Here is a 57,671-nt window from a genome sequence, read left to right on the forward strand (position 1 = left end):
AACCTCCCGCGGTTCCTTCAGTCATATCTACAAGCTCGATCTTGTATCCTTTACGTTCACAAAATTTGGTATACATGCGGAACAGATCTCCCGCGAAAATACTGGCTTCATCACCACCGGTTCCTGCACGAATTTCCATAATCGCGTTTTTACCGTCTTCCGGATCCGCAGGTACGAGAAGGAATTTTATTTCTTCTTCCAGCTTTTCATTTTCTTTTTGAAGTGAATCAAATTCAGTTTTCGCTAATTCGCGGAACTCTTCATCCTTTTCATTGGCAACAAGTTTTTTCGCGTTCTCAAGGTTGCTTTGTACATTTTTATATACATGATAACGCTCTACGATTTTTTGTAATTCTTTATACTCGCGATTCAGTTGAGCAAAACGTTTCATGTCGCTCATCACACTGGGTGAACTCAGCTGCATTTCAACATCTTCAAACCGTTGTTTAATCGCTTCTAATTTATCTAAGAGCATAATCTTGTTTATTGTTTATTTTTTTAGTAATAATTGGCAGGTAAAATCATTCCTGTTTTATTCGTAATGAAATTCTCCTGCTTCCGATTTGATGGTAAGTTTTTTCCCTTCATGAGATTCACACCGACCAATGATTTGCGCATCTACATTGAATGATTTTGAGATTTGAATAATCTCTGCTGCAAGTCCTGCATCACAATACACTTCCATCCGATGACCCATGTTGAATACCTGGTACATCTCTTTCCAGTCTGTTTTACTTTCCTCCTGAATCATTTTGAATAGGGGAGGTGCAGGAAAAAGATTGTCCTTGATTATATGAAGATTATTTACAAAATGCAGAACCTTCGTTTGTCCTCCGCCACTATTGTGCACCAGACCATGAATTGAATCCCGATGCAGGTCAAGTATTTTTTTTAGAATTGGTGCATAAGTGCGTGTTGGACTAAGTACCAGTTTTCCTGCAGTCACGGATTTCGAATTACTTTCCGGGATTTGGATTTCATCCGTTAGTGATTTACTTCCTGAATACACAACGGAACTATCCAACTGAGTGTCGTATGTTTCGGGATATTTCTGTGCAACTTTTTTGTTGAATACGTCGTGTCTTGCAGAAGTAAGACCGTTGCTGCCCATGCCACCATTGTATTGATCTTCATAGGAAGCTTGTCCATAGGAAGCAAGTCCAACAATGACATCTCCCGGTTGTATCCGATCATTCGAGATCACATCTTTTCTTTTCATCCTGCATGTGACAGTAGAGTCAACAATGACGGTTCTGACCAAATCTCCCACATCAGCTGTTTCGCCTCCTGTGGAATAGATACTGATGCCGTATTCCCGCATCGTCGAAAGGAATTCTTCCGTTCCTTCAATCAATGCTGTAATGACTTCACCGGGAATCAGTTTTTTATTTCTGCCAATCGTAGAGGAAAGAAGGATATTATCGGTTGCACCTACACACAAGAGATCGTCCGTATTCATCACAATGGCATCCTGTGCTATTCCTTTCCATACACTCATGTCACCGGTTTCTTTCCAATAAGCATAAGCCAATGAAGATTTAGTACCGGCTCCATCCGCATGCATCACGATACAGTAATCTTCATCGCCCGACAAGGTATCCGGAACAATTTTGCAAAACGCTTTCGGAAAAAGTCCTTTGTCGAGTTTCTGGATGGCTTTGTGTACATCTTCCTTACTCGCGGATACTCCACGACTGCTGTATTTTGATTCCTTATTCATGGTGAGGAATAATTGAGACTTTGAGGATTTTTCTTCAATACAATTTATTCAGGCAGGTATAAAAACAAAGGCGTCTCGCCACACGGGGTGCGAGACGCCTTCGTTCTTAAGCAAAGCTACTTCGCGATGCGAATCTTCTTACCGGTGCGGAATTCGTCCTCACCAACTCCTTTGTTCAGTTTCTTCAGATCAGCGGGTTTCATTTCGAGTTTCTTCGCGATATCCGCCCACTTCTTATCATCCTTGGTGAGTGTATAGAATTTTTTATTGTAATCTGTATAATCTCCTTTCAGATCGACACGGAGTTCCATTCCTTCGTCGATAGGTTCACCTTTCAGGCTGTTCAATTCTTTCAGTTCTTTCACAGTCATGCCGTACTTCTTAGCAATAGCAGTGAACGTGTCAGCCTTTTTGCAAACATAAATTTCACCGGGACCTGATTTCTCAGCCACAGCGGAAGGAACAGAATCAGTTTTTGCAGCCGGAGTCGCAGGAGCTTCTTTCACTTCAACTTTCGTAGCGACAGTAGCATCTTCAACCGGTTTCACATTCAGGCTACTGGAATCAACGAGGGTTTTAGCCGGAGCTTCATTGATGTTATCAATCGCTGATTGTCCCTTCACATAGTTCGTGCGAAGTACTTTGAATTCCGTACGACGATTCAACTGATGTGCTTCTTCTTTGACTTTGGTTGATTTCAATTTACTGATGAACTCATCCGTCATTACATCCCCGGATTTAAAGTTGCCGATTTCTCTATCGAGAACACGTGGTTCACGTGCGCCATAACCTTTGGCATACAAACGATCAGCTTCGATTCCATGCTGGATAAGGTATTTTACAACGGATTCCGCACGACGTTGGGAAAGTGTATCATTTGTCATTGGAATAGGACGGGAGTCAGTGTGTGATCCCAACTCAATTACAATAGTAGGATTGTCTTTCATGGTTTCAACCAGTCCGTCGAGAGCTTTCTTTGACTCAGGACGAAGATCCCATTTCGCGAGATCATAATAAATGTCCGGAAGTTCAATAGAGCGTAACATAGAGCGCAAAGCAAAATCAAAATCTCCGATGAAATCCTTGCTTTGCTCTAGTCCGATGGTTGAAACTTCAAGATATTTGTTCAGATAGTTTTTATTGGTTGCGGAAAGCTTGTAGGTAGTTTCCGGTTTCAAATCAAATTTGTAAGTGCCGGTCGCGTCAGTTTTGAATGGAATTGATGTGCCATCACTACCGAACAACTCGATATTCGCGCCTTCAATATTGGCTTTTGTATCGGCATCAAATACACGACCAGAAACAGTAAAGATCAGTGGTGGTAAATACCATGTGTAAATATCATCTCCGCCTTTTCCACCCTCACGGTTTGAGCTGAGGAATCCTTTATCTCCTGTAAGTTCATCAACAATAAATGCAAAATCATCTGCAGATGTATTTACAGGGTAACGAAGATTGACAGGAGTTTCCCAACCGCTTCCTGAAATTTTGGTCTGGAAAATGTCCAAGCCACCCATTCCCGGATGACCTTTAGAAGCGAAGTATAAAGTTCCATCACTGGTAATGGACGGGAACATTTCATCAAGTTCTGTATTTACTTTGTTCCCGAGATTTGACGGTTCTCCCCAGGATTTTTTCTTTTTGTCATACACAGTCATCCAGATGTCTTTTCCACCTTGTCCGCCCGGCATGTCCGAAACGAAATAAAGTGTTTGTTCATCGGGTGATAAGCTGGGTTGTCCAACGGTGAAACTGTCACCGGAAAGAGGAATCAATTTTGGTTCATCCCAGGTTTGACCTTTACGTTTTGTAAAATATATTTCACAACCGCCCATTTTACCACGCTCAACATCGCAACGAGTAAAGAACATGTCAACACCTTTCGAGTTGATTGATGCGCTACCATCATTTCCACCGGAATTGATAGGTTCGAGAAGTGGTTTTGGTGAACTCCATTTTCCTTTTTTGTCTACAGAAGCTTCGAAAAGATCCTGGAATTTTTCTCCTGTACCACCGTCTTCATTTTTTCCCATTGATTCCTGGCGTGCTGAAGTATAAATGATATGGCGGTGATCTTTATTCGAGTAGTTTGTTCCGAAATCTGAATACTTGGTATTGATGGCAGGAACATTTTCAACTTTGTAACGAGTGGGTTTATCCTTCCACTTTTGTGCCTGCTGGCAGGAACTGATTCCTAAATCGCCACGAGGATCAGCAGGATTTGCTTTTTTGAAATTGGTATACTGTACGATTGCTTCATCATACTTGCCGTTGAATTTCAAAGCGTCCGCATAATGCACAATTGCTTCCGGATCCTTAAAGTTTGCTTTTAATGCCTTGGCATACCATACTTCCTGATTTTTGAAATCGTTTGTGAGTCGGTAGGATTCGGCAACCTTATAAATGATCTCAGCTCTTTTTACCTTGTTTTTTTCCTTAGTGAATGCTTTTTTATACAAAGCCGCTGCATCATAATAGTCACCCTTGTTGAATGCTTGTTCCGCCTGGAAACTCGGGCCACGTTGTGCAAATGAAATCTGGAATGCGCTTAGCAGCAGGAACAGTAAAAAGAATCTTTTGGATAGTCTCATCGAACGATTGGATTAATGGATGGAAGGAGAAGCGAAAATCCCCTTCTCTGGCAAAGAAAACAAGTTTTTTTGGGATAACAAAGGTAGAAATTGATGCTATATTTCAACTATTTAACAACAAGAATCTGGTGTCTGGGGTTATTGACAAAGTTTTGAGCATTCACCTCAGTCTGAAACCTTGTTTTTAGCTCAAGTCTCAGCTAACTGCCTGTTTATGAGATGTTCTTGTTTTGAGTATAAAATATTGAAGGTGAACTCATCAAATGCTATAGTTAGACTTCCCATTACTCCAGGATTATAGGAAGGAATTTTAAGAGAAAAGGATCAGCTAAAATGTGATTGATGTCTGCCTGAATCTTATAAATTGTAAAAATGAAAGAGGTGGCCAATTGACCACCTCTTTCATTTTTATTTTCAGTAAATCTCTAAATCTAAGCCTTAGCGAATCTGAACGAGTTCTCTGTATTTTGCCAATGGCCAGAGTTCATCGTCAACCATAATTTCGAGTTTGTCCACGTGGTAACGGATTGTTTCAAAGTAATTTTTTACATCGTCACAGTACGCTACAGCTTTCGCACGGGCATTCTCTATTTTGTTCGCTTTCTTCCTCGCTTCAATCATTTTGTCGACATTCGATTTGATCATACCGATGTGCTCGGAAATTTCCTTGATCATTTCGATTTGTGTCGACATAGCATCCGGTTTCATGCCGATGTTTTTCAGTCCTTCGACATTTTTTGCAAGGATAGTCTGATAGCGTATAGCAGCAGGAATGATGTGATTGATCGCGAGATCACCCATGACGCGACTTTCAATCTGGATTTTCTTGATGTAAGTCTCAAGCATAATCTCATGACGCGCTTCCACTTCACGGTGATTAAAGATTCCCATTTCTTCAAACAGCTTCATTGAGCTTTTGCTGATATAGGCATCAAGAGCCGGTGGTGTAGTCGTTATGTTTGACAATCCACGACGTTTCGCTTCCTTCACCCACTCATCGCTGTAGCCATTTCCTTCGAAACGGATGGTTTTTGAGTCCACGATATACTGACGCAAAACCTTGAGAATTGCTTCGTCTTTTTTGGTGCCTTTGTCAATCAGTGTATCTACTTCAGCTTTGAACTTGCGCAATTGGTTGGCCATAATGGTATTCAGTACCATCATCGCGCTGGAACTGTTTGCGGAAGATCCAACAGCACGGAATTCGAATTTATTACCTGTGAATGCAAAGGGAGATGTACGGTTACGATCTGTATTATCCAGAAGGATTTCCGGAATCTTGCCGATATCAAGTTTCAGAGCTGTCTTTTCATCAGCAGTCATTTTTTTCTCATTCACCTTTTGTTCGATTTCATCCAACACATTGCTGAGCTGAGTACCGAGGAAAATGGACATGATTGCAGGAGGTGCTTCGTTCGCTCCCAAACGGTGATCGTTGCTCGCAGAGGCGATACTTGCACGCATCAGATCAGCGTGTTCGTAAACCGCCTTGATCGTGTTTACGAAGAAGGTAAGGAACATCAGGTTGCTCTTCGGAGTACTTCCCGGACTGAGCAAATTCTTTCCGGTGTTGGTACTCATACTCCAGTTGTTGTGCTTTCCACTACCGTTGATGCCGGCATATGGTTTTTCATGCAACAACACTTTGAAGTTGTGACGACGAGCAACTTTTTCCATCAGATCCATCAACAATGCATTGTGATCCACAGCAAGGTTGATTTCTTCGAAAACAGGAGCACACTCAAACTGGCTTGGAGCCACTTCATTGTGTCGAGTTTTCAGAGGAATACCAAGTTTGTATGCTTCGGTTTCCATGTCTTGCATAAATGCGTAAACACGTTCAGGTATAGAACCAAAATAGTGGTCCTCCAATTGCTGACCTTTCGCCGGAGAGTGGCCGAACAATGTACGACCGGTAGTCAACAGGTCCGGGCGTGAATTCAGCAGGGCTGTATCTACAAGGAAATATTCCTGTTCAACACCAAGTGTTGCGATTACTTTGGTTACATCTTTATCGAAGTACTGACAAACATCCACCGCTGCTTTATCAAGTGCATGCAATGCTTTCAGCAAAGGTGCTTTGTTGTCGAGTGTTTCACCTGTATAAGAAACGAAGATGGTCGGAATGCAAAGTGTTTTACCGCTTGCGCTTTCCATGATGAATGCCGGTGAGCTTGGATCCCATGCAGTATAACCTCTCGCTTCGAATGTATTGCGAATACCACCGCTCGGGAAGCTGGAAGCATCCGGTTCTTGCTGTGCAAGTGCATTCCCTGAGAAATGTTCAATCGCTTTGCCATCACTTAATTCAAAGAAGCTGTCGTGCTTCTCCGCGGTAAGTCCTGTGAGCGGCTGGAACCAGTGAGTATAAGAAGTACAGCCTTTGCTGCTGGCCCAGTCTTTCATGCCAAGGGCAATCAGATCAGCCATTTTACGATCAACCGGTTCTCCATGTTCGATAGCTGCCATCACTGCTTTGTATGCATCACGTGGCAGGTACTTTTGCATGGCTTCACGGTTAAAAACGTTTACACCATAAAAATCGCTGACTTTCCCGGCGGGAGGTACAACTTTCACTGGCAATCGGCCCAGGGTTGTTTCAAGGGCTCTGAAACGGATGTTGCTCATGGTTAAATCTCGAATAAATAGGTTTAAGAGTCTGTTTCTGTGAAACCTGAATGAAATCCAAAAGGTTCCACTTTTTTTAATTTTATTTTGCAAACATATCTAAAAAATAGGGGGTATGTCAAGAAAAAAGATATATTTTTTAACAACATGTGTTTAAAAACAAGGGGTGTGTTCAAAAAAAGTATATATTTTTCAAAAATATTCACATTTCTTACACTTTATTTTATTTTACAAGGCTCCTTTTTCTCCGGAACGCCTCATTTCTTGCGTTTTTTGCTAAAAAGACTGTTTTGAAAACCTAAAATCCTTACAATTTTGGTTTATAGCCATTTTTCTAACCCTTCAATCTTATTTCCAGAGTCCGAAATTCAATTTTGATCGAACAATACTCCGGTTCCCGGTTAAAGCTCATTTTCCGGATGGAACTTGATTCTTCTTTATCTTTGAGTCATAATTCTTCCAAATGAAAAAGCGCTATTCAATTCTGTTGGTTTCAGTTTTAATGTTTGCATGTACTTCCAAATCCGTAAAGGAAAATATTAATAAAGCAGGTGATGTAACCGGACAAGCGATTGGAGAATTTACAGAAGGAGTTTCTTCCGGTGTGGAGAAAGCATTTGATACAAAGGTTGAAATATCAGAGAGTCTGAAAGCAAAAGGTATTGACTGTGGAAAGACAACAGTAACCAGTGATACAAATGCGACTGATAATGTTCTTATTCTTTATGTGATTTTTAACCAGGATTTCTCCGGAGAAATTACCGCAAAAGCATTCGATAAACAGAATAATGAGATGGGAAGAATGAAGCTTTCTGCGGAAGGAAAAAAGGATGAATCGAGATATCTGGAGTTCCATTTTGATCCGCACACAAATATTGATCACGATAGTAAGTTGACTATTGAGTAATTTCATTGTGATTGATAAAGTACTTTTCATTTAATGCGTGATTGAAGATGATAATGTGCAATCACTTCATCTGTGATAAGAGCAAAAAAAAAGTGCCGGTATTCTCCGGCACTTTTTAAATATTTGAATCAAATTTTATCCTCTTCCCATATCCTTCAGGAAACGGATGTGCGATACAATCGCTCCGGTTACTGTTGCTTGTTCGTGATAAGGCAGATTGTATTTTTCACAAACTTCCTTTACAATTTTACTCAAAGCAGGATAGTGTACGTGGGCGATTTTTGGAAATAAGTGGTGTTCTACCTGGAAGTTTAGTCCGCCAACAGCCCAAGTCACAAATTTATTGCGTGTTGCAAAATTAGCGGTGGTTTTCACCTGGTGAGTAGCCCAATCCGTTGGGATAATGTACATTTCACTGCTGGTATTGTCAGGATAAAGAAATTCGGTTTCTTCAACTGTGTGCGCAAGCTGGAAAACTACGCTTGTAGTAAGTCCGGTAGTGAATGAGTAAATAAAGTAACCTAACAAATAGGCCGGCAATGAATAGAACTGAAGTGGTAAAACAACAAACAGGAATACATAAGAAAGCTTGGTTGCCCAAAAACCGATGTGCTGTGATACGGTTAATTTAATATCACCTCTGTCAGCAATTCTCCTCTGGAAGTATTTTTTGAAATCCAGAAAAAACACCCAGGACATGTACATCAAACCATACGCCAATGGGAAATACAAATGCTGGTATTTGTGAGCGCCTAATTTTGGTTGACGTTTCGTCATCCGGAAAAAAGGTTCGTTCAGAATATCGTCATCGTGATCATCCACATTCGTGAATGAGTGATGAATCACATTGTGTTTGATGTTCCAGAGGAAAGAGCTGGCCCCAAGCATGTTCAGACTCAGCGCTGCAAGTTTGTTGACCAGCGGGCTTTTGGACAAACTTCCGTGTGCTCCATCGTGCATAATGTTGAATCCAATCGCCGCGGTTACCAGCCCCAGCAGAATGCAAACCAGCAGTGGCCAGATCCCAGGCAAGAGATGGAATGCAAGAACCGGGTAACAACCCAGAAACAAAGTCATCAATACAATCGCTTTGATAAGACTGCGGTGATCACCATGAGTACTGATTCGTTTATCTTTAAAATAAGTATTGACGCGGTTTTTCAGATCACTGTAAAATGCTGAACTATTACCGCTGAATTTGATGGTTGGCATGTTTTTTTTTATTGTTTTCAATCCGGATACTCTTTAGAAAAGGCTGTCATGAATTGTGTCAGACTGATCTGAAGATGCTTTCGCATATTCCCCGAATAAACGGAATTGCAAGTATAGTTATTCGTCCTGAACAACAAAAGTGCCCCGCTTTTAAGTAATTGACCTGGAGTTGTTCAATAGTAGAGATAAACTTTGATTAGAAGGCAATTATGCCTTTATCTCACCACGAAGATTTATATTTCTTTTTTTTGCCGTCTGTCCGATTGGCAGGTTTTTCTCCCCAGCCTTTTTTATCTTTCTTTTCCATCTGTTCGCGATTCTCTTGTTTAAAATCGCGCTTAAAATCCTTTTTATAATCTTTTTTAAATTCTTTTTTGTCTTTTTCGCCCGAACGGTCAACGCGAACTTTTCTGCCATTGTAGAATTCACCGTCAAATGCATTCAGTGTTTTTTCGAGAGATTCCTCATCTTCGAATTCAATAAATGAATAAACGGGTTTCATGTCAATCTTGCCGACTTTCGATTTATCCAATTTGGTACCATCTAGCAAATAGCCCAGCATGCTTCCTTTGTCTAAACCATCCGCTGTTCCAAGATTGATAAACATGCGTGGTCCTGCATTGCGGTATCTCTCCTGGGTGGATTTTCCCGGGTGAGCAAGATCTACATTGATATCCGGAGCGTTTCTGTAATCTTCGAGGAAACGACTAAATTCAAGAGTGACAATACGTTTGATGATATCTTCTTTGGTGAGATCTTCAAGTTCCTTGAAAACAGGAGCGATGAATTTATCGATTGCTTTCTCGTTCACCTGTACATCGTGAATTTTTTTCACAAAGTGGAGCAACTGTTGCTCTCCGATGTCTCCGGCATCCGGAACTTTTGATAGATGGAATTTTCTATTGATTTTTTTCTCAATCTGACGAATTTTATCCTTCTCACGAATATTTACTAACGCGATAGAAATACCGGATTTACCGGCACGAGCGGTTCGTCCGCTACGATGGGTGTAATTTTCAACTTCATCAGGCAGATGATAATGAATTACGTGTGTAATGTCACGAACGTCAATTCCCCGGGCAGCTACGTCAGTAGCAACAAGCACCTGGAGGTTGCGGTTACGGTAACGCGCCATTACTTTGTCGCGTTGCTGCTGGCTCAAATCACCATGGATCGAGTCGGCATTGTATCCGTCTTTCACCAGATTTTCCGCGATGCGTTGTGTATCTAATTTTGTACGGCAGAAAACAACACCAAAAATTTCTGGTGTAGAATCCAGAATTCTTTTCAATGCATTGTAACGATCACGCTCGTGAACAACATAGTAATGGTGTTCAATATTATCGGCACCTGAATTTTGTTTTCCGACGGTCAGTTCCTTCGGATTCTTCATATAATTCGAAGAGATCCGTTTCACTTCTGCAGGCATCGTTGCTGAAAACAGCCAGACATTTTTATCAGCAGGTGTATTCGAAAGGATATCATCGATATCTTCCTGGAAACCCATATTCAGCATTTCGTCAGCTTCATCCAGTACAACATAGCGTACAGTTTGCAGCGTGATAGCTTTTCGGGTAATAAGGTCAATCAAACGTCCGGGAGTCGCGACAACAATTTGGGCTCCTCTTTTAATCTGGCGGATCTGTGTAGAGATCGAGGCTCCACCATAGACCGCGACGATATTCGCGCCGTTTGTAAATTTGGAATAACGAACAAGGTCGTCAGTAATCTGAACACATAGCTCACGGGTCGGAGCCAGTATCAGGGCTTGGGTATCTCTGGAAGAGAAATCAACTTTTTCAATAAGCGGCAAGCCGAAGGCTGCCGTTTTACCGGTGCCGGTTTGTGCTAGTCCAATAAAGTCAGAATGATCAGCTAAAAGGAGGGGAATGGCTTGTTCTTGAATCGGAGTGGGCTGCTGAAAACCGAGTGCTTCGATAGCCTTTAGCACTTTTTCGCCCAGCCCCAATTCGGGGAATGATAACATGATAAGTATTTAGAAATTAAGCCGCAAAGGTACACCAAATCCGCACGGTATCCTTGTGATTTTGTCAATTAAATCGAAAAAGGTCTAAAAAACCATAAAAACAGAACTGAGATTTTATTTATAACCTCATTCCTAAAATCATTACATGCTGAATATCGATAAATCGTCTAAACCAGATACATTACTTCCTTCACAGCCTTGATAACTCTGGCAGGATTTGGCAGGTATGCTTCAATCAGGGTAGGTGCATACGGTAATGGAACATCTCCGCCCATTACCCTTACAACAGGTGCGTCAAGATAATCAAAAGCCCGTTTTTGAACCATAAACGCTATTTCACTGGCAATTGATGCCAATGGCCAGGATTCTTCTACAACAACCAGTCTGTTTGTCTTTTTTACGGATTCGATAACAGTATTGTAATCGATTGGACGTACGCTTCTTAAATCAATGACTTCCGCATTGATGCTCTCTTTGGCCAGTTCCTCAGCTGCTTTCAATGCTATTTTCATCATTTTGCCAAATGACACTATGGTCACATCGGTACCCACTTTTTTCACATCTGCCACACCAATTGGAATGAGATATTCTCCATCCGGAATCATGCCCTTGTCGCCATACATCTGTTCGCTTTCCATGAAAATGACTGGATCGTTATCACGGATGGATGACTTGAGCAATCCCTTTGCATCTGCAGGATTTGAAGGGACCACCACTTTTAAACCCGGGCAGTTCGCATACCAGTTTTCAAAGGCTTGTGAGTGCTGAGAGCTCAGCATTCCGGCAGAAGCTGTAGGGCCACGGAAAACAATTGGAACAGTATACTGACCGCCGCTCATACTCATCATTTTTGCAGCGGAGTTAATAACCTGATCAATGGCAACAAGCGAGAAATTGAAGGTCATAAATTCGATGATCGGTCTCAGGCCATTCATTGCCGCACCAACACCAATTCCTGCAAAACCAAGTTCGGCAATTGGAGTATCGATCACACGTTTGGGTCCGAATTCATCCAGCATGCCCTGGCTTACTTTATAGGCTCCATTGTACTGAGCGACTTCTTCTCCCATTAAAAAAACACGTTCGTCACGACGCATTTCTTCGGTCATGGCTTCACGTAATGCTTCACGAAATTGAACTTCTCTCATATTTGGTCGTTTCTTCTGCGATCAATTTATCGGACCAGCGGAAATACCCGCTGACTGAGCTTTTATTAAAATTAACCGGGTTGCAAATGTAGGAAAATCCCTTTCATTCCTCTTCTTCCGGATCCCCTTTGATCTGCTTTAGAGCAGTATCTAACTCGCTGAATGTGTGATGATTCTTTTGAGAGCGGGCCACAAGCATCCCTTTTTCATACACCGAAACAGCTTCTTCAGTGAGTTGGAGACTTTCATAAACTTTTCCGAGCTGGTAATAAGCAGCCAGATAATCAGGGTCTTTTCTGTTGAGTTCAACCAGAATGGATTTAGCTTGCTGATAATCCTTTAACCGAATGTATTCCAGGGATAAAGCATAGGATGTAAAAGAATCATCAGGATCCTCCTGCAGGTATCTTTTCAATAATTCAATTCTATCCATGAGAGGTTATAAACAAGCTAATTTAGGGAGCATAATTTCTTTATCTTCGCGCCAAAATCAACAATTTTGGTCCTGGCGAAGATACAAAGACGGAGTTTGCGGAGCATCACATTTTCCGATGCGTTTTTATCAGATGTCTTCAATCCGTTTCTTTTAATCCACATGTTTCCGACCGGGAAATTTTTAAATCACTCAAAGAATATTGCTATTAATCCGGATAAATTATGAAGATCTTAGTTTGTATCGCTAACGTTCCCGACACAACAGCGAAGATTAATTTTACACCTGACAACAAAGAATTTGTTTCGGCTGGTGTCACATTTATTCTTAATCCATACGATGAAATTGCGCTTTCAAAAGCAGTCGACCTGACTGCAGGCGGAGGTTCTGTAACCGTTATTAATATAGGCGATGCAAGCACTGAACCAACCATTCGCAAAGCACTGGCGATCGGTGCAACCGATGCAGTGCGTATCAATGCCAAACCGCGTGATGGTTATTTTGTCGCAAGACAAATTGCTGATTATGTAAAAAAGAATCCTTTCGACCTGATCCTCTGTGGAAGAGAATCAAGTGATACCAATGGATCCTCTGTTCCTGCAATGATCGCGGAACTTCTGGACATTCCTTGTGTACTTTTTGCAAAAAGTCTGACAATCGATGGAAGCACTGCTACACTCGAACAGGAAATCGAAGGCGGGAAAGAAATTTTATCTGCTCCACTTCCTCTTGTTGCAGGAGCTTCAGAAGGAATGGCGGAATGGAAAATTCCGAATATGCGAGGCATCATGTCTGCACGGACAAAACCTCTCGTAGTGGTTGAGCCTATTGAAGTACCGCAGTATACCGCTGTTCAAAGTTATGATAAACCGGTTCCAAGGAGCTCAGTAAAAATGATTGCAGCTGAAGATGCGGCAAAACTTTTTGAAATGCTTCGCGAAGAGAAAAAAGTAATTTAATCAGACCTTTCAATTTACACTACCAAAAGAATCACAATATGTCAGTTCTTGTTTATTTAGAAAATATTGAGGGAAAATTCAAGAAATCTACTTTTGAAGTAATTTCATTTGCATCAGCTATCGCGCAAAAACAAAATCTTCCGCTCGTTGCACTTTCTATTGGTGAAGTGTCGGATGAAGAACTCGGGAAGGCCGGTAAATACGGCGTTTCAAAAATTCTGAAAGCGGGTGGAGACAATCTGAAATCCATGAATGTTCAGTCTTATGCAACCGTGATTGCCCAGGCAGCTAAAGCCGAAAACGCGAAAGTGGTTGTTATGTCTGCAAGTTTTTCCGGTAAGGGAATCGCTCCTCGTGTAGCGATAAAACTTGATGCCGGTCTGGCTGATAATGTAATTGACCTTCCAGTTATGGATGGAAAATTCCTGGTAAAAAAAGGTGCCTATTCAGGTAAGGCTTTTGCTTTCGTTGAAATTACTTCTGATGTGAAAGTCATCAGCATGATTCCGAATTCATATAAGGTTATAGAGACTCCTGCTTCTCCCTCCATTTCGGTTTTTGAAACTCAATTGGGTGCAAAAGATCTCGCGGTTACTGTGAAAGAAACCAAAAGATCAACAGATAAAGTATCCCTTCCGGATGCGGAATTGGTTGTATCGGCAGGCCGGGGAATGAAAGGTCCTGAGAACTGGGGAATGATAGAAGAACTTGCCAATGTCCTGGGTGCTGCAACCGCTTGTAGTAAACCTGTTTCTGATGCAGGCTGGAGACCTCATTCCGAACACGTAGGTCAGACAGGAATCGCGATCAGCCCGAACTTGTACATTGCTATTGGAATATCTGGTGCAATTCAGCACCTTGCAGGAGTTAGCAGCTCAAAAGTAATTGTTGTGGTCAATAAAGATCCGGAAGCTCCGTTTTTCAAAGCGGCAGATTATGGTATTGTTGGCGATGCTTTTGAAATAGTGCCTCAGTTGATTGCCGCAGCTAAGGCATTTAAGTCCAGCCAAAACGGTTAAATTAATAGTAAGCGAAACAATATTTTTTTATTTTCGATAAAGAAACGGATTAGGACGGAAGCCAGGTTCCCGGAATTGAATATGAAAAAGATTAAACTTGAAATTATTGGCCTCTCTTACAGCCAGACTCAATCCGGTGCTTATGCACTCGTACTTGGTGAAGAAAAAGGGAAACGCAGACTGCCGATTATCATTGGTGCTTTTGAAGCTCAGGCAATTGCCATTGAGCTTGAAAATATGACACCAACCCGTCCCTTAACGCATGATCTTTTCAAAAGCCTGGCTCAGTCTTTTGATATCGAAGTGGAGGAAGTAATCATTTTCAATCTCCTCGAAGGAGTTTTCTATGCAAAACTTGTTTGCAATAATGGCGACAAGAAAATGGAAATTGATGCACGCACAAGTGATGCAATCGCCATAGCCGTGAGGTTTGGTTGTCCGATTTATACCTACGAATTCATTCTGTCTACTGCCGGTATTGTACTTGAAGAAAATGCTCCTATTGAAGGAATCGAAGAGCATGTTGAAAAACAAGTGCCGACTTCAGCTACAAAATTATCGGAAAATGAATTGTCAACAGCGAGCACTGATGAGCTTAAAGAGATGCTGAAAAAAGCCCTCGACGAAGAAGCCTATGAACGTGCTTCCCGTATCCGCGACGAACTGAACAAGAGAAAGAGTAATTGATTTTTTTGGCGAGACTTGATTAAATAGGATACCAGGCACTTAGTACCAGGTATCAGTTACCAAGTGTTTGATTTTGTTTTTCGTATTCTCACGCCCAAACTTCAAACCTCAGACTTCGAACCCGAAACCAAATTAGTGTTTAACCGCCACCATCGCCGGTTTGTGGTCGTATTTGAACATGAATGGGAACAGGATTCCTAACACAAGTGCATAAGCGGAAAATGCGAACCAGATATTTGGCCAGTTACTGATGCCGTCTACTGTGTAATGATCCACAACCAAACCACTGCAGTATCCTCCAATCATTGCACCAAGTCCATTGGTCATGAACATGAATAATCCCTGTGCACTTGCACGGATATTCGATGCGACTTCCTGTTCGACAAATAGTGATCCTGAAATATTGAAAAAGTCAAAAGCCATTCCGTAGATGATCATGGACAAAACGAGCAATGGCAATCCGGTTCCGGGATCTCCTATGGCGAATAAACCAAACCGGAAAACCCATGCAAAAATACTGATGAGCATTACCTTCTTGATGCCAAACTTGTGAAGGAAGAATGGGATAGTCAGGATAAAGAGAGTTTCCGAAATCTGTGAAATGGAAAGCAAAAGTATCGGATGCCTTACTCCAAAGGAATCAGGATGTGTTGTTTTAAAACTTTCCAGGAAAGAGCCTCCGAATGCATTGGTGATTTGGAGAGCCGCGCCAAGAAACATAGCAAAGAGGAAAAAAATAAACATCTTTCTTTGCTTCAGCAAAACAAATGCATCAAGTCCAAGTGAAACGAAGATTGATTTTTCTTTTACTGATTTTACCGGTTTACATTGAGGAATGGTAAATGAGTACAATCCTAAAACCAGTGCTGAAACACTGCTAAAAATCAATTGCATATTGTTGGATTTCCAGCCGAAGAGATCTACTGTCCACATCGCTACAATGAATCCTATTGTTCCCCATACACGAATAGGAGGGAAGTCTTTTACGATATTGTAATTACTTTCTTCCAGTACAATGTAAGACACTGTATTATTCAACGCGATGGTTGGCATGTAAAACATGGAATTGAGCAACATCGCCCAGAAAAATAAATTCGGATCGCTGATGGTGGAAGCCCAAAATAACATACCGGCACCAACAAGATGACAAAGTCCTAAAACACGTTCCGCATTCAGCCATTTATCAGCAATAATTCCCATGATAGCAGGCATAAACAAGGATGCTATACCCAGGGTGGAAAATACAGCTCCGATTTGTTCTCCGCTGAAATGTAGTGTCCCCCACAGGTATCCGCCAATTGAAATCAGCCAAGACCCCCAGACAAAAAATTGCAGAAAATTCAACACTATCAAACGGAACCTGATGCTCATATAGTTTTATTTGAAGGATTCAGAACGAAAGATAAGTGAAAAGTCCTTGAATTTACAAACTTGTTTTTTTCAACAAGATAAGGGGGTTGTCAACACTGCGGAAATCGTAGACTTTTTCGGTTAACTTTACAGCATCAACAGATTTTAGATGAAACAATACCACGAACTGCTTCGCCATGTGATGGAACATGGTGTCGATAAAAGTGACCGGACCGGTACAGGAACCAGGAGCGTCTTCGGATACCAGATGCGTTTTGATTTGCAGAAAGGTTTTCCTTTACTCACAACAAAAAAGCTCCATACGAAATCGATATTTCATGAACTCCTTTGGTTTTTAAAAGGAGAAACCAATACCCGTTACCTGAAAGAAAATGGTGTCTCCATCTGGGACGAATGGGCTGACGAAAATGGAAATCTCGGTCCGGTCTATGGTTCACAGTGGAGAAGCTGGCCAACACCCGATGGCGGACATATTGATCAGATCACTCAAGTGATTGATCAAATAAAAAAGAATCCTGATTCAAGGAGATTGATTGTCAGCGCATGGAACGTTGCCGAAATCAACAAAATGAAATTACCACCCTGTCACGCATTTTTTCAATTTTATGTCAGTGACGGAAAGTTATCGTGTCAGTTGTACCAAAGAAGCGCGGATATCTTTCTGGGTGTTCCATTTAATATTGCTTCCTATGCCGCGCTGACAATGATGGTTGCTCAGGTTTGTGACCTTCAGCCCGGTGATTTCGTACACACCTTTGGGGATGCTCATATTTATTCCAATCATTTCGAGCAGGTAGCTTTACAATTATCCCGCGACTTCAGACCATTGCCGGTGCTCAAACTTAATCCGGCCGTAAAAAATATTTTTGATTTCAAATTCGAAGACCTTGTGATCGAAAATTACGATCCTCATCCACATATCAAGGCGGCAGTAGCGGTTTAATTTTACTCTTCGAATCAGCAATAAGATCTATTTTATCCATGACGATTTCCATCATAGTTGCCCTGTCAGAAAATAATGTTGTTGGCATCAATAACCAGCTCCCATGGAAACTCAGCGCGGATCTGAAACGGGTTCGCGGTTTAACCATGGGTCATCACATCATCATGGGTAGAAAAACGTATGAGAGTATTGGAAGACCTCTTCCGGGCAGAGTGAATGTAGTCATCACCCGAAATACTGATTTTAAGGCTGATGGTTGCATCATCGTAAGCTCTCTCATTGAAGCATTGAAGATTTCGAAATCGGATCCCGAAGTGTTTATTTTTGGCGGAGGAGAAATTTTCCGTGAAGCCTTACCTCAGGTTTCAAAAATATACATGACAAAAGTACATCACAGCCTTGAAGGGGATACTCATTTCCCAATCTTGAATTCTCAGGAATGGAAAGAACTTGAACGTACAGAATTCAAAGCAGACGAAAAAAATGAATACGACTATTCTTTCCTCACACTCGAACGAAAAAGTAATTGAAATCGATCCTTAAAATATTACACATAAAAAAACCTTCCATAGTGGAAGGTTTTTTTATGCATGGTATTTTTACATGGTACCTAATACCTAATACCATTTATTTCTTACAGCATTCTTTCTCTTTCCCTTCGCAATTCATTCCATTGGCTTTGCATTTCTCCATGCATTCTTTGGAACAGCCCATAGAACAATCGTGATTTGCTTCTTGCATTTTGCAGCAGGAACTGCCCATTGATGGACACGCTTTTCCGTTTCCACATTCAATGCCTTTTTCTTTACAGGCTTTCATGCAGGCTTCTGAACATGCTCCATCTCCTTTGCAATCCATGCCTTTCATTTTGCACTGTTCCATACAGGCATGATCACAGCCTTTTGCGCAATCGTGTCCACCGCCCATCTGGCAATGACCCATTCCCATTCCGGAACATTTCATGCCGGCTTCGTGACGAATGGTACACATACCATTTTCCATCTTGATGCAATCCGCGCTGTCACATTTGCCTTCAGCCATCCATTGAGCGCAGGTAGCGGAATCAACAAGGCAATTGCCTGCAGAATCCATCGTACAGCCCATGCCTGCACCCATCATGCATTCCATATTCTCACCGCCTTTGCAACAGTCTTTTCCCATCATGCCACCCTCTGCATCTCCGGGATGCAATGCAATCAACGGAGCAATGGTAAGACCTACAAGAGAAGATAATTTAATAAGGATATTCATGGATGGACCTGAAGTGTCTTTGAACGGATCACCAACAGTATCTCCAACAACAGCGGCTTTGTGAGGTTCTGATTTTTTGTAATATGTTTCACCATTGATTTCAACACCTTTTTCAAAAGATTTTTTAGCGTTGTCCCAAGCACCACCGGCATTGTTCTGGAAAATTGCCCAAAGCACACCACTCACTGTGACACCTGCCATGTAAGCACCAAGTGCTTCAGCGCCCATCACCAAACCGATGATGATTGGAGTGACAATCGTAATGATACCCGGAAGAATCATTTCACGCAATGCAGCTTTCGTAGAAATCTCAACACAACGGCTGTAGTCCGGTTTTCCTGTTCCTTCCATGATTCCAGGAATTTCGCGGAACTGGCGACGAACTTCATTCACCATATCCATGGCCGCTTTACCAACGGAATTCATTGCAAGCGCGGAGAACACAACCGGAACCATTCCACCGATAAACAAAGCTGCCAGAACTTTCGCGTCGAAAATGTTGATTCCCTGAATTCCGGTAAGAGTGACATATGCTGCAAATAATGCAAGCGCAGTAAGTGCCGCGGATGCAATTGCAAATCCTTTACCAATGGCTGCTGTTGTATTTCCAACTGAATCGAGGATATCTGTTTTCTCACGTACTTCTGCAGGTAGTTCACTCATCTCTGCGATACCACCAGCGTTGTCAGCGATCGGTCCGAAAGCATCAATCGCAAGTTGCATAGCTGTTGTCGCCATCATCGCAGAAGCCGCGATACCTACACCATAGAAACCTGCAAGTGTATAAGCACCCCAGATAGCACCGGCGAATAAAATTACCGGTAATGCAGTTGACATCATTCCTGTGCCAAGACCTGCAATGATATTGGTGGCGGCACCGGTTGCTGATTTTTGAACGATAGACATAACCGGTCTTTTACCAAGTCCGGTGAAATATTCTGTGATATAAGAAATGGCTGCTCCAACAAACATCCCGATACATACTGCCCAGAATACATTCATTGAAGAAGTAGTAAGATCGCTGAATTGTCCTGCATGGAAAATACTCATTGTAATTGTTGCAGGAAGCATCATCTGAATGAGGAAATAAGATGCTACAAGAGCAAGCAAAATTGAAAACCAGTTACCACGGTTCAACGCTTTTTGAACGGAATCAGTATTCGCCTTATCAGTGTCTTTTACATTTACAAGGAATGAACCGAATATTGAAGCGATCACTCCAAAACCTGCAATTGCAAGAGGCAGCAAAATCGGACCGATGCCACCAAATGCATCATCAATTCCACCCATATCACGAATGATATAATTACCCAATACCATGGATGCGAGTACAGTCGCGACATATGAACCGAATAAATCGGCGCCCATCCCGGCAACATCACCAACGTTATCGCCAACGTTATCGGCGATAGTGGCAGGATTACGTGGATCATCTTCAGGAATACCTGCTTCAACTTTACCAACAAGATCAGCACCCACGTCAGCAGCTTTTGTGTAGATACCACCGCCCACACGCGCAAACAACGCGATGGATTCAGCTCCTACAGAAAATCCTGCCAGTACTTCCAATACTCTTGTCATATGCTGGTAGCCATCCATATGTCCTCCCATGAAAAACTGGAAAAGGAAAATGAACAAAAGGCTCAGACCTAATACTGCGAGACCAGCAACACCAAGTCCCATCACCAGACCTCCATTGAAAGAAACCTTTAGTGCTTTTGCGAGTGAAGTACGCGCAGCTTGTGTTGTGCGCACATTCGCTTTCGTTGCGATACGCATCCCGCTGAATCCTGCAATCGCGCTGAAAAAGCAACCCAATACAAAGGATACAACGATTAGTATATGTGAATCAGGTACAATCTGAGAAAGGATGCCCAGGCCGGTTCCTGCCAACACCATGTAAATGGCCAGGATTCTGTATTCTGATTTTAAAAAGGCCATTGCGCCTTCAGCGATTGCTGATGCAATGCCTTGCATTTTTGAATCACCGGCATCTTGTTTTACAACCCATGCTGATTTCACAAACATGAACAGCAACCCGATGAGGCCCAATACCGGTATTACATAAATGAAATTTTCCATATCAATCTGATTTTTCGAGGGCTGCAAAGGTAAACGAAACCCTTAAAAATGCAAATTCTGAAGAGATTTTGAAGAAAATGCCCTTTCAGGCATTTATAAGCTTGGTTTCAACGTAAAATGAATCAAAATTCAAACAGCCACTCTTTATCTTAAGTGAAAGAGTGGCTGTTCAAAATGCATTTGGCGAAATATTCCCTGGAAATCAGGGATCCGCTCTAATATTATTTGATAAAGGATACCCTTTTCCGGATGGCTTTATCGGGGGATAATAAAGAAATGAAATAGATCCCTTTATTGAGATTCAATTCATTGAAATTGAGCTGGTAATGATGGCTTCCCATGTTCAGGACGTTATTCTCAGGCTGTAGAATAACCCTGCCAAGCGCATCCATTACTTCAATTTTTACCGAAGATTTTTCGGACAGATTAAAATCAATATTCACCACATCTTTAGTCGGGTTTGGGTAAATTTTAAAGCCAAATAAATCTTCCGTCTCAGTTTTAGAAATTCCTGTCAGTGTAAGGGTAAAGCTTTGCACTTGTTGATGGAATCCACAACGATTGTACGCAGTGAGAATAACATCGTAAGTTCCAGTTGAAGCATAGATATGTACAGGATTCTCCAGAGTACTTGAATCTCCATCACCAAAATCCCAAACCAATGAATCGAAATCAGTTGAAGTATTCGTAAAGGTCACGGTGTTTGCATTCGAAGAATAAGTGAAATTTACAGTAGGGAAGGGGAGATTCAACTGTTGCGTGAGAGTCCATGGAACTGCTGCCCAGTTATTGCTGTCGTTCATTTCAAGAATCCAGTTGTTCGGATCTGTAAATGAGACAACGTAATAATCACCATTGCAAACACTGTCGAGTGTGATCCATTGTCCGTAGAGAGCAGCTGAATAAATATCAAGATAACCAACATAAATTCCCTGGTCAGTTGTGCATCCGGTAACAGTCCCTAAACCATAATTCGGGAAACTGTCACGTCCAAGAATATTCCCCGTAGTGTCCACGCAATATCCGTTTCCGTTTGTGCATGTTCCAAGGTTGACAAGGCAATAGCTTTGTTTGTTACCTGTTCCAACCACCGGCCATTCATATGGCTGTTTTCCAATCATGGGTTGTCTTAGTGTGTATTCGGCCCATCCATCCAAATGAATGTGTCCATGCTGCGGATGATAGGTCATAGTTCCCGCAGGTCTGTTGAATGATGTGAGGGTCCCGTTTGTTTTATGATAAATGGTTTGTTCGACCAGCTGTTTGGGTGGTTGTCCATTCGGACAAACCGGAGTATTGCATGGAACAAGAGTTGTGTCACAATAACAGGTGTTGATTCCATGAATCTCCAAAGGCCCCCAACCAATATTCGGAGTTGCATTGTTTACATACAAAGTATCTGTTGCTTCATAAGAGCCATCCAGTATGGCTTGAGCAGAGGCGGTCATATCGGGAATCAAATCACAATCTTGTGTTCCGTCCGGACATTGGCAACGTGTAGCATCTTGTACACTGCAAGGCATTATTGAGTGGGTGGTCGGACTGTTTCCAAAAGTCAGCGAAAAGGTATTCACATCACCTGAATCGGCACCGGCAAGATCAGTTACAACCAGGTACCACGTACCATTCGGATCTCTGCCGTTGTTGTACAATGCAAGATCACCGTCAGGATCAAATTCACCTGTGTAGGGAGGAAGGTTTCCGAGATCGCTCAATAATGCATTTGCACTATGGCCACGAAAACATGTGTTGGTAAAATTGTCACCACCATCTCCATTGCGATTAGATAGCATTACAACGAAACTATCCGGGCTCATCAGTTCAATTTGCAAATCCCTGTCATAAGTATGAGTGATATCGATGCAAATTCTCTCCAGACCGAAAGTAACTGAATCAATGCTGTTGGGAAGGCCACTAACTATACAAGGGAAATATTGTGAAACCGCTACACCTGAATAATCATGGATCACACCACCTGTACCGGTAAACGTTTGAGCCTTCGATATAGTAAAGAGAAAGGCAAGCAAGATTGCCAGGTAAATTTTTCGCATGTGTTCGGGATTTGAATGCGAAATATAATAATTCATTTCAAGGAAATATGATTTAGTATAAAATACGATTTCATAATTGAGTAATTCATTGAATAAAAATCTTTTCTTGAGTGACATTGAAAATGTTTCACTCCATACCATTCAATCTTCAATCTACAATCCACAATCCACAATCTACAATCCTCAATCCTCAATCTACAATCCACAATCCACAATCCACAATCTACATTCTTCATTCAATCTCCAAACTCTTTCACATTTGGTTTTATTTTCAATTGCCTTTGGACTTACGAGGTTTTATCACTTTAAAAACGTATCTTTGCGCCCGCTTTCGGAACCTCCTCGAAATGCACTAACTATATGGAAATCAGAAATATTGCGATTATTGCTCACGTTGACCATGGTAAAACAACATTGGTTGACAAGATGCTTCATCAAGCCAAATTGTTCAGGGACAATCAGCACACAGGCGACTTGATCCTTGACAACAACGACCTTGAACGTGAACGTGGAATCACTATTGTGGCCAAAAACGTTTCGATTCGTTACAAAGGGATAAAAATTAACATCATTGATACTCCTGGTCACGCCGATTTCGGAGGAGAAGTGGAACGCGTGCTCACCATGGCAGATGGCGTATTGTTGCTCGTTGATGCATTCGAAGGCCCAATGCCTCAGACGCGTTTTGTAACTCAAAAAGCGTTGAGTCTTGGTTTAAAACCAATTGTTGTAATTAATAAAGTCGACAAAGAAAATTGCCGTCCGGATGAAGTACACGAGCAGATCTTTGATTTGTTCTTCAATCTGAGCGCGACAGAAGATCAGCTTAATTTTCCAACATTGTATGGATCATCCAAACAAGGTTGGATGAGTACCGATTGGAATCATCCGACAGATAATATCACAGCTTTGCTGGATGCGATTGTTGAGCACATTCCACCTGCGAATGTAAAAGTTGGTACTCCGCAAATGCTAATCACCTCTCTTGATTATTCATCCTTTGTTGGTCGTATTGCGATTGGTCGTGTTACGCGCGGTTCCATGCGTGAAAGCATGCCGGTATCATTGGTAAAAAGAGATGGTACTATTGTTAAATCACGCGTCAAAGAACTGCACAGTTTCGAAGGACTTGGACGGAGTAAACAGGAAACAGTAAATGCAGGAGATATCTGCGCGATTGTCGGGCTTGAAAATTTTGACATTGGCGATACTATAGCGGATTTTGAAAATCCCGAAGCACTTCCGACGATTGCAGTTGATGAACCAACAATGAGTATGTTGTTTACCATTAACAACTCACCATTTTTTGGCAAAGAAGGAAAGTTTGTCACCTCTCGTCACCTTCGCGACAGATTGTATAAGGAAATTGAAAAAAATCTTGCCCTTCGTGTAGAAGATACAGGATCACCGGATGCATACAATGTCTATGGACGAGGAATTCTCCATTTGTCTATTCTCATTGAAACCATGAGAAGAGAAGGTTATGAATTACAGGTTGGACAACCTCAGGTGATCATCAAGCACATTGATGGTGTGAAATGTGAACCGATCGAAATGCTCACAGTAAATGTTCCTGAACAATTTTCAGGTTCTGTGATTGATCAGGTCACTCAACGAAAAGGTGAGTTGCTGATCATGGAACCAAAAGGAGATGTTCTTCATTTAGAGTTCGGAATTCCGGCTCGTGGAATTATCGGTCTGAGAAACAATCTTTTAACTGCTACTCAGGGAGAAGCTGTCATTGCTCACCGTTTCAAATCCTATGAACCATGGAAAGGAGAAATTCCCGCCCGTATTAACGGAGTGCTTCTTTCGATGGATAAAGGCAAATCAACAGCTTATTCCATTGATAAATTGCAAGACCGTGGTCGTTTCTTTGTAGAACCCGGTGAAGAAGTGTACGCCGGACAAGTGATTGGTGAGAGTATTCGCCCTGGCGACCTTGTCATCAATGTCACGCGGGCAAAGCAATTGACCAATATGCGTGCTTCAGGAAGTGATGAAAATGTCAGGATCACCCCTAAAATCAATTTTTCCCTTGAAGAAGCAATGGAATACATCGAGAAAGACGAGTATCTGGAGGTTACACCAAAGGCTCTGCGTATGCGAAAGATATTGTTGGACGAAAATGAACGAAAAAGAGCTGCAAAAAATTAATTAACAACCCTTTTGCATCAAAAAAATTATCATAATATTGCGCCTTAAAATTCACCTAAACAACTTTTATCCTCACACGCAAATGAATAAGTTTAGAACATTGTCCTACATCCTGCTCGCCATCGCGGTAGCGGGTTGTAATGGTCTCGGTAAAATGGCTAAGAACTTCAACACAGTTAAATACGAAGTTACGCCGAATCCACTTGAATTGCATGGTGACAGCGTTGCCATTGCGATCAAAGGAACCTATCCTGCAAAATATTTTGCAAAGAAAGTGGACGCTACTGTGACTCCATCCATCAAATCAGCAACAGCTGAACACCCTTACAAGTCAGTAACAAATGTTGGTGAAAAATCAACAACTGCCGGTAACAAGGTGAATTACAAAACTGGTGGAAGTTTTACCTATAGTGATAAAATTGCCTATACACCTGACATGAAGTCTGCAGATGTAATGGTAAAAGCCAGCGGTTCAAAAGGCAAGACAACAAAAGATCTTGGCTCAATGAAAATTGCTGACGGTACTATCGTTACTCCATTGCTTGTAAAAGCAGATGAGAAAGTGATTTCAGGAAAAGATCAGTTCCAGCGAATCACTCCTGCAACTTTTGAAGGTACAATGTACTACCTCATTAACACTTCAAACGTGAATGCTGGCTTCAAAGTGAAGCAGTGCAACATCAGCAACAAAGTTGAATTCGCTAAACTTGACAGCGCCGTTAAAGCAATGAGTGTTGCTCCTTACAGCCTGAAAGGTATCAGCATCATGGGTTATGCATCTCCGGATGGTACTGAAAAGATCAATGCTGATCTTTCTGTAAACCGTAGCAAAGCTTCTGCAAAATACCTGAGCGGAATTTTCAACAAAATGAAAATGAAGATCAGTGCTGACAGTTCATTCTTTACAAAGAACAATACCAATGAAGACTGGGCAGGTTTCCAACAGTTGATGTCTGCTTCTGATATGGCTCAGAAAGATATGATTTTGCGTATCGTTTCTTCAAATTCTGATGCTGAAGCACGTGAAATGGAAATCAAGAAAATGGGTAAAGCATATACTGAAATCGCTGAAGGCGTATTGCCAAAATTGCGTCGTTCCGCAATCACATTGAATGGCGAAAAGACCGGCCGTTCTGATGAGCAGATAACTGCACTTGCAAAATCCAGCACACCGGATTCCCTTAGCGTGGAGGAGATTCTGTATGCGGCTACATTAACACAGGACAATGCTGAAAAACTGAGCATCTACAAAACAGCTGAGCGTTTGTACCCACAAGAATGGAGAGCTGCTAACAATGCAGGTACTATGCTCTTCATGACTGGTGACATTGATGGCGCGATGACTGAATTCAACAAAGCTGACCAATTGTCTGCAGGAAATACTACAGTTAAAAACAACCTTGGTGCTTGCTACAGCCGTAAAGGTGATCGCGCAAATGCTACCATGATGTACGCTGCCGCTGCCGGTGCAGGTCCTGAAGTAAACCAAAATCAGGGTATCCTTGATATCAAAAATGGTAACTATGGAATGGCTGTTAGCAATTATTCAAACACAAGCAGTTTCAATGCAGCGCTTGCGAAACTTCTTTCCGGTGATAAAGACGGAGCGATGTCTACAATCGATGCTTCACCTGATAAAGAAACAGCTTCCGGTTACTACCTCAAAGCAGTTATTTCTGCACGTAAAGGCGATGCAGCCGGTGTTGCAAGCAACCTGAAGAGCTCATGTGAAAAAGACGCTTCCATGAAAGCTATGGCTGCTGAAGATCGTGAATTCATTAAATGGTTCAACGACGCTTCTTTCAAATCAGCTATTCAATAATTGAAATAGAATTTTGATTGCGGTCATGTGTCTATGACCACTATCCAAATCGCCTCTGTCAAAACTGAATTACTCATCAGAGTAAACAGTTTAAAACAGAGGCGATTTTTTTTGTAGATTTGATTTATTAAACAAATCTGAGTAAATTTCAAATACCAATCATTTCTTAGTTGAATAGATAGTGCAATGCCTTTCGATCCAGGAATACTTTTTTCAAGGTGTTTTTTATCTTGGAATTGATCATATCAAATCATCACTCAGCCATGTCACACTTCCAGGAATCTAGTTATAAAGTACATCAGGATGGTCGCAAGTTTGTGGGTAAGGCTATTGAAGCCGTCATGAATAAGAACTCTGTTGATTACTGGCGACACGAGCGAATGTACAGCACCTTATTGCCATTGTTAAACAGTTACCCGAATGCATCTTGGCTGACTGTTGGCGATGGTAATTTCGGGAAGGATGCAAATTACATTCTGAGTAAGGGTGGAAATGCTTTAGCTACCGATCTGAACAATCCGTCTTTTGAATCTGCCCAGGAACAAGGGTTTATTAAGGAATTCAAGCTGGAGAATGCTGAAAAGCTGAGTTTTAATGATGGTAGTTTTGAATTTGCATTGTGTAAAGAAGCTTATCATCATTTTCCCAGACCTTATATCGCGATTTATGAGATGCTCAGAGTTACTTCTAAGGCAATTGTGCTCATAGAGCCGAATGATCAGGATACTTTATCGCTTCCCGACATGACCCTTGGAAACGGCATCTTTTGGTTCCTGAGAGCATTCGTAAAGACAATAAAAAATCTCTTTCGCAAACCGGTAAAACCCGCGCTTGATTATACCTTGTTTTATGAACCCGCGGGAAATTTTATATTCACTCTCAATTACCATGAGATGAAAAAAGTAGCGGTCGCATTAAACTTTCCTGCTATCGCCTACAAAGGATTTAATGATACTTATATCGAAGGAACAGGAGATGAAATGCTTGCGGATAAAGGCCCGATATACCGACATGTAGCCAAAGGAATCAGTAAGCGTGACAGACAAGTTAGTTTAGGATCCAATTTTCCAACCATGATCACCTTTATTATTTTTAAAACAGATCCCTCCAATACATGTGTGGAGTCCTTGAAGTCGAGCGGGTTTGTTTTTGAAAAATTGCCACGTAATCCTGTCATTGGCTGATTCTGTTCTCCATCGTTATCATAAAAAGAAAGCCGGAAATTAATTCCCGGCTTTCTTTTTATATTCTAAACCAAATAAAGTTCAGTTCAGATTTTTTAATTCTCTGTTTATGATGATGGTCAGACCAACTATGGATGCTTCTTCTCCGCTATTCCCTTTTTTATTTCTGTTCAGTAAAGCATCTGTTCTTTGTTGAGCAATGCCAAGAATATTTTTTTTAAAACTCATGTACATGGATGTGTTATTGCTTCTGGACTCCGTAACAAGTTCATCTACATCAATTCCAAGTTTCTCTGCGATCGCTTCAATTTTTTTAAAATAGCTTGACAATTTCGCCAGCTCCGGGTGTTTTTCAATGGTGAGTCTCATGTAACAAAGAATAAAAGCGTTGATGGGCTATTTATTACGCAGACAAGGAAATGAAAATTTTAACAACAGTCAATATTAATTTTGCCAAAACTCACGGATCATTTAATAAACGAAGTATATATTTCTAAAATGCAATTAACTAATTCATAATTGAGAATACATCAAATTTCTACTTAACATAATGTTGTCTTGATAATAATAAACTAACCTTCATGAATTTGGGGGAGAGCTAATTTCTTTTTCTGAATTTGTAAAAAAATCAAGGTTGATTAAATACATATTGCAGAAGATTAGCTCCCATTCTCAGAGCTTTCTGGTGCAACTCGGGTGAGTCTTTATGTACATCATAATCTTCCCAACCATCACCGAGGTCACATTCGTATGAATAAAAACATACAAGGCGGCCTTCGTAGATCAGTCCGAAACCCTGAGCAGGTTTTCCATCGTGTTCGTGAATTTTTGGCAAGCCTTCAGGGAATTCATACTTCTGGTGATAGATCGGATGCGAAAATGGAAGCTCAACAAAATCCAATTCAGGAAAAACTTTTTTCATTTGTGGCCTGACATAAGGATCAATTCCAAAATTGTCATCGATGTGAAGAAACCCTCCGCCAATAAGATATTTTCTCAAATTGTCGGCTTCAGCATTTGAAAGTACCCAATTGCCGTGACCGGTCATGTGTACTAATGGGTAATCAAATAATTCAGGACTTCCCGCTTCGACAATTGCCTGCTCAGTTTGGATGTTCGTTCCCAAATTCTGATTACAAAATTGAATGAGATTGGGAAGAGACGTTTCGAGGTTTGCATACCAGTCACCACCTCCATTGTATTTAAGCAGACCAATTTTAAAAGAAGGATCGCTTGCATTTGATGAAATGCCGGAGAGAATAAACAGAAGAAGGAGTAATCTTTTCATGAACTTGAACAGATACTATAATTATTTTGTAACGGCATTCATTGTTGCCAGTACAGCAGATGCCATGAGTCCGGCAGTTTCAGTTCGCAAACGTGAATTACCCAAAGATACAGGAATAAATCCTGATTTTTTTGCAAGTTCGATTTCCTCTTCATGGAAGTCACCTTCAGGCCCGATGAGTATCAATGCATCTTTCCCTGGTATATAAACATCCGCAAGGGATTGATCTGCGTCCATAGTACAGATGAATCGTGATCCATTGGCTTGATTTTCCATGAACTTTTTAAAATCGGTCATTGGATGCAGAATTGGAAGTTTGCCGTTCCACGATTGTTTTAACGCTGAAATCAGAATTTTATTCATTCTGTCCGGCTTCAATTCTTTTCTTTCCGAACGTCGGCAATTCAAAGGTGTTATTTCATCAATTCCAATTTCAGTTGTCTTTTCAAGAAACCACTCGAAACGTTCATTGTTTTTTGGAGGCGCTATGGCAATGTGCAGATGATAAGTTCGATCCGCTTGTTTGCCATAAATTCCTGTCACTTTTACCTGGCAATGCCTTGGGTCTGTGTTTTCAATTTCGGCCGTGTAGAATTTTCCCGATCCGTCAGTGAGGGCAATTTTGTCGCCTGAGCCATAACGTAGCACTTTAATGAGATGTTTGGATTCATCTTCAGGAAGAGTGAATGATGCAACTGGATCAATGTTGCTGGTAAAAAATAATTCCATTGTAGGCACCGGTTTCTTTTTCGAAATTACGTTAAGGGTATCAAATAAAAAAACCTTCTCTGTCAGAGAAGGTTTTTAATTCTTGTGAATTTTGCTCAGGCATTCACCACAAGTTTTGGTGCAGCATTGAGGATTTCCTCATTTGCATACTCCGCATACTGTGCAAAATTTTTCACGAAAGAAGCGGCAAGTGTTTGAGCTTTCGCATCGAATTCATTCTTGTCGTTCCAGGTATTACGTGGATTGAGAATTTCGTTTGGAACACCCGGGCAGGTTTTTGGCATAGCCAAACCGAAAACCGGCATTGTTTCAAACTGAACATTGTCTAACTCACCGTTCAGCGCCGCACTAATCATGGCGCGTGTGAATGATAATTTCATTCGTGAACCTACACCATATGATCCGCCTGACCAGCCGGTATTCACAAGCCATACGTTTACTTTGTGTTTTTTCAATTTTTCACCAAGAAGTTCAGCATATTTTGTCGGATGGAGTGGGAGGAAAGCTTTTCCAAAACATGCCGAGAATGTAGTTGTCGGTTCTGTAATTCCGACTTCTGTTCCGGCAACTTTAGCGGTGTACCCTGAGATAAAGTGATACATCGCTTGTCCTGCATCCAGTTTTGAAATCGGAGGCAACACACCAAAAGCATCGCAAGTAAGGAAGAAAATATTCTTTGGAATGCCGGCAATGGAGGGTTCCACAGCGTTTTCAATGTGATCAATTGGATAAGCAACACGGGTGTTCTCTGTCTTGCTTATATTTTCATAATCCACTTTTGTTGTGCCTTCGTAGAATTCAATATTTTCAACGAGTGCGCCAAAACGAATCGCATTGAAAATCTGAGGTTCTTTTTCTTTTGTAAGGTTTACACATTTCGCGTAACATCCTCCTTCAAAATTGAAAACGGTATTTTCCGCCCATCCATGTTCATCATCACCAATCAACCCGCGATTCGGATCTGCAGACAAAGTAGTTTTTCCTGTACCGGACAAACCAAAGAAAATTGCTGTATCGCCGGTTGGTCCGATATTGGCGGAGCAATGCATGGAGAGTACATTTTTTTCATGAGGTAAAACAAAATTGAGAACAGAAAAGATTCCCTTTTTGATTTCTCCTGTATAACCGGTACCTCCGATGAGAATTATTTTTTTTGCGAAATTGACAATAGCGAAATTACTCTGGCGGGTTCCATCGAGTTTCGGATCCGCATGAAAACCGGGTGCACATAAGATTGTCCATTCCGCTTTTGTTGTTTTCAAAATTTCTTCATTCGTAGGACGAAGGAAGAGATTATTCGCAAACAAATTTTGCCATGGTGACTCGGTGACAACACGAATGTTCAGTCTGTATTTTGGGTCAGCACAAGCATAAGCATCACGCACGTAAAGTGTTTTACTCTGGAAATAAGCAGTGACTTTTTCGTAGAGTCTGTCAAATTTTTCAGGATCGAATTTTATATTGATATCGCCCCACCAAACTGCTTTTTCTGTTTTTTCATCGCATACGATAAATTTATCTTTTGGTGAACGCCCGGTAAATTTTCCGGTGTCAACAGCAAGTGCTCCGGTATCGGTGAGCATACCTTCACCGCGGATAATTGTTTCTTCAACCAATTCTGCAGGACTTAAATTCCAGTAAGCATCAGAAAAATGCTTCAAGCCCAGATCAGCGATGGTTGCATCCTTCGCTTTTAATCCGAATTCATTCATGATCAAGTGATTTGTAGGTTGGGATTTTATTGGACAAAGTAAGGGAAAATTTATGAATTTGCCGAATTTCAGCGTCTGCGTTTGTGCTGGCAAGGGCGGTTTTCATAAATATTTACCCATTTTGCCGTTTTGAGTAATTCCTTTGTTCGGGCCACAAATTCAGCCTGTTGGGAAACATTCAATTCGTTCAATCGAAGACAAAAATCCGTTTCGCCTTCACGGCCCCAATTGGTTCTTTCATAATCAATAGTTTTCCCTATTTCCCCGGCATATTTTCCGATACTCTCCTCAAATTTCAAAAGATTGGGCCCGTCTGTACCCATTCCTATAGAAAAGAACACCACTGTTAATCTATAATTATCGGCATTTGAGCTATCGGTTGGAGCCGGCTCTGTTGCTTTTGTAACAGGAGGAGTAGAGGTTTCTGTATCCGCCTTTGCAGCAGTTGTTTCGGGAGCTTTTGTTGTTTCTTTGTGATTCTTACAAGAAGCAATCACAATAAGTGATGCAATCAAAAGAGATTGAGCCTTTTTCATCATGGAGAATTGTTTTCTTTACTTACTAATTTGAAATGTACAACAATATAGTATGGACTTAATCATATTCAGCTTGATTTTTTTAACATCCTGTTCCGGACTAATGAAATTTCTAAAAATCATGATTTACATCATGTGATTTTATTCATTATTTTTTTAAGGCCGCAAGGAGCAACAATACCCATCCACTGACAAAACAAAGTCCTCCGAGTGGTGTAATCGGGCCAAGGAATGATTTCCAACTGTCGATGCCAAGTATCTCCCGGGTTGCAAGTAGATAGATGGAGCCTGAAAATAAAATTACACCTGCAATAAAAAAGTAACCGGAATAATTCATTGCAGAAGAATTCATTTTTTCTGAAAGCAGAGCTACCAACAAAAGAGCCAATGCATGATAAAACTGATAGCGTACACCCGTTTCGAAGATTTGTAATGATTCCGGGCTTAATTTTGCTTTCAGAGCATGGGCGCCAAAAGCTCCGAGAAGTACAGCAAGTCCGCCAAGTAGCGCGCCAGAAATTAAAAATATTTTTTGCATAATGGGATATAAAAAAAGAGCTCTCCGAAGAGAGCTCCTGATGTAAATGTTTATTTACTGATGAATTTATTCAAGTCGTCAACAGAACTTTCGAATTCAAAAGCATCGTTGACTTTGTAATAATTCCCGATATCGTAAGTGTGACTGTACGCATATTTTGCATAATCCAGTCTTGTGTTTTCGAAATCAAAGAGTCCGAGTACTTCACGAACCTGTGCTGAAGTCAGGCAATTATTCTGTAAGACTTGTTTGGCAATGGTAAGTTTGGTATTTTCAAAATCCTTTGACTTGATTGTTTGCTTCATGCCTTCAAAATCACCGGGTGCCATCGGAACCGGACAACCATAAGGACCACTGTAGCCGGTAACATAAACAACTTGGGCAGGAGGAGGGTTAGAAACTACAACTGTATTTGCAGGAGTAATGTTGGAGGAGCTGTTGGTGGTAGTTACTGAATGAGTTGTAGTAGTTGTAGTGGTCGTGGAAGAAGTTCCGCTTTCCATTCCATCCATACCCATTCCGGATGCATTGATACTGATATTTCCACCCTGATCACCCATATTGATTCCCATGTTCAGACTTACATTATCAGAACCGGTGCCGGTTGTGGTTGTAGTTTGTGATTGCTGTACAGTTGTGGTTGTAACAGCGGCAGGAGGTGGAGTTGTTGAATACACTACAACCGTTTGGGTAGGGGCACTTGGTGGAGCCTGTGCAAGAGGAACAGCGCTGACATAACGGGTTACATATTCACCTTTTTTGTTTTGTTTAATATTCCATGTAACCTCGTTTCCCATTTCATTGAAATACATGTTCCAGTCGAGATAACCTAATTTAGTATCAGCGAACATAATGCGGCATTTGTAGTTTGGAGCATTTAATCCGGTGAGTTTTACGTTGGTTTCAGGTGTAGCATTTTGCAAAACGCCATTTAAAATTACCTGGAATTTTTCTCCGTTTTCTGCAAATAAAATTGCATTGTTGGATTGTGCAAAGGCAGTCATTGAAAACAATAGGACCAGGCCCAACAGGTAGATTGTTCTTTTCATAAGGGTAGTGTTGATATAAATGATTGTAGATTTTTGTGTTGTTTTTTGACCGAAACCAACATCGTGCCAAATATGCGTCAAAGATAATAATTTGATTCCTCGGGCATCCTGCCGGTGAGGAAAGAATACAATAACCGGTTGTTAATTAATTAATCTGTTCAAAATTCAAGGAATGCAGGGAAAGACGCATTAATTCAGGCCGGAAATGTACCTTCGCCACAAAAATTAGCATACATGCGAAATGTGCTTTTGATCGGTGCCGGCCGGTCTTCTTCTTATCTGATTCAGTACCTGTTGGAACATGCCGCGACCGAAGGCTGGACCCTTACCGTCGCGGATGTGACGGAACAGAATGCGAAAATGAAAATTGGCAATCATCCTTCCGGAAAAGCGATTCGTTTTGATATTCAGGATGAAAAGTTGCTTCAGTCAGAAGTTGGCAAATCGGAATTGGTAATATCCATGTTACCGGCTCATATGCATCTTCCTGTAGCGGTGGAATGTGTGAAACAGAAAAAAAATCTTGTAACGGCATCCTATGTTTCCAAAGAAATGCAGGAGCTTGATGCGGACGCTAAATCGAACGGAGTAATATTGTTGAATGAATGCGGACTCGATCCGGGCATTGACCACATGAGCGCGATGCAAATCATCCATGATCTTCAGTCTAAAGGAGCTGTCCTCGATTCTTTTAAATCTTTCACGGGCGGATTGGTCGCACCTGAATCAAATGATAACCCATGGGGCTATAAATTTTCCTGGAATCCCCGAAATGTTATTCTCGCCGGACAGGGTACTGCGCGTTATATTGAAAAAGGAAAATATAAGTACATCCCATACAACAGGCTTTTTGCCATGTCGGAGTCTTTTCATGTTGAAGGTCACGGTTCCTTCGATGGTTATGCGAACAGAGATTCACTTGCATACCGAAAAATTTACGGACTGAATAATATTCCTACTTTATTGCGCGGAACATTACGTCAGGAAGGTTTCTGCAAACGATGGAATGTTTTTGTTCAGCTGGGTCTTACCGATGATACTTATCAGATAGAAGACTCGGAACACCTTACGTATGCTGACTGGGTAGATGCTTACATTCCATCCAGGTTCACAGGGAAAACTGTGCGTGAACGTTTAGCTGCATTCCTTCAATGTTCTCCACTTGATCCGGTAGTAGAAGATATTGTATGGACAGGTATCCTCGAGCAACGTGTCATCAACCTGAAGAACGCAAGCCCTGCACAAATTTTACAGCAGCTGCTGGAAGAAAAATGGGTGCTGAGAGAATCTGACAAAGATCTGATCGTGATGCAACATTTGTTTGAATACAAATTAAACGGAAAAAATTATCTGCACACATCCTCGCTTGTCGTAAAAGGTGAAAATTCAGTTTATACCGCAATGGCACGTACAGTTGGAATTCCTGTGGCAATTGCGGCACGGTTTATATTGAATGGAACAATAAAAATGTCGGGAGTTCAGGTTCCTGTACACAAGGAAATATATGGTCCATTGCTGGAAGAATTAGCACGTACCGGTATTCATTTTACTGAGAAGACGAAGGAGTTGACTTGAGATTCAGGTAATACTCCTTTGTGAGTTTGATATAATTTTCTGTAAAGGAATTATCTTCTTCCTGTATAATAAGTTCTTCCTCCGTCAGCAATCCGAAGTGATAGCCGAATTCCATCATCAAACGTTTTTCTGCTTTTGATGCTTTTGTCTTAACTCTGATCAGGTGGTGACAAAACAATCCTTCGGAGTGAGCCTGGTCCATAAATTCCATACCTTCTTTAAAAGGGAGAATAACACAAAACCTTCCGGCAGGTGAAAGTATTTTTTTTACACCCTTAATCAATTCTCCAAAGGATAAACTGTCGTTGTGTCTGGCGTTGATTCGGGATTCATGGGAAGGTTTCGAAGCGTGTTGGAAATAGGGAGGGTTCGAAACAATGAGATCGTATTGCCCGGGGTTTTCGCTCACAAAATCCTGAAAAGACTTGTGAAAGATGTGTAAACGGTCGAACCAGGGAGAGATTCTGAAGTTTTCTTTTGCCTGCAGAAATGCGCCTTCGTCAATATCTATAGCATCTATTTGAGCAAGGGATTTTTGCGCGAGCATCAGCGCAATCAGGCCTGTTCCGGTACCAATATCAAGAATGCGTAATGCAGTGTAGGGCTGAACCCAGGAGCCCAGTAACACAGCGTCGGTGCCAACTTTCATGGCACATTTTTCCTGATGCACGGTAAATTGTCGAAACCGAAAAGTTGTATCGCTCATACATTTCTTACCTCCAAGATAGGTAAAAATAATGAACCGTAAATTACAATGGTATTAACGACAATTTACAGAATTCGCAGGGTCAGATGTCAAGATAAACCTGAATGAGGCCTTCCGGTAAATTCAAAAGAATTTGTTTCTTTTCTTCATCTACTTCTAAGAGCACCTGTTCGTTCAGGGGAAATAAAATCTCTTTGCCGTTTACTGTACAATGTGCCACCCATTGCATTGGTAATTCCTCCACTTCTTCGATAATTCCAAGTGCTCCGAATGCATTATCCACCGCGTTAAAACCTACAAGATCGGGCCAGTCGAGTGTCAGATCTTCCCGGATCTTTAGTTTCTCCGCATACACGGTTTGCTGAACCAGTTTTTTTGCATGTACTTCATTATCGACCTGCTCGAATTTCACAATCAGATCATCTCCTTTGCCGGAAAATTCAACAATAGCGAAAGGAACCGGGAGACCGTCAAGATCTATAAAAAGATAGCTGGCATTCTTCAGGGCAGATGCGTCAATATGTTCAAGGGCCAGGATTACCTGTCCTTTGTATCCGTGAACCTTACTGATAAACCCGACTTTGGTTAGTTTGGGCGCTTTCATGCTCTTCATTGACCTGAAATAAAAAATCCGTCCGGTAGATTTCCGGACGGATTTATAAGATTGAGTAGCTTATGCTTCAGCGGATGGTTCTCCTGCTTCAGCTTCACTTTCACCTTCAGCGGCAGCTTCAACCGGTGGAGGAGTATTCTTAACGCGAATTGATTCGAGTTTTGCTTCTTTCTTTTTAGCTTCATCAGCAAGACGAGCTTCACGTTCTTTCACCGTTTCATTTTTCAAACGGGAACGTTTCTCTTCGATCTTGTTGTTTTTGGATTCAAGCCATGCGGTATATTTCGCATCAGCGGCATCCTGTGTGATTGCACCTTTTGCAATACCTCTGTCGAGGTGACTGCGGAGCAATACACCTTTATAAGAAAGGATCGCACGACATGTGTCAGTAGGCTGAGCACCGTTTTTAAGCCACGTCAGGGCTTTGTCGTTGTCGATTTGAATGGTCGCGGGATTCGTGTTTGGATTGTAGTTACCGATAACTTCGATGAACTTACCATCTCTGGGAGCACGACTATCCGCTACCACGATGTGGTAATAAGCCTGGTGCTTTTTACCATGACGTGATAATCTGATTTTTACTGGCATCTTTAGAACTATTTGATGGTTTTTGGGTATCCTTACCGCCGACCAAGGCGGTTGAGCGTTCTCCTTACACTCTTTTAAAAGGAGCGCAAAGATGCATCATTTTCCCGAGAAAAACAAAATGATTTACAAGCTTTTAGCAAGTTTTGGCAGCCCTTATTTGCCTATAAATCAGCATTGTGTGTTTTTTATTAATTTTCGTGGTTGAATGAACTGGAAAATATCCGGAATCATTTTTAAGGGTGACGCGGACCAAGATTCTTCAAAATGGCAGTTTAATATTCTCGTTTAATTTCTATTCATGGTGTTGTCCAATATTTATTGCAAAAAAGCTCTTCAACAGAATCAAAATAAGCCAACCGATACTCCTCTCAAAATAATGACCATCAGATGAGGTGTTTTAACACAGTGGACATCATGATTTGAAAAAAACCTGAAGAAGGGCAAGACCTTGATTTCACTTTTGGTTTCTTTAAGAATTCGTTGAAAAGAACCCGGCAGGAACAAACTCTCTTGATTTAAAAAAAGTATTTTTGAGGAATCTAATTCTTGGCATCAGGGAATCTGTTCCCGTTGCCGTTCAAACTGAGTCAATGAAGTCGAATTACCTGGAACAGTTAAATGAAGCGCAAAGAGCCGCGGTGGTGCAAACCGACGGACCTGTAATGATTATTGCCGGTGCAGGGTCTGGGAAAACAAGGGTATTGACTTACAGGATTGCCCACCTGTTGGAAAAGGGAGTGGATGCATTCCATATTTTATCATTGACATTTACCAACAAGGCGGCACGTGAAATGCGTGAACGTATTGAACGAATAGCGGGAAATGAAGCGAAGAATTTATGGATGGGAACATTTCACGCGGTCTTTGCAAAAATCCTCCGTATTGAAGCTGAGAAGTTAGGTTTTCCATCAAACTTTACAATTTACGACACAGACGATTCGAAAAGCCTGCTGAAAGATATTGTGAAAGAGCAGGGGCTGGATGATAAGATTTACAAACCGGATGTTGTGCTTCACAGAATTTCCGCGGCAAAAAATAATTTGTACTCGTGGAAAGAATATCAGGACAATGCGAGTTTTGTGAGTGATGATCATAGCAGTGGTCGTCCTAAGATTGGGCACCTCTACGAATTGTATGTGAAACGCTGTTTCAAAGCGTCCGGAATGGATTTCGACGATTTGCTTTTCAACATGCATATCCTCTTATCCAGATATCCCGACATTCTCCACAAATACCAGCACAAGTTCAGATATATTCTTGTCGATGAGTTTCAGGATACAAATTTCGCGCAATACTCTGTATTGAAGAAGTTATCCGCCGCGTTCGAAAATATTTGCGTTGTAGGTGATGATGCACAATCGATTTATGCATTCCGTGGTGCGAATATTCAGAACATTCTTTCTTTCGAAAGGGATTTTCCGGATCTGAATGTTTTCAAACTGGAACAAAATTATCGTTCAACAAAAAATATTGTACACGCTGCCAATAGTGTGATTGATAAAAACAAAGGGCAGCTGAAAAAGAATGTCTGGACGGAGAATGATCTGGGTGAAAAAATTTCACTCATGCGGGCTTTGAGTGATAATGAAGAAGGTGTAATGGTTGCCAATTCCATCTTTGAAACGAAGGTGAACAGGCAATGGAGAAATAAGGACTTTGCAATTCTTTACCGAACCAACGCGCAATCGAGGGCAATGGAAGAAGCTCTCCGGAAGATGAACATTCATTACCGTATTTACGGTGGATTGTCTTTTTACAAAAGGAAAGAAATTAAAGATCTTCTCGCATATTTTCGTCTGGTTATTAATCCGCACGATGAAGAAGCTTTGAAACGGATCATCAATGTTCCTGCGAGGGGAATCGGTAAAACGACTATTGAAAAAATGACTGTGGTGAGTTCTGAGAAGGACAAAAGTCTGTGGCAATTGATAGAAGATCCTTTTCAAAATCCGTGTGCTTTCAACAGCGGTACATTGGGAAGGATTCAGGATTTTGTGACCATGATCAAAAGTTTCGCGGTTCGTCTGAAAACTGAAAATGCATTTGATCTGGCATCGGGAATTTCCACTTCAACGGGTTTGCTTCGTGAATTGTATTCCGACAAAACACCGGAAGGACTGAGCAGGTATGAAAACGTTCAGGAGTTATTGAATGGTATTAAGGAATTTGTTGAAACAGGAAGAAGCATCACTCCTCGAGGTGATGAAGAGTTGAATCAGGATCCGGAAGCTATTCGTACACTGGATCAGTTTATGCAAGATATCTCTTTGCTAACTGATGCGGATGATGAAGATCCGGAGAATGATGATAAAGTGAGTCTGATGACAATTCATGCAGCAAAAGGTCTGGAGTTCCCTGCTGTGTTTATTGTAGGACTGGAGGAAAACTTATTTCCATCTCAGATGTCCATGGATTCAAGGGAGGATTTGGAAGAAGAACGCCGGCTTTTTTATGTTGCGATCACCCGTGCTGAAAAGAAGTTGACTATCTCATTTGCGAATTCACGATACAAATGGGGAAATCTCATCAATTGTGAACCCAGTCGTTTTATCGAAGAGATCGATCCGGATTTTGTTGAAGAAGTCGGAGGTCAAAATCACAAGCATCATGGCAATTTGTTCTTCGATCAGCACATGGAAGAAAGGTGGGATCCGCGACCTGTAAAAAAGGATACTCCCCTGGTGAAAAAGCCGGTACAGCATCTCAAGAAAATTGACTCTTCCGAAGTAGAAAATTTTGTTTCCGATGATGCCAATCTGATCCAGGCAGGTATGCAGGTTGAACATCAGCGTTTTGGCCCCGGAAAGGTATTATTGGTCGAAGGAAAGGCATCTGACCTGAAGGCGACGATATTTTTTCAGGGATTTGGCCAAAAACAGCTGCTTTTGAAGTATGCAAAACTGAAGATCATTGGAAGTTGAGTTTGTTTTGAATATATTTGTTCGCGAGACGAAAATTCCTCCACCGGGTTATTTATCAAATTAGTTCATTACACCGGGAAGGATTCGCTTAATTTCCCTTTATTTTTTATACATGTCAAAAACACAAAAGAAAAGTTCATTCGTGGACTGGAGTGCTGGTATGGATTACAACAGCCAGCGTGAATTACTTCCAATTTCAGAGTATGGAAGAAGTATTCGCAACATGGTTACCTACGCCGTTACCATTGAAGACCGCGACGCGAGAAACAAAGCTGCTCAGGCAATAGTTACAGCCATGGCTTGTCTGAACCCACAGGTTCGGGAGCTGGTTGATTATAAACACAAACTGTGGGATCATTTGTTTATTCTCTCTGATTTCAAACTGGACGTTGATTCTCCATTTCCGATTCCTTCGAAAGAAGTGGTAAAAGCAAAACCTCGTCAGCTTCATTATCCTACCAGTGATATTCGTTACAAGTATTATGGTAAGGTCATGGAAGCCATGATCCGCAAAATTGCAGAAATGGAAGAAGGTCCGAGAAAAGAACAGATTACTCAGAACCTGGCCAATTTCATGAAGATGTCATACCTGACATGGAATAAGGATACTGTAGATGATTCCACAATCCTGAAACATCTCGAAGAGTTATCCGCAGGAAATCTCCGCTTGCATGAATCGGCCAAGCTGAATCATACCGCAGAAATACTCGCGATGAACAAGGAGAAGATGCAAAGAGAAAACGCTTTGAAGAACAAGAATAAACGAATGATCAAAGGAAAAGGAAAGAGAAAATAATCCGGGTCTTTTAATCCGGAATTTTCCCCTCAGTAATTTATTATTCATTTCTGAAATTCAACAATGAGCTCTAACAAATCTTTCAGTTATTCCGATGAACCGGAACCACATAAACAACGCACGAAACAAATTCTTGCGAGTCACCCGGATGTAAGACAATTGATCGGAAAAAATCCGTACACAATTCTGGCGATTCTTTTCTGTGTCGGTTCAATGATTTTTTTGGCATGGTATCTCCGCGACTCACCCTGGTGGGCAATGTTGCTGGTCGCATACCTGGTGGGTGCATTCTTCAACCACGCATTGTTTGTACTCATTCACGAGTGTTCGCACAACCTTCTGTTTAGGAAAAAATTCTGGAATTACGTCGCGTCGATTGTCGCGAATCTTCCACATGGTTTACCAAGCGCAGTATCCTTTACCCGCTATCACCTGATGCATCATTCCTACCAGGGGCATCACGATTGGGATGCGGATCTTCCGGATTTCTGGGAGGCGCGTTTGTTTGGAAATAATTTTTTCAGCAAAGCCTTATGGTTGTTTCTCTTCCCGTTTTTCCAGTTGATCAGGACTTTCCGTTTGAAAACAATAAAACCAATTGATGGCTGGATTGTAACAAACTGGGTTGTTCAATTTGCATTCGATGCGGCGATATGGATATTGTGGGGACCTCAGGCATTTTTGTTTCTGTTGCTTAGTTTTTTCTTCTCCGTAGGGTTGCATCCATTAGGAGCGCGCTGGATCCAGGAGCATTATCTTACCCTGGATGAGAAGCAGGAAACTTACAGTTATTATGGTCCTCTCAATATCGTTGCCTTCAATGTTGGTTTTCACAATGAACATCACGATTTTCCCAGCGTACCGTGGAACAAATTGCCTGAAATAAAAAGCAAAGCGCCGGAATATTATAATCCGCTGAAGCACCATCGCTCCTGGACAGCTTTATTCTTTCGATTTTTATTTGACAATAAAATCACACTGCATTCCCGAATGGTTCGTAAAGAGAAGGCGAGGGCACCAGTGACGGAACAGAACAATTGATTAAAGAGAACTACCAACTTAAATGAACGCCGGAATAGCCGGCGTTTTTCATTTGGTAATGTTCAAAACTTTTAAACGCAGGTCATTCTCTTTCACTTCGCCTCTCTTATTTCGTAGTGTAATTCAAGGGTAAATTTACCCATGGAACAATTCATCGAAAATCTATCTTAATCCGGTAAAACACAGTGTGATGGGAAATAGTTTTGAAGTAGTAGGCGGTTTGGAATTGCATGGGGAGATCACTCCTCAGGGAGCGAAGAATGAGGCTTTACAAATTATCTGCGCCACACTGCTGACGCCGGAAAAAGTTCTGATCCGCAACATTCCCGATATCCGTGATGTAAATAAACTCATCGAATTGTTGCAGCACATGGGTGTTCATGTTGAACAAACAGGTGTACTCAAAGGTGAATTTACATTTGAAGCGAAGAATATTAATCTGGACTATCTGGATACTTCCGAATTCAAAAAGCAGGCTGCTGCTTTAAGAGGATCCATCATGATTGTTGGCCCATTACTGGCAAGGTTTGGCAAAGCACGTATTCCAAAGCCGGGTGGTGACAAGATTGGCAGAAGACGTTTGGATACTCACTTCATCGGTTTCCAAAAACTGGGCGCGGAATTCGAATACAACGACAAGGACAGTTTTTACAATGTCCACGCGAAGAAGTTGAAGGGATGCTACATGTTGCTTGATGAAGCTTCAGTAACCGGAACAGCCAATATTGTGATGGCGGCTGTGCTTGCAGAGGGAAAGACTACGATTTACAATGCCGCTTGTGAGCCTTACCTCCAACAGTTGTGTAAAATGCTGAACAGGATGGGAGCAAAGATTCATGGCATCGGCTCAAATCTCCTGGAAATAGAAGGAGTTGCAAGTCTGAAGGGAACAGAACACAAACTGCTGCCGGATATGATTGAGATTGGCTCATTCATCGGTCTGGCAGCTATGACCAAATCTGAAATCACTATCAAGGATGTAAGCTTTGAAAATCTGGGAGTAATACCCGGAGTTTTTGAAAGGATGGGAATCAGGATGGAACTTCGGGGTGATGATTTGTTTATTCCAAGACAGGAGCATTACGAAATAGAAACATTCATCGATGGATCCATACTTACAGTAGCGGACGCGATATGGCCGGGATTTACTCCGGACTTATTGAGTGTCATTCTCGTTACGGCTACACAAGCAAATGGAACAGTACTCATTCATCAGAAGATGTTTGAAAGCCGTTTGTTCTTTGTCGATAAACTGATTGATATGGGAGCTCAGATCATTCTTTGTGATCCGCACAGGGCAACAGTGATTGGATTGAACCGGAAGTTCCCATTGCGTGCAATCCAAATGACATCGCCGGATATACGGGCAGGGGTAGCCTTATTGATCGCCGCAATGTCTGCTAAAGGAAAAAGCGTAATTCACAATATCGAACAGATCGACCGGGGTTATCAACGGATCGACGAACGACTGAATGCCCTGGGTGCCAGTATTACAAGGGTTTAGGCTTCAGTTTTTCTGGTTTAATAACTATATTTGCAGACTGATTGGCAGGATTCTTGACCAATTGTAGCCTTCAAAACCTATAAAATGAAAAAAATAGCAATTTTAGCATTTATCGTTCTTGTAAAATCTTGGTTTTCAGGAGTTTCTGCTCAGCAATTACCTGTTGGAACCGAGATTGGGAACATAGCTCCGGATATTAAGTTGAACACACCGGACGGAAAACCACTTCCACTTTCTTCCCTCCGCGGTAAAATTGTATTGATTGATTTCTGGGCTTCCTGGTGCGGTCCATGCAGAATGGAAAACCCTAATGTTGTAAAAGCATACCAAAAATATAAAGCCGCAAAATATCAAAAAGCCAAGGGTTTTACTGTTTATAGTGTTTCCCTTGACAAAGCAAAGGATCCCTGGATGAACGCCATCAAACAGGATGGTTTGGAATGGCCGAACCACGTAAGTGATCTGAAATGGTGGTATTCTGATGCAGCTAAAATGTATGGTGTTCAGGCTATACCAACCAATTGGCTGATTGATGAAAAAGGAGTAATCATTGCCAAAGACCTGAGGGGGGCAACTCTCGAGCAACAGCTTGAAAAACTGATTGTTAAGTAATCCAATAATTTCTTCAAAAAAAGACAGAAGGACCTGTGTTCTTCTGTCTTTTCATTTATACGCTGACAAATTGGCTTTTATACACGCATGGCAAAATCCTTGAGAAAGCAGAAAGCCTTTAGTTTTAGAAAAATATTTAACCGGGAAAAGGAAATGAAGTCAAAGCAGGATATGAACGAGACAATAGACCAGAATTCAGAAGGAAAAACCAGCAATTTTGATGAGAATGCAACCAGCAAAGTAACAGAGGAAGGTGCATTGCCTGCAGCAGAAGAAGCGGAAGCAGATCCGGTTGCAAAACTGGAAGCAGAATTATCGGAAACCAAGGATCGTCTTCTGCGGATGTTCTCGGAATTTGATAATTACAAAAAACGGGTAGCGCGCGATCGTATAGAGCAGAATAAAATGGCCGGTGCGGAAATTTTTCTTTCCATTCTTCCGGTGATTGATGACATGGAGCGTGCAATGAAATCTTTTCCACAAACACAGGAAGTGGAATCTATCCGTGAAGGAATTCAACTTATCTACAATAAAATCAAATCAACCACTGAGGCTAAGGGATTAAAAGCAATGGAATCTGTGGGAAAAGTATTTGATGCTGATCTGCACGATGCGATTACCAATGTTGCGGCTCCTTCGGCAGATTTAAAAGGAAAAGTGATTGAAGAAGTTGAAAAAGGATATTATCTCAATGATAAAGTTATCCGTCATGCGAAAGTTATCGTGGGGAATTAATTTCTCTGTCCGATGATGCTCATTTTTTTTTAGAATAGACCTGTTACAGCTGAATAAAGAATTATGTCCAAAAGAGATTATTACGAAGTACTGGGAGTACAAAAAAGTGCGTCTGAAGCTGAAATCAAAAAGGCTTACAGGCAAATGGCTTTGAAGTATCACCCTGATAAAAATCCCGGTAATAAGGAAGCGGAGGATAAATTCAAAGAAGCAGCGGAAGCCTATGAAGTTCTGAGCAACGCAGAGAAAAAGCAACGCTACGATCAGTACGGACATCAGGGTGTTGGAGGAAATGGTGGATTTGGTGGCGGTGGTGGAATGAATATGGAAGATATTTTCTCTCATTTCGGGGATATCTTCGGATCTGAAGGAAGTCCTTTTGAAAGTTTTTTTGGAGGAGGCAGAAGTGGAGGAGGCAGAAGAGTTAACCGGGGAACAAATCTTCGCATCAAAGTGAAGTTAACCCTTGAGGAAATCGCTCACGGTGTTGAGAAGAAAATAAAAGTTAACAAACAAGTTGCCTGCTCAACCTGTAAAGGTTCAGGAGCGCAGGATGGTGGTTCTTTTAACCGTTGTACAACTTGCGCAGGAACAGGACAGGTACACAGGGTTACAAATACCTTCATCGGACAGATGAGGACTACAACGACTTGTCCTACCTGTCATGGCGAAGGCCAGACAATTACTGATAAATGTAAATCCTGTTCTGGATCCGGGGTTCAGAGAGGAGAGGAAGTAATTTCCATCAATATCCCGGCTGGTGTGGGTGAAGGTATGCAGCTCACTGTGAGTGGCAAAGGTAATGCTGCTGAACGCGGAGGAATCCCCGGTGATTTACTTATTGTAATTGAAGAGGCACATCATCCGCATTTTCACCGCGATGGAAACCACCTCCTGCACGATTTGTATCTGAACTTTGCCGATGCCGCTCTTGGAATATCCGTTGAGATTCCTACACTTGAGGGTAAAGCAAAGGTCAAGATCGACGCCGGTACTCAGGCAGGGAAAGTTCTCCGTTTGAAAGGCAAAGGGCTCCCGTCTGTGAATAGTTATGGAAGAGGAGATTTGCTTGTTAACATCAATGTATGGACACCTCAGCATTTGTCATCTGAGGAAAAGAAACTTTTGGATCAGCTTCGGAACTCTCCGAATTTTAAACCCAATCCCGGAAAAGGAGATAAAAGTTTCTATGATAAAATGAAGGAGTTTTTTCATTCCTGATTCTAAAATTTAATTTTGATCCCCGGCTTTTTTGAGCCGGGGATTCTTATTTTTGATGAATTATATTCACTATGAACATCATTGAAATTGAAAATGTAACCAAGCGATATGCCGGTCATGTTGCTTTGCGGGATGTGACACTTCATATTCCGGACCAAAGTGTGTATGGACTGTTGGGTCCTAATGGAGCGGGAAAAACTTCGCTGATCAGAATCGTTACACAAATAACAGCTCCGGATTCCGGCCGAATACTTTTCAAAGGACAGCCGCTAACAGAAAAGCATATTGGGCACATGGGATACTTGCCTGAAGAACGCGGATTGTATAAGAAAATGGAAGTCGGAGAACAGGCACTCTATCTGGCTCAGCTGAAAGGACTGTCAAGGGCTGAAGCGATGAAGAAATTGAAATACTGGTTCGAAAAATTTGAGATTCAAACCTGGTGGAAAAAGAAAGTGGAGGAATTATCCAAAGGGATGGCACAGAAAGTTCAATTCATAACAACAATTCTTCACGATCCTGATTTTTTAATTCTGGATGAACCGTTTACCGGTTTCGACCCGATCAATGCTGAATTGATAAAGAATGAATTGCTTGAACTTAAAAACAAAGGAGTAACGATTGTGCTTTCCACTCACCGTATGGAAAGTGTGGAAGAGTTGTGCAGTCACATTGCTTTGATCAATAACGCGGAAGTCATTCTGGAGGGAGCAGTGAAAGACGTTAGAAAACAGCATAAGTCCAACTCTTTTGAAATTCAATATGTCGGAAATAAAATAGCTTTTACAAATGCATTGTGGACAGGATTTGAATTGCTCGATCTGAAGGAAGATTCGGATCATCAGTTGGCGAAGATCAGAATGTTGGGGAAACATACTACCAATGAACTTCTGCAATTGCTGATTCCTAATGTTGAGATCCTTGGGTTCAGGGAAATAATTCCGAGCATGAATGATATTTTTATTCAGAAAGTAAATGAAGCTACGGAATTGTCCTCCAGGGGAGCTGTTGTAAACGTTTAATATTAATTGGTTCAGATTAAAGTTATTTTCATTACTTATTTCCATGAATAAAATTCTGCTTGTCATTCGCCGGGAGTATCTTACCCGCATCCGGAAGAAATCATTCCTGCTGATGACCATCCTGGGTCCAGTACTCATGGGAGGTATCTTCGTTGTCGCGTTTATGCTGGATCGGGTCGACACCGAAGTCAAGACGATCGCGGTCATTGATGATTCGCATCTTTTCGATGGTAAATTCAAAGACAATGAGCGTCTGCATTTCATGTACACACAGGATCCTGTCGACTCTGTGAGAAAAAGAAGTAAGACCAATGGGATTTTTGGTGTGCTGTACATTCCTGCCACACCAAACGTGGCATTGCTTGAAAAAGCGGTTACTTTTTATTCTGAATCACAACCCGGACTGGATGTGATTTCAAAGATAAAATTCACTATCGAAAAAGAAATCAATACCTATAAATACATTGAAGCGGGAATTGATGAAGAGAAATTAAAATCCATTCGTACGGATGTGGATATCCGAACGCGTGATATGAAAAATCAGGAGACGAGTACTCCTCTCACCTCCGGCCTTGGTTTTGCCGGTGGCTTGCTGATCTATCTCTTTATATTCATTTATGGCGCAATGGTGATGCGAGGGGTGATGGAAGAAAAAACAAGCCGTATTGTTGAAGTGATTATTTCTTCTGTGAAACCCTTTCAGTTAATGATGGGAAAAATTGTGGGTGTAGCTTTGGTTGGTCTTACTCAGTTTTTGCTTTGGGTTGTCTTGAGTTTTGTGGTCTACGGTGGAGTGACTTCCGTGATGATGAATGGAAAAACTGAGAAGGAAAAAATCGAGACCATGATGAAAGTACAACCCGGAATGTCAGGCAATCCTGCATTGCAACAGCAGCTGATGCAACCTGAAGGAGAAACCGGAGCTAAAATATCGGAGATGATGTCATCGATTAATTTTCCACTGCTGATCGCAATGTTTATTTTCTATTTTCTCGCCGGTTACCTGCTCTACAGTGCCTTGTTCGCGGCAATTGGCGCGGCTGTTGATTCGGAAACAGATACCCAGCAATTTATGTTACCGGTGACGATACCTTTGATTATAGCGTATGTAGCGGCAATAAATGTGATCAATAACCCTCAGGGGAATGTCGCCTTCTGGTTTTCTATAATTCCATTTACTTCTCCGATTGTAATGATGGTCAGAATACCTTTTGGGGTTCCTGCTTACCAGATCATTTTGTCTATGGTATTGCTGATCATCGGATTTATCTTTACTACCTGGATAGCAGGCAAGATTTATCGTACCGGAATTCTCATGTACGGTAAAAAGGTCTCGTATAAAGAAATGTGGAAATGGTTACGTTACCACAATTGAGATTTTTTCCGGGATTGATCCTAATGGATTGTTGAAATTAACCCGGACACCCTGCTCTATGAAGCACGCTATTCTTGATCTTGGTACAAATACTTTTCTTCTGCTTATTGTGGAAGCGGAATCGGATTTGACATTTAAAATTCTTCATCAGTCAAAAAGAGTTGTGAAACTTGGTGAGGGCGGCATAGGGAAAAACCATATACAGAAACCGGCATTTAAAAGAGGAGTTCGGGCACTTCTCTCACTTCAAAATACGATCAGGAAATTTGAAGTCAGAGAAGTTCATGCATTTGCTACATCAGCGATTCGGAGCGCGGATAACGGGATAGATTTTGTGAAAGACGTGTATGCAGCTACAGGAATCGAAATACAGGTTATCAAAGGTGCTGAGGAAGCGGAACTGATTTATTATGGAGTTCGTCAGTGTGTAATTCTGGATGAAAAGCCTGTCCTCATTATGGATATTGGCGGAGGAAGTATAGAATTTATCCTTTGTAATGAAAGTGGTTTGATTTGGAAACACAGTTATAATATCGGAGTAGCACGATTGCTGGAACACTTTTCACCTTCTGATCCGATCACCGGAAGTCAAATTCATGAAATAGAGACTTACCTGGATGATCAATTATCAGGCTTATCGGAAATGATGAGTAAGTACCCTGTTAGAAGAGTCATCGGTTCTGCCGGGTCATTTGAATCTTACACAGATATTGTCGGATACAAGAATTTTGGGAAAGCGCTCAGCAATAGTTCGTTAAGTTATGAATTTGATTTGAAGCAGTATTTTGATCTGCACAATTATTTGATTCAATCTACAAGAAGTCAGCGACTGAGCTTAAAAGGATTGTTGCGGATGCGTGTAGACATGATTGTTCTGGCCAGTATCGTTACCAATTTTGTGATGAAGAAATATTCGATTTCGAGAATGGAATATTCGGCTTATTCATTGAAGGAAGGCGCATTGTTGAACAGGTTACAAATAAAGAGCTGAGTTTTAATTCATCATTTTCCTTTTCATTCCGACCGCCTTAATTTGAGTGTATATTAATCCGAATCGCTGCGAAAACTGCTTCAGGGAAATCACGTTGTTTTTGTATTTTAGCAGAACGAAAACAGAGATATCCTTCCCTCCATGCCCAGAATTCTGATTATTGATGATGAAAAAGCGATCCGCAACACTTTGCGGGAAATTTTGCAGTATGAAAAATTTGAAGTGGATGAAGCAGGTGATGGCGCCGAAGGCTTGAAAAAGGTAGAAAGCAGTTCGTTCGATCTTGTACTTTGCGATATTAAAATGCCCAAGATGGATGGACTGGAGGTGCTTGCTAAATTGCAGGAACTCAACCCGGACTTGCCTGTTGTTATGATCAGCGGTCATGGTACGATTGAAACAGCTGTGGATGCTATCAAAAGTGGAGCATTTGATTATATCGCCAAACCGCCTGATCTAAACCGCTTGCTTGTTACGGTCCGAAACGCGCTTGACAGATCTTCACTGATCAGTGAAACCAAGACTTTAAAACGAAAAGTTTTCAAAACCCGGGAGATGATTGGGAAGTCAGAGCAAATTTCACAGATCAAATCCATGATCGACAAAGTAGCTCCTACAGATGCTCGAGTGTTGATAACAGGAAGTAACGGTACGGGTAAGGAACTTGTTGCTCGCTGGATTCATGAAAAAAGTCAGCGTGCTACCGGACCACTCATTGAAGTGAATTGCGCCGCAATCCCGTCTGAATTGATCGAGAGCGAATTGTTTGGTCACGAAAAAGGCGCGTTTACTTCCGCGATAAAGCAAAGGATCGGAAAATTTGAACAGGCGAATAATGGAACACTTTTTCTGGATGAAATCGGTGATATGAGTCTTTCCGCGCAGGCGAAAGTTTTGCGTGCTTTGCAGGAAAATAAAATCACCAGGGTTGGAGGGGAGAAGGAAATCCAGGTGAGTCCGCGTGTATTAGCCGCAACCAATAAAGACCTGAAAGCTGAAATTGAAAAAGGAAATTTCCGTGAAGATTTGTATCATCGTTTAAGCGTGATTGTAATTCATGTACCTTCCCTCAAAGAAAGAAAGGATGATATTCCGATCCTTGCCGAACATTTTGTGAAGGAAATATGTGAAGATTACGGGATGCCACTGAAAAGTTTTTCAGCGGATGCTTTGAACGCTCTTCAATCGAAAGCCTGGACAGGAAATATCCGGGAACTGAGGAATGTTATCGAACGACTGGTGATTTTATCAGATAAAAAAATTACTGAAAAGGAAGTGAATACATTTGCATAATCATTCAATACAAATAATTTATGTCAGCAAAAATTAAAACAGTTCGCAGATTTACCCAGCGGTATAAAAATTACAGCTTTTCAGAATTGATGAACAAAGCTGATGAAGAGTTCCTGGAATTGGTTGTTGAAATGGATGATCAGGGTAATATCCTTTCAGAATCAAAATTTGATAATGACGGTGAACTTGAAGAGCGGAATACCTATGTGTATTCGAAATTGGGTAAACTTCAGGAGCATATTTTATTGTATGCCATAGACGATGTGACCGAGCGGAGAGTACTCAAACGTGATGAGAAAGGACTGTTGCTGGAAGAGACGAAATATTATGGAGATGACGCGGGTGAACGTGCGGAATATGCTTATGATGAAAAGGAAAACATTATTAGCGTCAAACGTTTTGATGAAGAAGGAGATTTCGATGTTCGTGAAGAAATGAAATACGATGACAAAGGCAGCCTTATTGAAAGAACCAAATACGATAAGGATGAAAAAGTTGTAGAACGATTGTCGTTTGCTTTGGATTCTGCTTCCAATGAAGTAGAAGAAATGGAGTATTTCCCGGATGGAAAAATCAAAACGAAAACATTGATTAAGCTTAACGAGAAAGGAAAAGAGATCTCCTCTGTTCAGACAACGCCTGACGGTAAATTAATTTCCGCTGTGAAAACAGTTTATGATGATCGCGATAATGTTATTGAACGTCATTACAAGGATTTTTATTCCAAGTCAATCCGCTACTCTTATGATGAACAGGATCGTTTAATTACCCAGGAGCTGTACGATGGAAGCGGAATGTTGTTGAAGAAAAATATTTATGAGTATGACGATGCCGGTAATATTATTGCTGAACAAACTTTTGAAATCGATACATCCCGCGGCGGAGGCGACAAACACTTCGGAACGCGTTATGAATATGATATGTATTGAGGGGAGTTGGGGTGGGAGATAAATTGGTTGTTGGTTGTCGGTTGTTGGTGGTTGGTTGTTAGGTGTTAGTTGTTAGTTATAAATACTGAGAGTGCAGTATAACTCATAATTCATAACTCATAACTCATAATTCACAACTCTCAACTCAGGCCTAAAACCAGACTTCTCCCTTTTTCCAGGGCCTTTTCAATTCCATCCGGATTTTTTCCACCTGCTGTCGCATAGAAAGGTTGTCCACCACCGCCACCCTGAATTTCTTTACTGAGTTCACGAATGATGTTCATCGCGTTCAGGTTTTTATCCTTGATCAGAGTGTCGGAAATAATGAGCGACAAATGAGCTTTGCCGTCGATCTCAGCACCTGCTAAGAAAAACAAGTTGTTAACCTGATTTTTTAATTCGAAAGAAATATTCTTGATAGCTTCAGCCGTAGGTAAATCGAGTTTGTCGACGATGAGATTGATGCCGTTTATTTCTTTGGCTTTCAAAATCAATTCGTTTTTGATTCCCTGCGCTTTCTGAGAAACAAACTGATTCATTTTCTCCTGTAAAGCGGAATTTTCCTCCAGCAATTGTTTGACTCTTTCCGTAAGATCTTTCGGGTTTTTCAAAAGCTCATTGAGCTGATTTAATTTTTCTTCCTGTTGTTTAAAATACTCATCGGCTTTGTCGGCAGTAATTGCTTCGATTCGTCGAACTCCGGCTGCGACTGCTCCCTCAGAAACGATTTTAAACAATCCGATTTGTCCGGTTGAGGCCACGTGTGTTCCTCCGCAGAGTTCACGGGAGTATTCCTGATCAAACGTAATCACACGAACATATTCCCCGTATTTTTCTCCAAACAGAGCAGTAGCACCCATGTCCAGCGCTTTTTGTACGGGTACGTTTCTTTGTTCCTCCAGGCGGATATTTTCTCTGATTTTTTCATTCACCATTCGCTCGATCTGTGCAATTTCATCATCAGTTACTTTGCTGAAATGTGAAAAGTCAAAACGGGTTTGCTCCGCATTTACAAGTGATCCTTTTTGATTCACATGTTCGCCAAGAACACGTTTCAGAGCGGAATGCATCAGGTGTGTCGCGGAGTGATTGTTGGTGATCATTCTTCTGCTTTCTTTATCAATACTTGCATGAAATTTTGCAAGCAAATCTTCCGGTAACCGATCGCAGAAATGAATGATCAGGTTATTTTCTTTTTGTGTATCGGTAATGATAATTTTCTCATTTGCCGAAACCAATGAACCTGTATCTCCGATCTGGCCGCCGCTTTCAGCATAGAATGGAGTCTTGTTCAGCACAAGCTGATATTGAACCTTGTTTTTCGATTTGACTTTACGGTATTTGAGAATAACACAATCACATTCGAATTCGTCATAGCCTACAAATTCAACACCACTTTCATCACGGAGTACCACCCAATCATCCGTGTCCATACTTCCTGCAGCACGGGATCTTTCTTTTTGTTGTTCGAGACATTTGTGAAAACCATCCATATCGACATCCTTGCCGGATTCTCTTGCCATCAGTTGTGTCAGGTCGATCGGGAAGCCGAAGGTGTCGTATAGTTCAAATGCAAATTCTCCGGTAATGTTTTTGTTTTTATTCTCTTCAAATTTCCGGATACCTGTTTCAAGTGTACGAAGGAAGCCCTGCTCTTCTTCATGGATGACACGCTGGATAAAATCCTGTTGTGATTTTACTTCCGGGAATACATCCCTGAATTGATCAGCAAGCAGCGGAACGAGTTTATTGAGGAAGGGTTCCTTGAAATTCAGGAAGGTGAAAGCATAACGAACAGCACGACGAAGAATTCGTCGGATTACATAACCGGCTTTGTTATTACTTGGCAACTGTCCGTCTCCGATTGCAAAGGTGATTGCACGGATGTGATCAACCATAACTCGCATAGCGATATCCGTTTTTTCATCGGAGCCATATTTGATTCCTGAACGAGTCGCGATAAACTGGATGAGCGGTTGGAATACGTCGGTATCATAGTTGGAAGTTTTACCCTGCAAAGCCATACACAAACGTTCGAAACCCATTCCTGTGTCAACATGTCGTGCCGGAAGTGGCTCCAGGCTGCTGTCCGCTTTACGATTGAATTCCATGAATACATTGTTCCAGATTTCAATCACCTGTGGGTGGCTTGCATTGACCAACGATTTTCCATCCAGCTTCTTTCTTTCTTCTTCGGAACGCAGGTCCACATGTATTTCCGTACAGGGTCCACAAGGTCCCTGATCTCCCATTTCCCAGAAATTATCTTTTTTGTTCCCACGAAGGATCCGGTCTTCAGCGATAAGCGCTTTCCAGCAATCGTAACTTTCCTGATCGAAAGCCAGATTTTCTTTTGCATCACCTTCAAAAACGGTGACGTATAATCGGTCTTTAGGCAACTTATAAATTTCGGTGAGTAGTTCCCAGCTCCAGGAAATGGCTTCTTTTTTAAAATAATCTCCGAAGGACCAGTTCCCCAGCATTTCGAACATCGTATGATGGTAGGTATCAATACCAACTTCTTCGAGATCATTGTGTTTGCCTGAAACTCGGAGACACTTTTGAGTATTGGCGATTCGTTTGTACTTTACAGGACTATTGCCAAGGAACATGTCTTTGAACTGATTCATTCCTGCATTTGTAAACATCAGGGTGGGGTCGTTTTTAACGACCATGGGTGCGGATGGGACAATCTGGTGTCCCTTACTGCGGAAAAATTCCAGAAATGCGGTTCTGATCTCAGCGGAAGTCATCATTGGAGTATTGTGATAAATGCCTCAAGGGCTTATATTTGCATGAAATTTATAATCCTGCGAAGATAATCAGGAAACCTGTACCTGCGAAAAAATGGCAAACGTAAAGTATCATTTCAACACGCACAGCCTCAAGTATGAGCGCGTTGTCGTCACCTGGAGGAAGCGTCTGTTGCGCGTTCTGGGTTGGCTGGCAACAGCTGTAGTGTTTGGTGCTTTGATCATGCTTTTCGCTTACAACTTTTTTGATTCACCGAAAGAAAAACGATTGCGCAGACAGCTTGATGAAACCACCTATCAGCTTGAATTGCTGAAACAGCGCTCGGAGCAAATTGATGCTGTGCTGAGTGATATCCAGGAACGCGACAATACAATTTACAGGGTTATCTTTGAAGCGGAACCGATTCCATCTTCGATACGTGAAGCAGGATATGGTGGTATCGACCGGTACAAAGCTTTGCGTGACAATTACGATTCAGATTTGATTATTGATGTCACCAAAAAGATAGACAAGCTTTCCAAGCAACTTTATGTACAGTCTAAGTCTTATGATGAAGTCTGGGAACTTGTGAAGAACAAGGCCACTATGCTTGCTTCCATTCCTGCCATTCAGCCTGTAGCGAACAAAGACCTGACTCGCGTAGCTTCCGGTTATGGTATGAGGGTGCATCCGATTTACAAGACGGTGAAAATGCATACCGGCATGGATTTTACAGCTCCTGTCGGAACCGAAATACATGCAACCGGTACAGGTACTGTAACCAAAGTAGAATATGATGGAAGAGGTTATGGGAATAATGTGATCATCAATCACGGTTACGGATATGAGACGTTGTACGGTCACATGAGTCGTGTCACAGTAAGGCCGGGACAAAAAATCAGCCGTGGTGATTTGATTGGATACGTGGGGAATTCCGGAACTTCTACCGGTCCCCATTTGCATTATGAAGTCAGGAAAAATAACAATCCGGTGAATCCGGTGAACTTCTATTACAGTGATCTTACTCCGGAGGAATACGAGAGAATGCTGGAAATTTCTGCCAGAGCCGGACAATCCTTCGACTAATCATGCAGCCCTCTGGCTTTTGATTTCGGCCGGAAGCATGATCCTGGTTTCATTTTTTTTTTTCAACTTACTGATACTCACCGACACCTGTTTATAACCACGGTACCGGTACTTTCGGATGTTTGAATAAATTGCTATATTCGTACACTACCTTATATTTCAAAGTTATGCCGTATAAAGAGAAAGAAATAGAGAAATTGTATTACACCATCGGTGAAGTAGCTTCCATGTTTGATGTAAATACTTCCCACATTCGTTTTTGGTCAAAAGAGTTTGATATCATCAAGCCTGCGACCAACAAAAAAGGAAATCGTCTTTATACGCACAGCGATATTGAAAATTTCAAAAAGATCTATCATTTGGTGAAAGAGAAAGGTTTTACTCTCAAAGGAGCGAAAACTGAATTAAAGGAAATGAAAGGTCGTCCGAAGGAAGAAGAAGTAGTTGCTGTGAGTGAAATTGAAACAGACAAGCTGAGTGATAATCCGGTACATGTTCCTTTTTCGACGCTTGAGATTCCATTTGGAGATGATTTCGTTGACAAGATGGCAATGAAAAGCTCATTGGAAAAGATCAAGTCAACACTGATGGATATCCAGAGAGAACTCACCGTACTTGAAGAAAGATAAAAAAAACTAAAATGATTTAAAAGCCTGCCGTAAGGCGGGCTTTTTTATTGGGTATTTTTGTTCATACATTTCACAAGATCATGGGTGCATTCAGAAAAATTATCCTGCCGATTCTGATTTTTTTTACAATTCTTTCTTCAGCGAAGGAAGGTATGTGGCTTCCAAATCTGTTGGAAGAAATGAATGAAAAGGATATGCAAGCGCTCGGAATGAAAATTTCCGCGGAGGATATATACAGTATAAATCATAGCAGTATCAAAGATGCAGTTGTGCAATTTGGCGGCGGATGTACAGGAGAAATAGTTTCGAATGAAGGTCTTCTGATAACCAATCATCATTGCGGATTCAGCCAGATCCAGTCTATTAGTTCCCTTGAAGTTAATTTTCTGAAAGATGGTTTTTGGGCTAAAACAAGAGAAGATGAAATTCCCTGTCCCGGACTAACAGCTACATTTATTATTGAGATCAGGGATGTAACACTAAACATATTGCCATTTCTTTCAGATTCATTGACTGAAAAAGATAGAACTAATCTGGTTAAACAAATTGCGGACAGTCTGGAAAGAAGTGCAGTGGATGGGACACATTACAAAGCATCCACGAAATCATTCTTCCATGGGAATAAATACTACATGTTCATTACTGAAGTCTTTCGTGACATCCGTTATGTGGGTGCGCCTCCCCTGGACATCGCAAAATTCGGTGGTGAGTCCGACAATTGGTTATGGCCAAGAGAGCAGGCTGATTTTTCATTATGGCGAATTTATGCCGGAAGTGATAATAAGCCGGCTGATTATTCAAAGGATAATAAACCGTTTCGTCCCCGGTACTTTTTCCCGGTGAACATTGGTGGAGTGAGATCCGGTGATTTCACAATGGTTCTTGGATTTCCGGGCAAGACAAATTTGTATGCAACGAGTGATGCACTTGGGATGATTTATTCCCAGACAAATCCTGACAAAGTCAATATCCGAGATGTGAAATTGAAAATCTGGGAGCAGGCGATGGCTCAGAATGATACAGTGCAATTGCAATATTCCAGTAAGTATAAAACTGTGGTTAATTATTATAAAAAGTGGAAGTACGAAAATGCGGGAATTGAAAAATTCGATGTGATTTCGAAACGGCAAAAGCTCGAGGATGAGTTTATTTCCTGGACAAAATCCAATCCTGAAAGATCAAAGGAATATGGCCATGTGTTGGAGGATTACCGGTCAGTGCTTGTTCGGGGAAAAGCATACAGCTTCTTAAATGATTATACAACGGAAGCATTGATGGGAATCGAGCTGGTGAATTA

Annotated in this window: 47 protein-coding genes (2 of these 47 cut by a window edge); 25 read left to right on the top strand and 22 right to left on the bottom strand. The window is 41.4% G+C overall.

The genetic code is table 11. From position 1 onward, the window contains the following. The 4 genes from prfA to IPP86_09535 all read right to left on the bottom strand — a co-directional run. Window positions 1–475, bottom strand: partial view of a peptide chain release factor 1 gene (gene prfA / locus IPP86_09520; GenBank protein MBL0138753.1) — the start only. It extends 599 nt beyond the left edge of the window; only the first 475 of its 1,074 coding nucleotides appear in the window; its start codon is at window positions 473–475; the stop codon falls past the left edge of the window. Window positions 476–532: 57 nt separating this feature from the next. Further along, a complete protein-coding gene (locus tag IPP86_09525; protein MBL0138754.1) occupies window positions 533–1,720 on the bottom strand; it encodes a phosphoribosylformylglycinamidine cyclo-ligase in 1,188 nt (395 codons plus the stop codon). A 116-nt stretch (window positions 1,721–1,836) separates the two neighbouring features. Then, the gene (locus tag IPP86_09530) at window positions 1,837–4,311 is read right to left on the bottom strand and encodes an OmpA family protein (GenBank protein ID MBL0138755.1); all 2,475 of its coding nucleotides are present in this window, start codon (window positions 4,309–4,311) and stop codon (window positions 1,837–1,839) included. A gap of 438 nt (window positions 4,312–4,749) precedes the next feature. After that, a complete protein-coding gene (locus tag IPP86_09535) occupies window positions 4,750–6,939 on the bottom strand; it encodes a glutamine synthetase III (protein ID MBL0138756.1) in 2,190 nt (729 codons plus the stop codon). Window positions 6,940–7,402: 463 nt separating this feature from the next. On the opposite strand from IPP86_09535, the gene IPP86_09540 reads away from it, so the two are divergent. Beyond that, window positions 7,403–7,846 (top strand): hypothetical protein, encoded by a 444-nt coding sequence (locus tag IPP86_09540; GenBank protein MBL0138757.1) that lies wholly within the window; start codon window positions 7,403–7,405, stop codon window positions 7,844–7,846. Between the two features lie 135 nt (window positions 7,847–7,981). On the opposite strand, the gene IPP86_09545 is transcribed toward IPP86_09540, so the two are convergent. The 4 genes from IPP86_09545 to IPP86_09560 all read right to left on the bottom strand — a co-directional run bounded on the left by IPP86_09545 (window position 7,982) and on the right by IPP86_09560 (window position 12,626). Next, window positions 7,982–9,058: an acyl-CoA desaturase gene (locus IPP86_09545; GenBank protein MBL0138758.1), complete on the bottom strand. Its 1,077-nt coding sequence runs from the start codon at window positions 9,056–9,058 to the stop codon at window positions 7,982–7,984. A 220-nt stretch (window positions 9,059–9,278) separates the two neighbouring features. After that, complete coding sequence (locus IPP86_09550; GenBank protein ID MBL0138759.1) at window positions 9,279–11,045, bottom strand: DEAD/DEAH box helicase; 1,767 nt, start codon at window positions 11,043–11,045, stop codon at window positions 9,279–9,281. Between the two features lie 167 nt (window positions 11,046–11,212). Then, window positions 11,213–12,193, bottom strand: a complete 981-nt coding sequence (locus IPP86_09555) for a pyruvate dehydrogenase complex E1 component subunit beta (GenBank protein ID MBL0138760.1) — start codon at window positions 12,191–12,193, stop codon at window positions 11,213–11,215. 103 nt (window positions 12,194–12,296) lie between these two features. Continuing rightward, window positions 12,297–12,626, bottom strand: coding sequence for a tetratricopeptide repeat protein (locus IPP86_09560; GenBank protein MBL0138761.1), 330 nt, complete (start codon window positions 12,624–12,626; stop codon window positions 12,297–12,299). 224 nt (window positions 12,627–12,850) lie between these two features. Here IPP86_09560 and IPP86_09565 point away from each other — a divergent pair, with 224 nt between their 5' ends. From IPP86_09565 to IPP86_09575, 3 genes are all read left to right on the top strand, one after another. Next, window positions 12,851–13,585 (top strand): electron transfer flavoprotein subunit beta/FixA family protein, encoded by a 735-nt coding sequence (locus IPP86_09565; GenBank protein ID MBL0138762.1) that lies wholly within the window; start codon window positions 12,851–12,853, stop codon window positions 13,583–13,585. Window positions 13,586–13,623: 38 nt separating this feature from the next. Continuing rightward, entirely contained in the window at window positions 13,624–14,604 is a 981-nt protein-coding gene (locus IPP86_09570; protein MBL0138763.1) for an electron transfer flavoprotein subunit alpha/FixB family protein, read from the top strand. Between the two features lie 81 nt (window positions 14,605–14,685). Further along, a complete protein-coding gene (locus IPP86_09575) occupies window positions 14,686–15,291 on the top strand; it encodes a bifunctional nuclease family protein (GenBank protein MBL0138764.1) in 606 nt (201 codons plus the stop codon). 132 nt (window positions 15,292–15,423) lie between these two features. Here IPP86_09575 and IPP86_09580 read toward each other — a convergent pair whose 3' ends face one another. Next, entirely contained in the window at window positions 15,424–16,662 is a 1,239-nt protein-coding gene (locus IPP86_09580) for a nucleoside permease (GenBank protein MBL0138765.1), read from the bottom strand. A gap of 148 nt (window positions 16,663–16,810) precedes the next feature. On the opposite strand from IPP86_09580, the gene IPP86_09585 reads away from it, so the two are divergent. Further along, the gene (locus IPP86_09585) at window positions 16,811–17,605 is read left to right on the top strand and encodes a thymidylate synthase (protein ID MBL0138766.1); all 795 of its coding nucleotides are present in this window, start codon (window positions 16,811–16,813) and stop codon (window positions 17,603–17,605) included. Between the two features lie 38 nt (window positions 17,606–17,643). Further along, window positions 17,644–18,135: a dihydrofolate reductase gene (locus IPP86_09590; GenBank protein ID MBL0138767.1), complete on the top strand. Its 492-nt coding sequence runs from the start codon at window positions 17,644–17,646 to the stop codon at window positions 18,133–18,135. 97 nt (window positions 18,136–18,232) lie between these two features. Here the strand turns inward: IPP86_09590 and IPP86_09595 are convergent, their stop codons facing one another. Continuing rightward, complete coding sequence (locus IPP86_09595) at window positions 18,233–20,938, bottom strand: sodium-translocating pyrophosphatase (GenBank protein ID MBL0138768.1); 2,706 nt, start codon at window positions 20,936–20,938, stop codon at window positions 18,233–18,235. A 221-nt stretch (window positions 20,939–21,159) separates the two neighbouring features. Next, window positions 21,160–22,989, bottom strand: a complete 1,830-nt coding sequence (locus tag IPP86_09600) for a T9SS type A sorting domain-containing protein (protein ID MBL0138769.1) — start codon at window positions 22,987–22,989, stop codon at window positions 21,160–21,162. A 360-nt stretch (window positions 22,990–23,349) separates the two neighbouring features. Between IPP86_09600 and typA the strand changes: the two genes are divergently transcribed. The 3 genes from typA (at window position 23,350) to IPP86_09615 (ending at window position 28,152) form a co-directional block, all read left to right on the top strand. Continuing rightward, on the top strand, window positions 23,350–25,146 hold the full coding sequence (gene typA / locus IPP86_09605) for a translational GTPase TypA (protein ID MBL0138770.1): 1,797 nt from the start codon (window positions 23,350–23,352) through the stop codon (window positions 25,144–25,146). Window positions 25,147–25,228: 82 nt separating this feature from the next. After that, window positions 25,229–26,968, top strand: coding sequence for a hypothetical protein (locus tag IPP86_09610; protein MBL0138771.1), 1,740 nt, complete (start codon window positions 25,229–25,231; stop codon window positions 26,966–26,968). Between the two features lie 263 nt (window positions 26,969–27,231). Beyond that, window positions 27,232–28,152, top strand: a complete 921-nt coding sequence (locus tag IPP86_09615; protein ID MBL0138772.1) for a methyltransferase domain-containing protein — start codon at window positions 27,232–27,234, stop codon at window positions 28,150–28,152. 81 nt (window positions 28,153–28,233) lie between these two features. On the opposite strand, the gene IPP86_09620 is transcribed toward IPP86_09615, so the two are convergent. The 7 genes from IPP86_09620 to IPP86_09650 all read right to left on the bottom strand — a co-directional run bounded on the left by IPP86_09620 (window position 28,234) and on the right by IPP86_09650 (window position 34,004). After that, complete coding sequence (locus IPP86_09620) at window positions 28,234–28,521, bottom strand: hypothetical protein (protein ID MBL0138773.1); 288 nt, start codon at window positions 28,519–28,521, stop codon at window positions 28,234–28,236. A 259-nt stretch (window positions 28,522–28,780) separates the two neighbouring features. After that, the gene (locus IPP86_09625) at window positions 28,781–29,440 is read right to left on the bottom strand and encodes a DUF4159 domain-containing protein (protein MBL0138774.1); all 660 of its coding nucleotides are present in this window, start codon (window positions 29,438–29,440) and stop codon (window positions 28,781–28,783) included. Window positions 29,441–29,461: 21 nt separating this feature from the next. Continuing rightward, entirely contained in the window at window positions 29,462–30,169 is a 708-nt protein-coding gene (locus tag IPP86_09630) for a 16S rRNA (uracil(1498)-N(3))-methyltransferase (GenBank protein MBL0138775.1), read from the bottom strand. A 95-nt stretch (window positions 30,170–30,264) separates the two neighbouring features. Beyond that, the gene (gene pckA, locus IPP86_09635; GenBank protein MBL0138776.1) at window positions 30,265–31,881 is read right to left on the bottom strand and encodes a phosphoenolpyruvate carboxykinase (ATP); all 1,617 of its coding nucleotides are present in this window, start codon (window positions 31,879–31,881) and stop codon (window positions 30,265–30,267) included. A gap of 68 nt (window positions 31,882–31,949) precedes the next feature. Beyond that, window positions 31,950–32,420: a hypothetical protein gene (locus tag IPP86_09640; GenBank protein MBL0138777.1), complete on the bottom strand. Its 471-nt coding sequence runs from the start codon at window positions 32,418–32,420 to the stop codon at window positions 31,950–31,952. A gap of 145 nt (window positions 32,421–32,565) precedes the next feature. After that, a complete protein-coding gene (locus IPP86_09645; protein ID MBL0138778.1) occupies window positions 32,566–32,955 on the bottom strand; it encodes a DUF423 domain-containing protein in 390 nt (129 codons plus the stop codon). A 50-nt stretch (window positions 32,956–33,005) separates the two neighbouring features. Further along, entirely contained in the window at window positions 33,006–34,004 is a 999-nt protein-coding gene (locus IPP86_09650; GenBank protein ID MBL0138779.1) for a DUF4476 domain-containing protein, read from the bottom strand. Between the two features lie 234 nt (window positions 34,005–34,238). Here IPP86_09650 and IPP86_09655 point away from each other — a divergent pair, with 234 nt between their 5' ends. Continuing rightward, a complete protein-coding gene (locus tag IPP86_09655; GenBank protein ID MBL0138780.1) occupies window positions 34,239–35,579 on the top strand; it encodes a saccharopine dehydrogenase NADP-binding domain-containing protein in 1,341 nt (446 codons plus the stop codon). Here the strand turns inward: IPP86_09655 and IPP86_09660 are convergent. The 3 genes from IPP86_09660 to IPP86_09670 form a co-directional block, all read right to left on the bottom strand. Continuing rightward, a complete protein-coding gene (locus tag IPP86_09660; protein ID MBL0138781.1) occupies window positions 35,551–36,228 on the bottom strand; it encodes a methyltransferase in 678 nt (225 codons plus the stop codon). The two genes, IPP86_09655 and IPP86_09660, sit on opposite strands and share 29 nt — an antisense overlap. 139 nt (window positions 36,229–36,367) lie before the next feature. Next, on the bottom strand, window positions 36,368–36,889 hold the full coding sequence (locus IPP86_09665) for a hypothetical protein (protein ID MBL0138782.1): 522 nt from the start codon (window positions 36,887–36,889) through the stop codon (window positions 36,368–36,370). Between the two features lie 69 nt (window positions 36,890–36,958). Beyond that, window positions 36,959–37,486, bottom strand: a complete 528-nt coding sequence (locus IPP86_09670) for a 30S ribosomal protein S16 (GenBank protein ID MBL0138783.1) — start codon at window positions 37,484–37,486, stop codon at window positions 36,959–36,961. 590 nt (window positions 37,487–38,076) lie between these two features. On the opposite strand from IPP86_09670, the gene IPP86_09675 reads away from it, so the two are divergent. The 12 genes from IPP86_09675 to IPP86_09730 all read left to right on the top strand — a co-directional run bounded on the left by IPP86_09675 (window position 38,077) and on the right by IPP86_09730 (window position 51,926). After that, window positions 38,077–40,407: a UvrD-helicase domain-containing protein gene (locus IPP86_09675; protein ID MBL0138784.1), complete on the top strand. Its 2,331-nt coding sequence runs from the start codon at window positions 38,077–38,079 to the stop codon at window positions 40,405–40,407. A gap of 112 nt (window positions 40,408–40,519) precedes the next feature. After that, complete coding sequence (locus IPP86_09680) at window positions 40,520–41,203, top strand: DUF4290 domain-containing protein (protein ID MBL0138785.1); 684 nt, start codon at window positions 40,520–40,522, stop codon at window positions 41,201–41,203. 63 nt (window positions 41,204–41,266) lie between these two features. Beyond that, window positions 41,267–42,244 (top strand): fatty acid desaturase, encoded by a 978-nt coding sequence (locus IPP86_09685; GenBank protein MBL0138786.1) that lies wholly within the window; start codon window positions 41,267–41,269, stop codon window positions 42,242–42,244. A gap of 190 nt (window positions 42,245–42,434) precedes the next feature. Next, window positions 42,435–43,748, top strand: a complete 1,314-nt coding sequence (murA, locus tag IPP86_09690; GenBank protein ID MBL0138787.1) for a UDP-N-acetylglucosamine 1-carboxyvinyltransferase — start codon at window positions 42,435–42,437, stop codon at window positions 43,746–43,748. Between the two features lie 84 nt (window positions 43,749–43,832). Continuing rightward, window positions 43,833–44,360 (top strand): TlpA family protein disulfide reductase, encoded by a 528-nt coding sequence (locus IPP86_09695; protein ID MBL0138788.1) that lies wholly within the window; start codon window positions 43,833–43,835, stop codon window positions 44,358–44,360. A gap of 171 nt (window positions 44,361–44,531) precedes the next feature. Further along, the gene (locus tag IPP86_09700) at window positions 44,532–45,095 is read left to right on the top strand and encodes a nucleotide exchange factor GrpE (GenBank protein ID MBL0138789.1); all 564 of its coding nucleotides are present in this window, start codon (window positions 44,532–44,534) and stop codon (window positions 45,093–45,095) included. A gap of 63 nt (window positions 45,096–45,158) precedes the next feature. Beyond that, window positions 45,159–46,316, top strand: a complete 1,158-nt coding sequence (gene dnaJ / locus IPP86_09705) for a molecular chaperone DnaJ (GenBank protein ID MBL0138790.1) — start codon at window positions 45,159–45,161, stop codon at window positions 46,314–46,316. 71 nt (window positions 46,317–46,387) lie between these two features. Next, window positions 46,388–47,338, top strand: coding sequence for an ATP-binding cassette domain-containing protein (locus tag IPP86_09710; protein ID MBL0138791.1), 951 nt, complete (start codon window positions 46,388–46,390; stop codon window positions 47,336–47,338). A gap of 43 nt (window positions 47,339–47,381) precedes the next feature. Beyond that, window positions 47,382–48,713, top strand: a complete 1,332-nt coding sequence (locus IPP86_09715) for an ABC transporter permease (GenBank protein MBL0138792.1) — start codon at window positions 47,382–47,384, stop codon at window positions 48,711–48,713. A 58-nt stretch (window positions 48,714–48,771) separates the two neighbouring features. Then, window positions 48,772–49,704 carry a phosphatase gene (locus IPP86_09720; GenBank protein ID MBL0138793.1) on the top strand — a complete coding sequence of 311 codons (933 nt, stop codon included), beginning with the start codon at window positions 48,772–48,774 and terminating at the stop codon, window positions 49,702–49,704. A 141-nt stretch (window positions 49,705–49,845) separates the two neighbouring features. Continuing rightward, window positions 49,846–50,997 carry a sigma-54-dependent Fis family transcriptional regulator gene (locus tag IPP86_09725; GenBank protein MBL0138794.1) on the top strand — a complete coding sequence of 384 codons (1,152 nt, stop codon included), beginning with the start codon at window positions 49,846–49,848 and terminating at the stop codon, window positions 50,995–50,997. Between the two features lie 20 nt (window positions 50,998–51,017). Continuing rightward, the gene (locus IPP86_09730; protein MBL0138795.1) at window positions 51,018–51,926 is read left to right on the top strand and encodes a hypothetical protein; all 909 of its coding nucleotides are present in this window, start codon (window positions 51,018–51,020) and stop codon (window positions 51,924–51,926) included. Window positions 51,927–52,066: 140 nt separating this feature from the next. Here the strand turns inward: IPP86_09730 and alaS are convergent, their stop codons facing one another. Continuing rightward, window positions 52,067–54,679 (bottom strand): alanine--tRNA ligase, encoded by a 2,613-nt coding sequence (gene alaS / locus IPP86_09735; protein ID MBL0138796.1) that lies wholly within the window; start codon window positions 54,677–54,679, stop codon window positions 52,067–52,069. A 94-nt stretch (window positions 54,680–54,773) separates the two neighbouring features. Between alaS and IPP86_09740 the strand changes: the two genes are divergently transcribed. The 3 genes from IPP86_09740 to IPP86_09750 form a co-directional block, all read left to right on the top strand. Continuing rightward, window positions 54,774–55,745, top strand: coding sequence for a M23 family metallopeptidase (locus tag IPP86_09740; GenBank protein MBL0138797.1), 972 nt, complete (start codon window positions 54,774–54,776; stop codon window positions 55,743–55,745). Window positions 55,746–55,912: 167 nt separating this feature from the next. Beyond that, a complete protein-coding gene (locus IPP86_09745) occupies window positions 55,913–56,374 on the top strand; it encodes a MerR family transcriptional regulator (protein MBL0138798.1) in 462 nt (153 codons plus the stop codon). An 80-nt stretch (window positions 56,375–56,454) separates the two neighbouring features. Then, on the top strand, window positions 56,455–57,671 hold the 5' portion of the coding sequence (locus tag IPP86_09750) for a S46 family peptidase (GenBank protein ID MBL0138799.1). Its footprint extends 946 nt past the window's final position; 1,217 of the gene's 2,163 nt are visible here — the first part of the coding sequence; the start codon lies at window positions 56,455–56,457; its stop codon lies off the right edge, out of view.

The sequence above is a fragment of the Bacteroidota bacterium genome (assembly GCA_016720935.1).
In the GTDB taxonomy this organism is placed as follows: Bacteria; Bacteroidota; Bacteroidia; order AKYH767-A; family 2013-40CM-41-45; genus JADKJP01.

Excerpts from the sequence above, each read along its gene's own strand:
- IPP86_09655 (MBL0138780.1), top strand. The coding sequence starts at position 34,239 with ATGCGAAATGTGCTTTTGATCGGTGCCGGCCGGTCTTCTTCTTATCTG.
- IPP86_09540 (MBL0138757.1), top strand. The coding sequence starts at position 7,403 with ATGAAAAAGCGCTATTCAATTCTGTTGGTTTCAGTTTTAATGTTTGCA.
- IPP86_09585 (MBL0138766.1), top strand. The coding sequence starts at position 16,811 with ATGAAACAATACCACGAACTGCTTCGCCATGTGATGGAACATGGTGTC.
- IPP86_09720 (MBL0138793.1), top strand. The coding sequence starts at position 48,772 with ATGAAGCACGCTATTCTTGATCTTGGTACAAATACTTTTCTTCTGCTT.
- IPP86_09560 (MBL0138761.1), bottom strand. The coding sequence starts at position 12,626 with ATGGATAGAATTGAATTATTGAAAAGATACCTGCAGGAGGATCCTGAT.
- IPP86_09685 (MBL0138786.1), top strand. The coding sequence starts at position 41,267 with ATGAGCTCTAACAAATCTTTCAGTTATTCCGATGAACCGGAACCACAT.
- IPP86_09630 (MBL0138775.1), bottom strand. The coding sequence starts at position 30,169 with ATGGAATTATTTTTTACCAGCAACATTGATCCAGTTGCATCATTCACT.
- IPP86_09715 (MBL0138792.1), top strand. The coding sequence starts at position 47,382 with ATGAATAAAATTCTGCTTGTCATTCGCCGGGAGTATCTTACCCGCATC.
- typA (MBL0138770.1), top strand. The coding sequence starts at position 23,350 with ATGGAAATCAGAAATATTGCGATTATTGCTCACGTTGACCATGGTAAA.
- IPP86_09525 (MBL0138754.1), bottom strand. The coding sequence starts at position 1,720 with ATGAATAAGGAATCAAAATACAGCAGTCGTGGAGTATCCGCGAGTAAG.
- IPP86_09640 (MBL0138777.1), bottom strand. The coding sequence starts at position 32,420 with ATGATGAAAAAGGCTCAATCTCTTTTGATTGCATCACTTATTGTGATT.
- IPP86_09745 (MBL0138798.1), top strand. The coding sequence starts at position 55,913 with ATGCCGTATAAAGAGAAAGAAATAGAGAAATTGTATTACACCATCGGT.
- IPP86_09530 (MBL0138755.1), bottom strand. The coding sequence starts at position 4,311 with ATGAGACTATCCAAAAGATTCTTTTTACTGTTCCTGCTGCTAAGCGCA.
- IPP86_09570 (MBL0138763.1), top strand. The coding sequence starts at position 13,624 with ATGTCAGTTCTTGTTTATTTAGAAAATATTGAGGGAAAATTCAAGAAA.
- IPP86_09660 (MBL0138781.1), bottom strand. The coding sequence starts at position 36,228 with ATGAAAGTTGGCACCGACGCTGTGTTACTGGGCTCCTGGGTTCAGCCC.
- IPP86_09595 (MBL0138768.1), bottom strand. The coding sequence starts at position 20,938 with ATGGAAAATTTCATTTATGTAATACCGGTATTGGGCCTCATCGGGTTG.
- IPP86_09730 (MBL0138795.1), top strand. The coding sequence starts at position 51,018 with ATGTCAGCAAAAATTAAAACAGTTCGCAGATTTACCCAGCGGTATAAA.
- dnaJ (MBL0138790.1), top strand. The coding sequence starts at position 45,159 with ATGTCCAAAAGAGATTATTACGAAGTACTGGGAGTACAAAAAAGTGCG.
- murA (MBL0138787.1), top strand. The coding sequence starts at position 42,435 with ATGGGAAATAGTTTTGAAGTAGTAGGCGGTTTGGAATTGCATGGGGAG.
- IPP86_09740 (MBL0138797.1), top strand. The coding sequence starts at position 54,774 with ATGGCAAACGTAAAGTATCATTTCAACACGCACAGCCTCAAGTATGAG.
- IPP86_09665 (MBL0138782.1), bottom strand. The coding sequence starts at position 36,889 with ATGAAAGCGCCCAAACTAACCAAAGTCGGGTTTATCAGTAAGGTTCAC.
- IPP86_09650 (MBL0138779.1), bottom strand. The coding sequence starts at position 34,004 with ATGAAAAGAACAATCTACCTGTTGGGCCTGGTCCTATTGTTTTCAATG.
- IPP86_09545 (MBL0138758.1), bottom strand. The coding sequence starts at position 9,058 with ATGCCAACCATCAAATTCAGCGGTAATAGTTCAGCATTTTACAGTGAT.
- IPP86_09565 (MBL0138762.1), top strand. The coding sequence starts at position 12,851 with ATGAAGATCTTAGTTTGTATCGCTAACGTTCCCGACACAACAGCGAAG.
- IPP86_09590 (MBL0138767.1), top strand. The coding sequence starts at position 17,644 with ATGACGATTTCCATCATAGTTGCCCTGTCAGAAAATAATGTTGTTGGC.
- IPP86_09625 (MBL0138774.1), bottom strand. The coding sequence starts at position 29,440 with ATGAAAAGATTACTCCTTCTTCTGTTTATTCTCTCCGGCATTTCATCA.
- IPP86_09695 (MBL0138788.1), top strand. The coding sequence starts at position 43,833 with ATGAAAAAAATAGCAATTTTAGCATTTATCGTTCTTGTAAAATCTTGG.
- IPP86_09535 (MBL0138756.1), bottom strand. The coding sequence starts at position 6,939 with ATGAGCAACATCCGTTTCAGAGCCCTTGAAACAACCCTGGGCCGATTG.
- alaS (MBL0138796.1), bottom strand. The coding sequence starts at position 54,679 with ATGACTTCCGCTGAGATCAGAACCGCATTTCTGGAATTTTTCCGCAGT.
- IPP86_09610 (MBL0138771.1), top strand. The coding sequence starts at position 25,229 with ATGAATAAGTTTAGAACATTGTCCTACATCCTGCTCGCCATCGCGGTA.
- IPP86_09670 (MBL0138783.1), bottom strand. The coding sequence starts at position 37,486 with ATGCCAGTAAAAATCAGATTATCACGTCATGGTAAAAAGCACCAGGCT.
- IPP86_09645 (MBL0138778.1), bottom strand. The coding sequence starts at position 32,955 with ATGCAAAAAATATTTTTAATTTCTGGCGCGCTACTTGGCGGACTTGCT.
- IPP86_09550 (MBL0138759.1), bottom strand. The coding sequence starts at position 11,045 with ATGTTATCATTCCCCGAATTGGGGCTGGGCGAAAAAGTGCTAAAGGCT.
- IPP86_09700 (MBL0138789.1), top strand. The coding sequence starts at position 44,532 with ATGAACGAGACAATAGACCAGAATTCAGAAGGAAAAACCAGCAATTTT.
- IPP86_09580 (MBL0138765.1), bottom strand. The coding sequence starts at position 16,662 with ATGAGCATCAGGTTCCGTTTGATAGTGTTGAATTTTCTGCAATTTTTT.
- pckA (MBL0138776.1), bottom strand. The coding sequence starts at position 31,881 with ATGAATGAATTCGGATTAAAAGCGAAGGATGCAACCATCGCTGATCTG.
- IPP86_09615 (MBL0138772.1), top strand. The coding sequence starts at position 27,232 with ATGTCACACTTCCAGGAATCTAGTTATAAAGTACATCAGGATGGTCGC.
- IPP86_09725 (MBL0138794.1), top strand. The coding sequence starts at position 49,846 with ATGCCCAGAATTCTGATTATTGATGATGAAAAAGCGATCCGCAACACT.
- IPP86_09555 (MBL0138760.1), bottom strand. The coding sequence starts at position 12,193 with ATGAGAGAAGTTCAATTTCGTGAAGCATTACGTGAAGCCATGACCGAA.
- IPP86_09710 (MBL0138791.1), top strand. The coding sequence starts at position 46,388 with ATGAACATCATTGAAATTGAAAATGTAACCAAGCGATATGCCGGTCAT.
- IPP86_09620 (MBL0138773.1), bottom strand. The coding sequence starts at position 28,521 with ATGAGACTCACCATTGAAAAACACCCGGAGCTGGCGAAATTGTCAAGC.
- IPP86_09680 (MBL0138785.1), top strand. The coding sequence starts at position 40,520 with ATGTCAAAAACACAAAAGAAAAGTTCATTCGTGGACTGGAGTGCTGGT.
- IPP86_09675 (MBL0138784.1), top strand. The coding sequence starts at position 38,077 with ATGAAGTCGAATTACCTGGAACAGTTAAATGAAGCGCAAAGAGCCGCG.
- IPP86_09575 (MBL0138764.1), top strand. The coding sequence starts at position 14,686 with ATGAAAAAGATTAAACTTGAAATTATTGGCCTCTCTTACAGCCAGACT.
- IPP86_09600 (MBL0138769.1), bottom strand. The coding sequence starts at position 22,989 with ATGCGAAAAATTTACCTGGCAATCTTGCTTGCCTTTCTCTTTACTATA.